We start from the raw sequence: 56283 nt of genomic DNA on the forward strand, positions 1-56283 counted from the left end.
GCACCGTGATGGTGTACGATGGCTGCGAGCGCGCGCCGCAGCGTCTCCCAGTCGAGCTGCATCCGAGGTCGGAGCAGAACCGCTTGATTCCAGTGATCGCGGTTGCCGATATCCTCGGCGAAGAAGCGCGCCTGGATCGGCATCAGGCGACGCATGCCGGATGCAGCATCGACATCGGTCGACGTCTTCGCGTCCCGCTTCTCGTTCTTCGCGGTCGCCCCTGTCGACAGGACGGCAACCGTCGCCAATCCAGCAATTGTCTGTTGGCTGAAGATCTGCATCGGAGTCAGGCGGATGCCGCGCTTGCGCAAGCGCGCGATGATCTGGAGGCTGAGGATGGAATCGCCGCCAAGCTCGAAGAAGTTGTCATTGCGACCGATACGGTCGCGGCCGAGCACCTCGCACCAGACCGCCGCGATCGCACCCTCGGTATCTCCCGCAGGCGCGGCATAGCCGACGGACGCCTCGTCTTGCGCCGGCTCAGGCAACGCGCGACGATCGACTTTTCCATTGGGCGTCAGCGGCAGTCGCGCCAGCATGACCATGTGCGCCGGCACCATATAGTCCGGTACGATCGCAGCCAGCTGTTGCTTGATCGCATCGGCCTGCGGACCCACGCCGCTCTCAGGCACGCAATAAGCGACCAGTTCCTGGCGTTCGGCGTTCCCGCCGATCGCGCGCGAGACCACCACCGCATCGTCGATCCCCGGCAGCGCCTTGATGACGCGCCCGACCTCGCCGAGTTCGATGCGATAGCCGCGCAATTTGATCTGATCATCGGTGCGGCCCAGAAATATCAAGCGGCCCGCCCCGTCGCAGCGGACACGGTCTCCGGTTCGGTAGAGCCGCTCGCCTGCGGCGCCGAACGGATCCGGCACGAAGCGTTCTGCAGTCAGACCTGCCGCGCCACGATAGCCGCGCGCCAGCCCGGCACCACCGATATAGAGCTCGCCGGTGACGCCAATCGGCACTTCGTTCAGCGCGTCATCCAGGACATGGGCTCGCAGATTGGCGAGAGGCAGCCCGATCGGCACAGGATCGGTCTCGTGCTCAGCCACGCACTCATGCGTCAATACGCCGACGGTCGTTTCCGTAGGCCCGTAGTGATTCAGAATGCGGCATTCCGGCCGCAAGCGCCTGACTTCGTCCAGCAACGCCTGGTCGCAAGCCTCTCCCCCCAGGATGAGCGCATCGCGGGGCAAAAGATCGGCCGAATGCGAGGCCTTCAGTAACCCTCGCAGATGGCTCGGCACGATCTTGAGAACGTCGACCTCCCCCTCGCGCACGGCTTGCGCGAACGCATCCGCATCGAATACGGCGTCCGGAGGCAGCAGATGCAACGTCCTGCCGGTCGCGAGTGCTCCGAACAAGACAGTGTGGCCGAGATCGGCCGCCACCGTCGATACCATGGCCATGTTCGCTGACGGACGCGGCTCCAGGCGTTGCAGCAGCGCCTGCACATAATTGGCTAGGGCGCCGTGCGAGATGCTCACGCCCTTCGGCGCGCCGGTCGATCCCGACGTATAGATGACGTAAGCGGTCTGCTCCGGGTGAATCGCCGCGCCAATCGGCAGGCTCGACAGCTCTTCGCACGCGGCTTCTGCTTCCGCATCGAGCACCAGGCCACCGAGCCCACGCGCTTCGGCCAATGTCTCACCCGCCGCCAGCACGATATCGATGCCACCGTCCTTCAGGATGCGACGGACGCGCTCCAGCGGCCATTTCGGATCCAGGGGGACATAAGCGCCGCCGGCCTTCAGCACGCCGAGCAAGGCGACAACAAAGGCCGGTGAACGCTCGATCCATACCGCAACCGGCGTCTCGCGCGTCACGCACTTGGCGATAAGGACATGCGCGATGCGGTTAGACGTTCGCTCGAGATCCGCAAAGGTCAATTGCTCATGGCCGCATCGGACGGCTACGGCCGTCCGACTATCGGTGGTCGATGCATGGTGAAGGCTGAGCACATCGGTGAAGCCGAACGCCGCATCCTGCTTCGACACGATCTGGCGGTACCCATCGTCGAGGACGAAATCCGATATCCGCCGCTCGGCATTGTCGGCAATCTGGCGTAGTGTCGAACCGAATTGGGCCGCCAGCCGCGCAATGGTCGGACGATCGAACAGATCAGTGGCGTAGTTGAACGCCACCTTCATGCTGCCGGCGCCATCGATGACGTCGAGCGCGAGGTCGAAATGCGACCCTGCGAGATCGATGATGTCGATCTCCGCAGCCAGCCCTTCGACGCCCTCGAATCCGCCCGGCGCCGTCATGTAGTTGAACTTCGCCTGGAACAGCGGATTGTGGCCGCCGCTGCGTTCGGGCCGGAGGCCGTCCACCAGCATTTCGAAAGGGAGATCCTGATGCGACAGCGCTTCGGTCACCGCTTCCTTGGCCTGATGCAGCAGGCTCGGGAAGCTCGCTTCGCCGGCCACCTCGGCCCGTAGGACCAGCGTATTGACGAAACATCCGATCAACCGCTCGATCTGCGCGTGCCGACGCCCTGCGATCGGGACGCCGATGCGAAGATCGCTCTGCCCGGTGTAGCGATGCAGCAGCACCTGATATGCGCCGAGCAGCAGCATGAAGATGCTGACGCGCTGCTTCGCAGCGATCTCCCGCAGACGGGCGGCGAGCGCGGCGTCGACGGCAAGTCGGATCGTATCTCCGGCATGACTCTGGATTGCCGAACGCGGCCGATCGAGCGGCAGCGCCAGGACCGGATGAACATCGCCAAGCCTGGCGCGCCAGTACGCGAGCTGCCGATGGCCCTCGCCTGCTGAGAGCCAGTTCCGCTGCCAGGCCGCGAAGTCCGCATATTGAATCGCCGGAATCGGCGGCGCGCCCGCGCCCTGCCCGATGCCGCTGCGATAGAGACCGGCCAGTTCCTCAAGCAACACGTCGAGCGACCAGCCATCGACGATGATGTGATGGGCAAGCAGCAGCAATTCGTGCGCGTCGTCCGCGAACTGAAGCAGCACCGCCCGCAACAGCGGGCCGTTCACGAGATCGAACGGCTTGCCGAGCTCCGATCGCTTGAGAGTCTCCGCGCGCTCGGCGCGTTCCCGCGCAGAATGAGACCGGAGATCCTCGTGCCGGATGCCAATGCGCATGACATCGTGGATGAGCTGCGTTCCACGGCCATCCCTGGCGGTAAACGTGGTGCGCAATATCTCGTGACGACGGACGATCTCGCCGAGAGCGCGCGACAGCACGGCGCCGTCGAGCCGTCCCTTCAGGCGGATTGTGCCTGCAACGGTATAGGCCGTCCCGGCCGGGTCCATGTTCCAGAGGAACCACAGCCGCTCCTGCGCGTGCGACAGCATCGCGCGATCGGCCGGCGCGGCCCACTGGATCGGCGGCAACGCCCGACCAGCGCCGGTCCCCGCAAGGGTATCGATCCGGCCAGCGAAGGCTGTCAGCGTCGGCGCGTCGAAGAAGGCGCGCAGCTCCACTTCCACGTTCAAGCGGTCGCGAATCGCAGCGGCGACCTGGCCGGCCGTGATCGAGTTTCCGCCGAGCACAAAGAAATCGTCCTCGCGGTGCACCGCGGCGACGCCAAGCGCGTCGCACCAGATCGACGCGACCGTACGCTCGGTATCGGTCGCCGGCACCGTCAAAGATGCACCGCCGCGGCGACGCCCCCTCTCGAACACCATAAAACTGTCGAGCGTGTTATCAGCGAGGCGTGCCGCGCAGGCCGACCGCTGCAGCTTGCCGCTCGTGGTCAGCGGCATCGCTTGCGGGTTCAGCAAAACGATCACGGCTGGATATTCCTGCGCCTGACGGAGCACGGCTTCGCCAATTGCATGCGCGAGCGCTTCCGGATCGCTGCGCTTGAGCACGGCGCGACTGAACTCCGCCGCCACTCCGATGGCTTCACGCCCGTCCATCTCGACCGCGAAGGCGGCAACCCGTCCGCTGCGAACGGATTCGACCTCGGCTTCGACCGCCTGCTCGACGTCCGTCGGATAGACGTTCTGCCCGCGAACGATCAACAGGTCCTTGAGGCGGCCGGCGACGACCAGTGCGCCGTCGCGAACAAAGCCGACGTCGCCGGTACGCAGCCAACGCAAGCCGTCCCGCTCGACGAAGGCCTGATGCGTCGCCTCGGAATTGTTCCAATATCCAAGTGCGACGCTGGGGCCGGCGACCCAGATTTCGCCGACTTCATTCGCCTCGGCCGCCGCCGAGCCATCGACACGCATGATGCGTATGGTGTGATCTGCATCGGTTCGACCGCATGCCACGAGGTCGGTGCCTTCGCCGGCGCTCGCAATGCGGCCTGCGGCGAGCTCTGCCGTGTCGAGCGTATGGCTGACGGTGTCGGCGGTGTTGTCGCCGGCCGTGACCAGCAGCGTCGCTTCGGCCAGACCATAGCAAGCCGTCAACGCCCGTCGATTGAACCCGGTCCGCGCAAACCGGTCCCCGAACTTCTCGAGGGTGGTTCGGCGAACGAACTCCGACCCCGAGAATGCGAATTTCCACCGGCTCAAGTCCAATCGACTGATGGTGTCGTCCGAAATGCGGTCGGCGCATAGCGAGTACGCAAAGTCGGGGCCACCGCTCATCGTGCCGCCGTGACGATCGATGGCCTCGAGCCAGCGTCGCGGCCGCTCGAGAAAGTTCCGCGGCGACATCAGGACGCCGGTAAAACCCGTGAACAACGGATTCAGGAGCCCGCCGATCAGTCCCATGTCGTGATAGAGCGGCAGCCAGCTCACAAAGACGTCGTCCGGCGTTCCTCCAGCAGCCGCTTCGATGGCGCGCTCGTTGGCCGCCAGATTGCCATGAGAGACGCAAACGCCCTTCGGCTGCGAGGTCGATCCGGATGTGTACTGAAGGAACGCGATTGCATCGGCCGCAAGCCTGGTCTCGCGCCACTCCGCTGCGAGTTCGGGCGGGATCGTATCCACCGCAACGATTTGCACGTCGCCCAATGCGGGCAGCGTTGCCTCGATGAGATCGCGCAGCGCCGTCTCGACCAGGATGAAGCGCGGCGCCGCATCCCGCAGGATGCCGTTGAGACGTCCCGCATAGCGCTCGGGGCCGCCCTCCGGCGCATACGCCGGAACGGCAATCACGCCCGAATACAGGCAGGCGTAGAACGCCACGGCATAATTGATCCCGCTCGGAAGCAGGATCACCGCCCGCTCGCCTGCACCGCCCATCTGCTGCAGCCAGGCAGCGAGCGCCCTGATCCGAGCGTCGAGCGCAGCAAACGTCAGCTCATCAGCGACATCGTCGCCTTCCAGGAACCGCAATGCCACCTTCTCCGGTCGCAAGGCGGCATGCTCTCGCAAGCATTCGACGAGGTTGGCTCTGTCCATGTTCTCGAATCCCTGTCCGGCCGCGAGCCGGAAATCCTCACCGCCCGAATGACGAGTGCTGCCGGTCACCCCTGCCGATGAGCTTCGGCCATTGCGACGATCACCTTGCGCGGTCCCTTGAATGGAGCACGCGCATGCGCGGTGAGCATATTGTCGAGCATCACGACGTCGCCGGCCTGCCAGGGAAAGCTGACCTTGTGTTTCTCGAGAACGGTCCGGACGATCGACAACGTCTCGTCCTCAATGGACGAACCATCACCGTAGAAGACATTGCGCGGCAGATCGGCTTCGTCATCGACCACGTCGAGCAGACTCTCGCGTACTTCCGGCTCGAGATTGGAGACGTGGAACAGATGTGCCTGGTTGAACCAGACCCAGTCGCCCGTGACCGGGTGCCGCGCCGTCCCCTGACAGACCTGGCGCGTACGGAGCTCTCCATCCTCTTTCCACTCGCATTCGATGTCATGGCGAGCGCAGTATGCCTCCACTTCCGACCTGGAGTCGGTGCCGAACACCTGCTGCCAATCGACATCGAGGCCGTTGCCGTAGTTCCGCACATACATCACGCCCTTGTCAGCGAACCGTTGCCGAATGGACGGCGGCATGTCGCGATAGATGGCGCGGCTGTCGGCGATCGGCGTCTCGCCGCCTTCCAGCGCCGGCTGCATGCAATAGAACCAGATCTTCATCGGCCAATCGCGGGTGTAGGCCTGCTCGTTGTGCAGCGGGATATGCTGGTGCGGCGGATATTCCGTAGACGTGTAGACCCCTGAGGTTACCTGCGAACGCGGCGTCGATCCAAACTCGTAGGTGAGCAGCGGGTGACCGAAATCGGCCGCGAAGGCCCGAAACGCATCGGGACCATCGAGCGAGAAATCGCGAAACACGATGCCGCCACTATCGACCAGGTGCCGGTCGACCGTCTCGCGCAGCATCGGAAGCGCTTTGCCGAGCGGCTCCCCGGCCTCGCCTGCCTTGAGCAGCAGGGGAAGGGTTTTGCCTTCAATGAGTGGCTGAACGGAAAACGCGCTCATGACTTTCGCTCCGATGCACATCAATCGATCGCCCCGATCGCCGGGCCAGCGCGGCGCCGATGCGGTCGATCAGCTCGGCTTGCTGCGTGTGAATGAAGAAGTGATGCCCCGGCAGGATATCGAGCGCGAATGACACTGAGGTCTCCTGCCGCCAGGCCTCGAGCGCTTCGCGGCCGGTCGCGTCGTCCGCTCCGCCGAAGACGTGCACGGGGCATGGCAACGGACGCCGCGGCCGGTAGACATAGGCCCCGCACATCAGAAAGTCGGCGCGGAGCACGGGCAGCGCGGATCGCATCAACTCCGCATTCGACAGCGCCTCGTCGGGCGTGCCCTGAAGATCGCGCAACTCCTGCATCAGAGCCTCGTCGCTCAGCGGCTGGCGCCACTTGCTGCCGTCCCGAACCGCCGGCGCCTCCGCGCCCGAGGCAAAGAGAATGGTCGGTGCAGGCGCTCCGCGATCAATCAGGCCGTGCGCGAGCTCGAACGCGATCACCGCACCGAGGCTGTGCCCGAACAATGCGTAAGGCCCGTCGAGTTGCGCACCGAGTTCGCCAGCGAGCTGCGCTGCCAATACGTGCGGATCGGTCGCCAGCGGCTCGTCCATGCGCGCGCCGCGCCCGGGCCATTCCACCGGCCGCACGTCGATCCACGACGGCAGAAGCCTGCGCCACCGCGCATAGAACATGGCGCTGCCGCCGGAGTAAGGCAGACAAAAAAGCCGCATCGAACGACTGGACTCCGCTGACTACGCCGACCGCTGGGGCGTCGCGTCATCCATGAATTTGCGCAAGCTGAGCGGGCGCATGTCGGTCCACACCTGTTCGATGTGGTCGAGACATTCCTTCTTGCTGCCCGTCTTGCCCACCGCCTTCCAGCCGCCCGGAATTTCCTTGAACGTCGGCCAGATGGAGTATTGCTCTTCGTGATTGACGACGACGGTGAAGGTGACGTCGTCTCTGTCGAACACCATCATGGCTCGGTCCCCTTTTCGGAAAGCGAAAGCAGAGACGTTTGACTAGGTCAGAAGCAGACGATGGTCAAAGTAATAACGACGCCGCATTTTTTAAGAGCTCAAAACTGGCGACGGACGCACACAATGCAACCTCTGCGCTTGCACGCCAACACGTGGTAAAATATCGAGATTTCAGGACGCGTCGCAGATTGCTGCAATTCTAACTGCACAAGGAGGAACTTTTCCGATGCGATTTGATCGCGCGTTTTGTCGCGGGCCATCCTTCATCGCACTGTCATCAATCGCGACAAGCGGACCTTTGCTGCATGGGATCAAAGAAAGACCGCCGCGGAGGAGATCCGCGGCGGTACGCATCCGACACAACGAGAGCACTGTGTTCAGAAATTGAATGTTGTCGACAGGAGGTAGGTGCGCGGGGCACCGAGCGACACTGCGCTGCTTACCGTGCGATAGGAGTTCCAGTACGCCTCGTTGAACACGTTCTCGACACTGGCACGAATGACGATGGGCTTGCCGTTCCAGGGCGACAGGAAGCTGTAGCGCGCGCCAAGATCGACCCGCGTCCACGCAGGAAGTTCCTGAGTATTCGCATCGTTGGCGTAACTCTCGCTAGTGTAGATGACCCGGCCTGTCATGGTCAGTCCAGGTAGGAACGGAGTGTCCCACTCGGCTCCCAGATTGACGTTGACCGCTGACACGCCGACGGGGACCTTCCCGTTGTAGCTGACAATGATCGATCCAACCGAGACTGCCTGCTTGACCACCTCGCCATCGATGAAGGTCACGCCACCCAGCAGCCGGAACGTCGGCGTCACCTCTCCGAACGTGAACAGCTCAAGGCCGCGATTGCGCTGCTCACCGGCGAGTCGCCTCGCAGGCAAGACCTGCCCAGGTACAGCAACCGAGATCGTGTTCGGGCTGGTGATGTCGAATACGCTCGCCGTGAAGCCGATCCTGCCCATATCGACCTTCATACCGACTTCCTTCTGCTTGGTCTGAGCAGGAGGAATGATCTCGCCGACGTTCGAGTACGACGTGGCTCCGACAACAACTTCCGGCGCCTTAAGGCCTTCGATGTAATTTGCGTAAAGGGAGATATTCTCCACCGGCTTGACGATTACCGCATAGCCGGGACTCCAGGTCGGAACATCGACACTCGATTTGGCGGAGGTCAGTAGGTTCACGCTGTCTACACCCGCCGTCTGCCGCCTCGCTCCAATGACAAACTGAAGCCTGTTGTTGAGCATCGACATCGTGTCAGCGATACCGACGCTGGTGAGCTTCGTCCGCGTCTCCAGGTTTTGGACGACGGTGGCGAAGTTCGGGTAAGGGATCGGCAGCGGATTGTACAGATTTGAATTGACGGCGGCACCGGCTCTGCCGAACGAGCTGTAATCTCGCTCGAAGGCCGAGTAGTTGACGGTCAGGAGGTGATTGATGGGGCCAGTGTCGACCGAAGCACGCAGCCCGACCTCACCCGTGTAACTGTCATAGACATCGCGCCCACTGAACGGGGCCGCCGTCCAGTTGCCATTCGCGCTCGTGATGCGCGGCGATGGATAGACGTAGTCAATCTCGCTCTTGTGATATCCAGCCGCACCAAACGCAGTTACGGAATCCGTCAGATCGACTTCACCACGCGTCATGGCGAACGCATCCCTCGGCTTCCATGTTGCCCAGTCCGGCATGTAATTGGAGCCGGGCTTCGGAAGGGCTGGAACCGGAATGGTGGTCGCAAAAGGAGGGCTGGTGGTAAACGTCAAGAATCGCAGCGGCGGCTTAAGATTTTCAGCTTGGTAACCGATATCCGTCGAAAAACGGACACGCTCGCCGCGATAGTCGAGATTGAGCACGGCATTGCCGAACTGATCGGTCTGCCGGTCATACGCGGTCGATCCGCCCCGCCCTTCGCCATTGAAGCGGATTCCCCATTCTTTATGTTCGCCGTATCGCCGGCTCACGTCGGTTTGCAGTCCAAATTGGGACTTTGAAATGTACAGTGCGGTCAGCTGCGTGATGTCGAAGTCTGGCGCGCGCTTCGTCACCAAATTTATGCTGCCACCATTAGCACCCGCAGGCGGCATGCCGCCGAGAAGCACGCCCGGCCCCTTCAGAACCTCGACGCGCTCGAGGAAGTTCGCTGACGTCGAATAAAACGGCGCCATTCCATAGAGGCCGTTCATGGAGTAGTCGCCACTGTCGTAGTAGAAGCCTCTGATGTAGACGCCATCGATGCCGTTTCCAGCGGGCGTCTTCGTCCGAACCGAAGGATCGTTGAACAGGACGTCGCCGACGGTCCGCGCTTGCTGATTCTTAATCAGCTCGGCCGTATAGCTGGTCTGGTTGAACGGCGTGTTCATTATGCCGCGATTGCCCAGAAGTCCGAGACTTCCACCGCTCGCGACCTGGCCGCCCGCAAAGGCGGGCGGCACCGTGCCGAGCGTGCCGGTCGATGGCACCACATAGGGAACGGGTGCGGCTTGGCGGGGGGCCACCGCGGCGGCCTGCCTCTGTCCCCGCGACGCGCGCGTCGACTGGGATCTCTGGATCGACTGCCGAACTCGTGGCTTGGGAGCATCGACGGTTACAGGCGGCAGATTCGATTGCGCAGATGCATGCTGAAAGTCACCCGACGATTCGATCGACAGCGCAAGATAACTCACCGCTCCCAGCGATAGCGTACGCACGATTTTGATGGCCGAGAGTTCACGCGTCATCCTGCACCCCAATTCCACTTAGCAAGCAAGTCCCCGCGCTTCCTATCATGCGAGGATGCTCGGAGAAGGAATTGAGAACTAGAAATTATCTAAGGTTGCAGGACAAACCGTCGCGACTGGAGGATCGATTCTTCATCTCCAATTGCGTCGTCCGATTTTGAACGCTTCTATTTTCTAATCGTTCTAATCGTCGATCCGCATACGGCACGTCAGCGACACTTTGCGGCTTTGTCCTGAATTTCTGATCTAGCCAAGCAGGTTGCGTATCGCCCGCATGAATATTCCTGCGCCAATTCCTATCAGCTCATCTGGAAAGTCATAATTCGATTCATGCAGGCCGGGATGCTTCTCGCCCGCCCCCAGAAAGAACATCGCCGCCTTGGATCGCGCACCGAAACGCCCGAAATCCTCAGAGCCACGCAGCGGAAGGCCATGTGCAGAATGTCGCACCCCTTCCAAATCGAGAGCGCTTCTAAGATGGGCAACAGCGTCGACATCATTTGTGCAATGATTGAACACGTCGCGATAGGCGATTTTCGAACTCAGTCCCTGGTCGGCCGCCACGCGTCGAATCAGGCCTTCTGCTTCCAGGCGAGCTCGTTCCATCATCTCGTCGGTCGGCGTTCTCAGTGTCGCCCACAGCTCGCCATGCCCCGGCGCGATCCCGAACGCCGGCTCCCCAAGCCTCGCGTGGGTGACCGTCAACATTGAGAAATCCTCATCCCGTTCTTTGCCATGCCCGAGCGAGGGAAGCTCGACCAAGAGCTTGGCGAGCGCATTTCCCGGGGAAATCCCGAGCTCGGGGTTTGAGGCGTGCGAAGTTCGCCCTGATAATTTGATCTGCATTCCCTGCGAGGCGCAATTCACCAATCCCTCGCCAAGGGAGACCTGTCCCAAACCTAATCCTGGCAGGTTATGCAGCGCGAAGACAAAGTCGGGTTGCACTTGCCCGAACTTCGCATCGGCAAGGACAGCGGCTGCGCCGGATCCGTCTTCTTCGGCGGGCTGAAACAGGAGTGCCGCGCGGCCTCGTCGTGGACGTCGTCTCCCCAAGCCCTGCGCCACGGCTACCAGAATTGCCATGTGCCCATCGTGGCCGCAGAGGTGCGCCTTTCCAGGCGCCAGTGACCGATGCTCGAATTCCGATGTTTCCTGAATCGGCAGTCCATCCAGTTCAGCCCGAAGCATGATCGTCGGGCCCGGCTCACATCCTTCATAGATTCCGAGCACTCCGTGACCACCGAGCCCGAAAATGATCCTGTCGGCGCCCGCAGCTTGAAGACGGGTCCGTACCGCCTGAGCGGTCTTTGCCTCTTGCCCTGATAGTTCAGGCTCAGCGTGAAGACGGCGCCGCCATGCAATCAATTCATTCAAGTCGTTCTCAGTCAGGAACATCGGGTTAGCTCTCACTGGTCGTCGTCGCGTGACAGATTCGGCCAAACGTCTGCTCGCACGTATCATCTGGAACGACAAATCGCGCTTACCAGCATCACCAACCGCTTCATCTGCAGCAACGATGATTGCCAGTCCGACGCGACGTCGTCCCACCTTGCCGCTGATTAGGAGTCAGCCGCAAGCTGCGAACAATCAATGGTTTCCCGGTCGCAGACCGGAGCCTATCCGACCGAAATTGGGCATCCGTCGCGCGATCAGGCGGTTGTTTTTGCACCACGCCTGCTCGACGTCGCCCGCCCGGAGCCTGCTGCACTGCAACTTGAAGCCTTCGTACGCGCGGCATGGCATGCGTGTCAGTCGGCACTGGATATTGCGGATGGACCGGCGTTCCGGGAAAAGAGAGGGGTCCCCGCCCTCCGCGTTGGACGGCTTAGAGGCCGAACAGGGTAACAACGCTTGTCGAACATCAATCTCAAGCTTCTCCATACCTTCCTGCTCGCGGCCGAGCACGAAAGCTTCCGGAAAGCCGCACAGGAATCGAACCGGTCTCCGTCCGCGGTGAGCATGCAGGTCCGCGACCTGGAAGAGCAGATCGGCGTCCTGCTCTTTCGCAGGACGCCGCAGAAGGTCTTGCTCACCCCCGAAGGCAAGATCCTGTTCGAGCAGGCAAAGCGTGCCCTTCAGGAAGTCCAGTCCGGCCTCGACCTCCTGACCGAAGCGGCACAGTCCCGCAGCCGCCACATTCAAATGGCCTGCGTTCCGACGCTCGCGACCGGCTGGCTTCCCAACATCCTGGCGACGTTCAAGGTCCGCTATCCGCGCAGCCAGGTGCAGCTCATGGAGCTGCCCACCGCTCCCATGCTCGAATTGCTGAGGCGGCGCGACGTCGAGTTCGGTGTCGGTCCGCAGATCCCAGGCATGGAGGATTTCGAGTTCGAGCCGATCCTGGAGGATCCGCTTTATGCCTGTGTGCCGCCGATCTTCGACGAAGGGCAGTCGAGCATCGGCTTTGCCGACCTCGCCGACAAGCCCACGATCATGCTGTCGACGTCGACTGCTGTCCGCGGGCTGATCGACGACAAGCTGGAGACGCTCGCCATCCGCCTCGACGTCCAGTTCGAGGTCCAGCAGGCCACGACGGCCATGGCCCTCGCAGCGTCGGGTCTGGGGATTGCTATCGTTCCGCGGGTTGCGCTGGTGCAGGCTGGCGTGCAGCAGTTTCGCATGGTCCCGATCTCCGACCATGTCGGGCTTCGTCGGGTCGGCCTGATCACTGCCCGCGGCCCGATCCTGCGCCCGAACACCGAACGGCTGATTGCATTGATACGGACGAGCCTCGCCCAGCTCCGCTGAGCGTGGCGCATCAAAGCAGCTTCAAAAGAGCATCCACGACCTGACCCGTTGTCGCGAGGCCGCCAATGTCGCGGGTCCTCAACGCAGGGTCCTCCAGACCGCCGCGCACAGCAGCCTCGATCCTGTCGGCGCCGAGCCGCAAACGTCCATCCCGATGGCGCTGATCCAGACGCCGGAGCATCAAGACCGACGCCAGAATCGTTCCGTAGGGATTGGCAAGCCCCTTGCCCGCGATGTCGGGAGCAGAGCCATGCGAGGCCTGGAACAGGCCTATTCCGTCCCCGACCTCCTCCGATGGCGCAACACCCATCCCGCCAACGGTCGCCGCGCCCAGATCGGATATGATGTCACCAAACATGTTCTCGGTGACGATGACGTCGAAATGGGATGGCCTGTTGACGAGATGCACCGTCATGGCATCAACGAGGACGTGCTCGGATTCAATGTCCGGATAGTCCTTCGCCACCTCGTCGAAGACAGCTCGGAAGAACGCATAGGTGCGCAGCACGTTGGCCTTGTCGCAGCAGGTCACGCGGCGGCGTCCGTCTTTGGGCGAACCGTTGCGCGTTCTGGCAAGTTCGAACGCGAACCGGACGACGCGTTCGATGCCTTTGCGGGTCTGGACAAGCGTGTCGACGGCAACTTCTTCCCTCAGCAATGCGCCTGCGCCCCGCGCGGCATAGAGCCCCTCGCTGTTCTCTCGGACGATGACGTAATCGATCAGGCCCGGGCGCCCGAGTGGGGACGGAACGCCATTGTACAGCTTGATGGGCCGCACATTGGCAAAGAGGTCCAGCTTGAAGCGGAGCGTCAGCGTGAAGTCGAGCCCCGCCTCAGTCCCATCGGGATGAACCACGCCGGGAATGCCGGCCGCTCCGTGGAGAATGGCGTCGGCCGTCCGACAGCCCTCGAAGGAGCTTGCCGGAAACGAGTCACCGGTTGCAAGGAAGTGATCGGCGCCTGCGGGATATTCCACGAACTCGAGCGTGCCAGCCTGGACGCCCGCCTGCAGCACCGCAACCGCTGCTCGACCCACTTCTGGTCCGATGCCGTCGCCATGCACGACCGCAATTCTATAGGTGTCCTTCATGATACTCGCTCGACGGATTGCAACTGTGGTCGCCTCACATGGATCGTCCGGGGATCAGTCCAACTTGATCCAGACTCCCTTCGTGTTCAGGTATTCGTCGAGCTGTTCCGCGCCGCCCTCACGACCATATCCGCTCATCTTGTAGCCGCCGAAGGGCATTGCAGGGTCGATCGCGTGATAGGTGTTCACCCACACCGATCCTGCGCGGAGGCTGCGCGAGATGACGTGGGCCTTGCTCACGTCGCGCGTGAAAACACCTGCGGCGAGCCCGTATGGCGTCGCATTGGCTCGCTCCACGGCCTCGTCGAGCGTATCGAACGGCAGTGCCGAAATGACCGGGCCGAAGATTTCGTCGCGGGCGATCTGCATGTCGTCGGAAACGCCGGCGAACACGGTCGGCTCGACGAAGTTACCCTTCGCGAGGCTGCCTTCCCTCACCCTCCGGCCTCCGGTCACGACCTTCGCGCCCTCGTCGCGTCCACTGCGCAAGAAACCTTCGACCTTATCGAGCTGTCGCTCGGAGACGAGAGGGCCGATCTCCGTTGAGGGATCAGCTCCATCGCCGATCTTCAGCGCCGAGGCAAACTTCCCGAGCCGTTCGACCAACTCGTCGTGGATCGCTCGCTCGACGAACAAGCGGGAGCCGGCGATGCAGATCTGACCTGAATTGGCAAACGCGGCCATCGCGGCAATCGGCACAGCCTTGTCGAGGTCCGCGTCGGCGCAGACGATGACCGGTGACTTTCCACCGAGCTCGAGAGAGACCCGCTTGAGGTTGCCGGCCGAAGCCCGGATGATCGCCTGCCCGGTTGCGGTGGATCCCGTGAAGACGATCTTGTCGACACCGGAATGTTCGGCCAGGGGCGCACCGGCCTCCGAACCCGTTCCGGTCACGACGTTGACGACACCGGGAGGCACGCCGGCCTCGTTCATCAGATCCGCAATCAGCAACGGCGTCAGCGGCGCCTCTTCGGAGGGCTTGAGCACAATCGTGCAGCCGGTCGCGAGCGCGGGCCCGATCTTCCACACCGACGCTGCGGTGGGTGCGTTCCAGGGGATGATGGCTCCAACGACGCCGACGGGCTCCTTCCGAGTGAACGAGACGATGTCCCCCGGCAGCGAATTGTCTATCGTCTGCCCGTGGAGCGCCGTCGCCATGCCGGCGTAGTATCGCAACATGCCGAGCACGCGAAGCTTGTTCGCCCGCGTTCGGGCGATCGGCATTCCCATATCGGCCGTATCGGACTGGCTGACCTCCTCCCAGTGCTTCTCGAACAGGTCGGCGATACGCAACAGCAGCGCTTGCCTCTCGAACGGCTTGAAACGGCTCCACGGTCCGTCGAAGGCACGACGAGCCGCGGCGACCGCAAGGCCGATGTCCGTCGCATCCCCGCGCGGCACTCGACCGATCACTTCACCGGTCGCGGGGTTGCGCGTCTCGAAGACTTTTCCCGAGCGGGCCTCTACCCACGCACCATCGATGAACATCTTCCTGATACGGCCGTCGATTGGAAATCGGATCTCGGCGTTTGTCATCGCAGTACTCCTGTCTCAACAGTGGCGGTGGTCGGATGCCCCGCCGTTGATTGATTTCGCCGCTTTCGTTTGCGGAGATCTTCGCCTCGGGCCCGGCTTTCAGGAAAGCCGTCTACTGCTTCCGCAGGAAGCGCGTCAATTCCGGAATGTAGGCCTGGCCGTGGCCGCTCTCGACCACTGCCGCGATCGCACCGGCAACACCGTCGGCGATCGTCCTGGATGCGCCGGATGTACCGGCCATCGTCCGGTAGTAGTCGATGTCCTTCAACGCATTGCCGATGAAGAACGGGACCGTGCCGACGTCATTCGTCACGATGGCGGGCGTCATGCGCTGTAATGCAGCGCCGGCCCCGCCTCCCTTGGCGAGGACCTCGACGAAAACCGCGGGATCGACGCCTGCATCGGCCGCCTGTGCAGCGGCTTCGCTGAGCAGCGCCATGAACCCGATCGAGACATAGTTGTGAAGCAGCTTGAGTCGATGACCAAAGCTCACCGGCCCAACTCGTTCGACGCCCTCGGTGAAAGCTGCAAGGACCGCGCGGACGCTTTGAAAGTCTGCTTCATCGCCGCCAACGAGAAGGTTCAACGCCCCCTCTTCCGCATGCTTTGCCGTGCGTGTCATGGGCGCATCGAGGAATCCACCGCCGGCGGCCCGGACGGCAGCGGCCATTCGCAACGTCGAGTCCGGCAGAGCGGTCGAGCAATCGACGACGATGGCCCCCTTGCGCAGACGGGACAAAACGCCGGCGTCACCGGTAAGGATCGCCTCGACCTGGGGGGAGCCGGTCACGCAGAGGATGACAACGTCCGATATTTCTGCCACGTCGGCAGGAGTCCTGCAGGCTGTAGCACCGAGGCCGATGAGGTCGTCGACAGGCTGATTGCCCGGATGATCGAGAAAGGCCAGTGGAAAGCCGCCACGTGCCAGGACGTTCTTCGCGATTCCGTGGCCCATCAGGCCTACGCCGATAATTCCGACTTTCGTCACAATGACCTCGTTCATCGTCTCGCATGTCCGGTCGCCGGATCTCGTGCCCCAGCGTTGGAGAACCGGCATCCACTTCGCTCGAAAACGCTCTAGTGGACGGCGGCGTACATGATCTGCTGCTCGGTCGCTTCGGTTGCCTTGATCTCCTCGACGATCTTGCCCCGCTTGGCGACCAGGATGCGGTCCGACAGTGCCAACACCTCAGGCAGGTACGAGGAGATCACGACCACGGCCAGGCCTTCGTCGGCCAGGCTGTTGATGAACTGGTGGATCTCGACGATGGCTCCGACGTCGACGCCGCGGGTCGGCTCGTCGAAGATGATGAGCCTCGGCTTCTGAATGAGCGACCTCGCGATGACGACCTTCTGCTGGTTGCCGCCGGAGAGCTCAATCACCCTGGCCTTTTCGTTGATCGACCGAAGCTGAAGCCGGCCTGCCCATTGACGCGCCAGGTCCTTCGCCTGTGTCATCGAGATCACCGATAGCGGATTCGACGAGCGGGAGAGCTCGCCGAGATGCAGGTTCTCAGCCACCGTCATCGTCTCGAAGAAGCCGTCGAACTTGCGATCTTCCGTGACGTAGACGATGCCGTCGCGAACTGCCTTGCGCGGAACCCGGTAGCGGACTGATTTTCCGCAATACTTGATCTCGCCGCCATGAAAGAGGTCCCGCTTCAGCACGCCCGCGACCACCTTCATCATTTCGGTGCGGCCGGCGCCGACCAGGCCGAAGACGCCAGTTACCTGTCCGGCGAAGATCGAGAACGACGTATTGCGGACCATCGTGCCCGAGGACAGGTTCTCCACGCCGAGCACCCGTTCGCCGTACGCTCTGGGCTGGCGCCCACGGTCGCCATGCAGCGTCTCGGTCAGGCTGCGTCCGACCATGGCCTGAATGATCGTATCGCGTGTGAATGCCGCCTTGACGTCCGATGCGACAAGCCGCCCGTCGCGGAGGATGGTGATGCGGTCGGCCAGTTGCAGCGCCTCCTCGAGCGCGTGCGAGATGAAGATGATCGCCACTCTGTCGGCGACCAGACGCCGGATCAGGTTGAAGAAGTGCCGCTTCTCCTCAGGCGTGAGAGTCGCCGTCGGCTCGTCGAAGATGATCACCTTTGCCTTGTGATGGACCGCGCGCGCGATCTCAACCATCTGCTTCTGGGCTGCCCCCAACTGCGAGACCTGCGCCGTGGGATCGACCTGGAATCCCATGCCGGCCAGGAACTGCCTGGCCTGGATGTAGAGTCCCCGCAACCGATTGAAGGTCTTCTCCTCGCCCAGATAGATGTTCTGGGCCACCGTCATCGACGGCACGAGATTGGTCTCCTGGTAGACCATGACGATGCCGTGCTTCAGGCCTTCGGCCGGCGCCGACAGATGCACCGGCGTTCCGTTCAGAAGCATCTCGCCGGAGGTGAGTCTGTAGACGCCGGCGAGGACCTTCGTCAGGGTCGATTTGCCGGCACCGTTCTCGCCGAGGATCGCGTGCACCTCTCCGGGCGAAACGGCGAAATCGACGTCCTCGAAAGCCGGGATCCTGCCAAAGAGCTTCGTTCCGTTGCGGATCTCCAGAATGTGCTGCATGCAATTACTCCGAGAGGACGGCCGCAGGATCGCGGATTGCCAGAACCGCATTCGAACCCCGGCTGGCGACGTAGAGAGCGCCGCCGCATTCGGCAGCGGCGACGGCTCCATGCCGCGTGCCGTCCGCGCGGGAATGGAACGACCCGATGGGCGTCATGTTCGCGTCGCAATACGCCACCAGCCCGTAGGAGCGCGTGACGGAATAGGGCTTCAGGATGCCCATCTGCTTCAGCTGGCTTCCCTGCATCGGCTCCTTGAAGCTGCGCCCTGAACAGAGTGAGGGCGCCATCCAGTAGTCCTCCGGCACTTCGTTCACCATGCGCGTCCTGTACGCGTCCTCACGCAGGATGAATTCCACCAGTTGGTTGCGCACCGAGTAGAAGCAGAGCCACACGCCGCCGGCGGCCGAGCGCGTCAGGCGTGCGGGATAGCCAGGCAGGCCGGTGGCGAGTTCGCGAATCCCGCCGCCCGGGAGCGCCACTGCAAGAATGCGGTGCCGCAGGCACTCGGAGACGAACACCTGTCCGGCTGATGCCACCAATCCGGATGGCCACCCCAATCCGGCCGCTGCGATGGTGACCTTGTCCTTGGCGAGATCCACGACGACGACTGAGCCCGAATTATCTTTCGTCATCAACGCGCGCCGCCAGTCGAGTGCGCCGACATGTTTCGACCCGTTGCACACAGCAAGTGTCGACTCATCCAGCCACGCGATCGCGGTTGGACACTGCAGGACATCGCCTGGGGGCTGCACCACCATGCCGTCGAAGCGGCCGCCCCGCACGACAACGCCGTTGCGGTCCAGCCCGATCGCAAGCGCTTCACCCAGCCCAGCCATCGCCGTGATCGGAGCGTCGAACCTTGCCACCGTCTCCGGGCTCAAGGACGAGGTCGGCTCCAGACGGAGCAGCGCGGAGCCGCTCGAAGCAAGGAGCTGCGCGCCGAGCGTCACGAGGTTGTCAACCTGGTCGATCTCACAGAGGACCGGAGCGATCTCGAGTTTCTGGTTTGGCAAGAACGGCCCGTCGAGCACGGGAACGGTGACGGCGCCCTCGCGACGCCCCAGCACTTTATCTATCCACTTCACCTGCGGGAGCCCCAATAGCTATCCACCCCGCAGAACGAAGGATCCGCTCCCTGCAGCCGATAGGTCCCCATCCGGTTGTTGAAGATGCCGCACAGATAAAGCACGCCCTTGTGCTCCCGCATCGAGGTAATCATGGGGTGCTTCTGCCCACCCTGATCCCAATAGCTCTCGAGGATCTCGCCCTTCTCGTTGAACTTGAGCACGCAGCCGGTGTTCAGGTTCGGCATCAGCCAGGCATCCTCGGAACAGCGCCGCGACATCCTCTTGCGGAAGCCCGGCATTTCGAGCGACAGGTCCAGCGCGGGTGTGCGCATCCCCATCAGGGCCAGCCAGTAGCTCCCGTCAGACGCACGATTGATGTTGTCGGGATAGCCGGGAAGGTTCGGAATGACGACTTCGACCTCACCTTTCCTGGGCCCATCGAAATAGTACCGGCTGATCCGGCAAGCCCAGCTTTCCGCGAACAGCACGGAGTGGTTGTCATAGGACATGCAGATGCCGTTTGGAAACACCAGGTTCCTCAGAACGGTTCTGGTCCTTCGGCTCTTCGGGTCATAGCGGATGATGCGGCCATTGCCGCGGCTCTCGAGTGCGTCCGAGTACCAGTCGTGCATCTCGAACCTGGTCGTCGCCTCGCTGAAGTAGATCGAGCCGTCGGGCGCAATGTCGAGATCGTCCGCGAGCTTCATGTCGGAATCGTCGATGATCGACAGCAGGCTCCGGTTCGTCTCTGCGGTCAGCCGGCGCACCGTGCCATTCATCTCCACCTGATAGAGACCCATTCCCGCGACGCAGATATTGAGATGTCCCTGGCGGTCGAAGGCCATTCCCAGTGGTGACCCGCCGATATGCGCCAGCACCTCCCAGCGCTGATAGTCCGGCGGAAACCAGCGCAGGATGTCGCCGTGACGGTTGCCTGTGTAGAGGTTGTCGTCGCGATCGAAGATGACGTCCTCTGCTCCCTCCAGGACGCCGAGGCCGATAACGCCGACTTCGCGCAGCTTGTCGTTCGGCGCCATGGCACCGGCTTCGGAATCGGTCAAAGTGGCCGGCATGCGGGCGTAGGCCGGCGAGATGTACACGCTTCGCAGCAGCTTGTGGCGGTTCTTGACCCAGCGCACGTCGAGAAAGACGGCAGCGACAAGGATCAAGCCGAGGACGAGATCGGCACCCGGGCCGGAGATCGCGAGCGCGAGGAAGCTGTTCGACAGCAGCAGCACGAAAACAGCGCCCATGATTGCCTTGGAGACGGTGCCTCGTCCGCCGCCGAGCGAGATGCCGCCAAGCACCGTGGCCGTGAGCGCCTGCAATTCGAGGCCCGCCCCGACGTCCGATGCCGCGCTCCCGATACGGCTGGCGAACAGAAAGCCGGACAGGGCGACGAGAGTGCTGCAGCAGACATAGGCGCTGAAGATCGTCCAGCGCACGTTGATGCCGGCGTTGTATGCCGAGCGCCGTGCGCCGCCGACCGCGAGAAGGTGCCAGCCGTACCGCGTGCGGGAGAGCACGACGTGAATGCCGATCGCCATGGCGGCCGTCATCATGAAGGAGACCGGCACCAGCCCGATCGCCGCGGTGCCGAGATATTCGAACGCGGCGGAGGAGGATACGTTGGTCACGATCGCCGTCGAGAACTCCGGAAAGACGATCTCGAACAGCGATCGGAAGATGATGAGCGTGACCAGGGTCGTGAGAAATGCCCGCATCCTGACATAGCCGACAAGCAATCCGTTCAGGGCGCCGCACGCAGCCCCGACGGCCAGGGCCGCAATGAGACCTGCGCCGGCATTCCATCCTTCGACGTTCATGCCAATCAGCGACATGAGCACGGAGAGCGCGAAGACCGACCCGACGGAGAGGTCGATTCCGCCCGAGATCATCACGATCGTGAGACCGAGAACGATCAGGCCAAATTCCGCAAACTGGCGCGCGAGATTTCCGAGGGTCGTCCATTCGAAGAAATGCGGAACGAACGGCCCCAGACCGAAGACGAGCAGCGCCAGCGCCAGGAACGGGATCGCACTATCGACCCACTTCTTGGTGAGGATCTCCCCGATCACGTGATCGGGAAGAAGCCTGTAGCGCCACCGAACGATGTCCGTCGAAAAGCTCATCTCGGATATTCCCTGCGCGCGCCGGCCTACAGCCCATCGCGCGACCTGCCTGTTACTTGAGTTCGTCGAGCGTCCAGCAGTTGCGGCCCGTCGCGTTGCTCTTGTCGACGCGCGTCACCGGACCGAAGAACACATCCTTGATGGTCCCCGCCTTGCGGTTGCCCTGGAGCAGCTCCGAGATCTGGCCAGCGGCGATTTCGCCCTGGATGTCGGCATGGAAGTTGTAGACGACGGTCAGAAGGCCCTTCTTGACGCTGTCGCAACCCGTCTGGCTTCCCGCGCCGTTCGTCACGATGGTGACCTGGCCCGTCTTGCCTGCAGCCGCCACGGCGGCTCCGGCGCCGACCTCGGCATTGTCCCAGATCCCCATCACGCCACAGAGATCGGGATGCTGCTGGAGGACCGTCGCGGTGATCTGGCGCGCCTTGTCGGAATCGTAATTGGCGGCTTGGTCGGACACGAGTTGCAGGCCCGGATTTGCGGCGAGCACCTCGTTGATGCCCTGGCGCATGTAGATGTTGGCCGCCCCTGTCTCCACGCCCGCGAGCCAGACGACCTTGGTGGACGGGCCCTTGCCCTTGGCGCACGCCTTGGCAAGTTCGCCCATCTCGAGCCGGCCCATCTCGATCCAGTCGTTCCCCACGTAGGAATCGGTCTGGGTCGCCGACTGCATGTTGACCTGAAGGACCGCAATCCCGGCGTCCTGAGCCTGCTTCAACTGGCGCGCATAGGTCTGCACGTCCGGATTCTGCACAATCAGCAGATCAGGCTTCTCGGCAATCGCGCCCGTCAAGGCGCGAATGCCCGCCTCGGTATTCATGTTCGGATCGCGCACTTCGAGCGTGAAGCCATACCGCTGGGCATGACGCTGCCACACCGTCACCCAGGCCTGGTTCAGGTCGAAGCCCTGGGAGATCGGAACGAAGATCACCTTCTTGCCCTTGAGGGCTTTCAGGTATGCCTCTCTTCCGACCTGTTGCACCTCGGCTGCGACACTTGGCGCCGCGGCGGAGGCGAGGCCTCCGATCACGAGGCCAGCCAGCAGCAATTTTCGCAGAATGAAAGACATGATGTTCCTCCCGTTGTCTTGAAATTCTTGCAGCATCCGGCGACCGCCCTAGATGTCACCGCTCTGCGACGTCTGTTCGTCGCGCGGGTTCAGCACCGCATCGATCGCCAGCGCGCCGAGCAGGATCACGCCCTTGATCAGATTCTGGGCCGTGAAGCTGATGTTGAGAATGGTCATTCCGTTGGTCAGGACACCGACGAGGATGGTCCCCACCACGACGTTGCGGACGCCGCCCTGTCCGCCGCTGAGGCCGATCCCGCCAAGCACGACGACGAGGAGCACATCGTAGATCAGCGTCGAATTGTACAAGCGGGTATTGATGCCCGAGACCACCGCGCACATCAGGATGCCGGACAGAAAAGCGATCAACGCGCTCGCTGCATATTGCGAGATGATCACGGGGCGGGTCGGCAGTCCCATCGTTCGCGCGGCAAAGGGATTGTCGCCGGTCGCATAGATGAATCGTCCGAAGCGGGTCTTGCGCAGGAACAGGGCCACCAGGCCGGCCAGCGCAGCCGCCACACAGACCGAGACGGGAATGCCGGCGATCGATCCCGTCCCCAGAAACGTGAACCATTCGTAGCCCGTCGGGGCGTAGACCACGTCCGACTTGAAGACGATCCGCCCGGCGCCGTAGACCACCGATGCGAGGCCGAGGGTCGCGAAGATCGGCGGCACGTCGGCCACGGCGACGAGCGTTCCCGTGCCGACGCCGACCAGCGCGACGAGAAGCCCGCCGACCACGAGCGCCCAGCCGAACGGCAAACCGGTCGTCGACAGCCAGATGCTGAACGCGACGCCAATCACCATCACGGCGATCATGGTGAGGTCGATTCCGCGCCCCACCACGACCAGCGCCATACCGACGGCGAGGATGCCGAGCGTGGCGACGTTGTTCAGGAGCGTGAGGATATTTCCGGCGGTGAGGAATCTCGGCAAAAAGATCGAGAACGCCGCGATCAGGACGAGCGTCACGCCGAAGATGACCTCTTCCTGGGTCAGCTTGAACGACACAAGTCCGCGCGCCGAGGTCTCCGAGCGGCTCATATTCCGATCCAGTCTCGCCTGCTCCGGCTGCTGCCGGGCGCACCGGACCTGGAGGCGCAACCGGGCCGAGCCCGGGCGCAAGATTGGCCGCTCACGATCATCGTTTCCTCTGCCTGCAACAGGCTCTTCTTCGTGAACGCAGATGAGCGAGGTCGCTACGCTTCATGCAAGGCGCTTTTTCTGACCCCCTGTTTCGTTTTTCTGACCTGCCTGCATTCTCGGGGGTAACCTGGGAGACATCTCTGTCATTGAGAAAAACTGATGCCCCTTTCAGAATTACTGCTCTGCGTCGGCATTGCCTCAGTGCTCCGTCCACCTAAGATCGGAACTAGATCGACGCATCCATCAATCACAACGAAAGTCGGTCTGGCTCATCAGGGAGGTTCAAGCATGAAGGTTCGTAAGTTGCTGGCGCTTGCGGGTATGTTCGTCAGCATGTCCACTGCCGCGCTCGCTCAAGGTCAGGCGGAGGACGAATGCCTGAATCCCGGAAACGATGAGCTCCTGAAGCAAGGATGCGCCTATCTCGACGAGTTCATGAAGGCGTTCAATTCGCGCGATGCCGAAGCTTGGGCCAAGACCGTCCACTATCCGCACATTCGGATCGCCGCCGGCCAGGTGCAGATCTGGAACACGCCCGAAGAATATGCGCAATCGAACGATGCGAAGCAGTTGGCGCAGGCCTCGACCTGGGCTCGTTCGGCATGGACGTATCGCAAGCTCGTGCAGAAATCCGACGACAAGCTCCATTTCGTCACGAGATTCACGCGCTACGATGCCAACGACAAGCCGATATTGTCGGCCGACTCCCTCTATGTGATCGTCAAGAAGGATGGACGATGGGGAGCCCTGGTGCGATCGAGCTATGTCGGCATCATCGGCAAGAAGACCGCGTTCTGACGAACCACACCGTTTCAGTTCGACCTTATGGAGCAGACGTCAATCCGCTTGACGTCTGCTCTATTCAAGGCGGACCGGCCTTGGCAGGATCGATGGAGATCTGGCGCTTCAGAGTGCGCAAGCCAAATGTCGTTCGGGACTGCCGGATGCCCGGTATCCTGTACAACGCCTGTCGCAGGAAGCGCTCGTAGTGATCGGTGTCCCGCACGACGACCTTGATGAGATAGTCGTAGTCGCCGGTCACCAGATAGGCTTCCATCACCTCCGGAATTCGCGACAGGGCGGCGCCGAAGCGCTCGAGCACCTTGTCGTCATGCTTGTCCAGCGTGATCTCCACGAAGGCGATGTTGTTGTAGCCGAGATGGGCGTGATTGAGCACCGCGACGTATTTCTCGATCGCGCCGTTTTCCTCCAGGCGCTTTACTCTGGTCCAGCACGGCGAACTCGAGAGCCCGACCTGCTCCGCAAGCGCACTCGTCGTCAAGCGGCCGTCCTCGCAAAGCGCCGAGAGAATCCGGCGATCCAGTTGATCAAGCTCCTCCGTGGAGCCGCGCTTGGAGGACATCAGTCAATCCTTCTGTCGTTTTGCAGGTTCTCGGGAAAATATCCCGATACTTTAGCTATTCCGTCAAAATTTTGGGAAGTTTTCTTGCCCCAGGAGATTATCATTGCGCCGCGAGAGAACGTGACATGCAACCTCAACAGCGGCGACGCGTCAGCGTCACGGCCACCACGTCCGATCCCTTTGACGGGATCGTTCGACTTGTCCTCGACGCAGGGCGTTTCGGCTTCGGCCTCGACCAGCTCTCGATGACGACGCATTCCGACGGGAACCAAACGATACGGATGGTTCTTGAAGTCCAGCCGTCGGCCGACTGCGCGGACCTCACGGAGCGGTTGTCACGCCATCCGGCGATCATGGACCTTCGCGTCGCAGAGCTTTCGCGCGAGCCGTACGGTCAACCGGCTGTTGCCTCTTCACAACCCGCAAACGAGCGGACGCTTCCATGACCAGTCTCACGCCACTTCGCTTTCACGTTCCCGAGCCTGCAAGCCGGCCGGGGGGCAAGCCGGATTTCTCCGGTGTCACGATTCCGAAGGCAGGTTCGGTCCGGCGTCCGCCGGTCGACGTGGCGCCCGAGGAGATTCGCGATCTCGCCTATTCGATCATCCGCGTGCTCAATCATGAGGGCCAGGCAGTCGGACCATGGGTGCCGGACCTTGCCCGGGACGAACTGGTCGCTGGCCTGCGCCACATGATGACCCTACGCACGTTCGACGCGCGCATGCAGATGGCGCAACGCCAGGGTAAGACGTCCTTTTACATGCAGCACACCGGCGAGGAAGCGGTGAGCTGCGCCTTCCGCATCGCGCTCGGCCCCGACGACATGAACTTCCCGACCTACCGCCAGGCCGGCCTGCTGATCGCGCATGACTATCCGCTCGTCGACATGATGTGCCAGATCTATTCCAATGCGAACGACCCGATGAAGGGACGTCAGCTGCCGGTAATGTACTCGTCCCGAAAGCATGGCTTCTTCTCGATCTCCGGCAATCTCGCCACCCAATTCGTTCAGGCCGTCGGCTGGGCGATGGCCTCGGCGATCAAGGGCGACAGCCGCATCGCCGCGGCCTGGATCGGGGACGGCTCGACGGCCGAGTCCGACTTCCATGCCGCCCTCGTGTTCGCCTCGACCTACAAGGCGCCCGTCGTCCTCAACGTCGTCAACAATCAATGGGCGATCTCGACCTTCCAGGGCATCGCGCGTGGCGGCTCCGGCACCTTCGCAGCGCGCGGCCTCGGCTTCGGCATCCCGGCGCTCAGGGTCGACGGCAACGATTATCTTGCGACCTACGCCGTCGCGAAATGGGCCATCGAGCGGGCCCGGCTCAACCTCGGACCGACGCTGATCGAATACGTCACTTATCGCGCCGGCGCGCATTCGACCTCGGATGATCCGTCCGCCTACCGGCCGAAGCACGAGTCCGAGGAGTGGCCGCTGGGCGATCCCGTGATCCGGCTCAAGCAGCATCTCATCGCGGCCGGGGCCTGGTCGGAAGAACGCCACAAGCAGGCCGAGGCCGAAATTCTCGCCACAGTCATCGCCGCACAGAAGGAGGCCGAGAGCTTCGGTACACTGCACTCGGGCAGCAAGCCCTCGGCCCGCGACATCTTCGAGGACGTCTATGCCGAGCTGCCGCCGCACCTACGGCGCCAGCGCCAGCAGATCGGAGTCTGAGCCATGCCACGCATGACGATGATCGAGGCAATCCGCTCGGCGCTCGACGTCTCGATGGCTCGCAACGACGACGTCGTGGTTTATGGCGAGGATGTCGGCTTCTTTGGCGGCGTATTCCGCTGCACGCAGGGTCTGCAGCAGAAGTACGGCGTCTCGCGCTGCTTCGATGCGCCGATCAGCGAGTGCGGCATCGTCGGCACCGCGATCGGCATGGCCGCTTACGGCTTGCGCCCCTGCGTCGAGCTTCAGTTCGCCGACTACATGTATCCGGCCTACGACCAGATCGTCTCGGAGGCAGCTCGCCTGCGTTATCGCTCGGCCGGCGATTTCACCTGTCCTCTGGTCATCCGCATGCCGACCGGCGGCGGCATTTTCGGCGGGCAGACGCACAGCCAAAGTCCCGAGGCACTGTTCACCCATGTCGCCGGGCTGAAGACCGTGGTCCCCTCCAATCCCCATGATGCGAAGGGCCTGCTGATCGCGGCCATCGAGGATCCGGATCCCGTCATCTTCCTGGAGCCGAAGCGGCTCTACAACGGCCCGTTCGACGGTCACCATGATCGCCCGGTCACCGCATGGGCCAAGCATGAGCTTTCCGAGGTGCCGGAGGGACATTACACCACGCCGCTCGGCAAGGCGGTGACTCGGCGCGCCGGCGAGGCCGTCACCATCCTTGCCTACGGAACCATGGTTCACGTTGCCCTTGCGGCCGTCGAGGAAACAGGGGTCGACGCAGAGGTGATCGACCTGCGCACCCTGCTTCCGCTCGATCTCGAGACGATCGCTGCCTCCGTTGCCGGGACCGGCCGCTGCATCGTGCTGCATGAAGCAACGCTGACCTCCGGCTTCGGCGCGGAGCTCACGGCGCTGGTGCAGGAGCACTGCTTCTATCATCTCGAAGCGCCGGTGATGCGCGTCACCGGCTGGGACACGCCCTACCCGCATGCGCAGGAATGGGACTATTTCCCCGGCCCCGTCAGGCTCGGGCAAGCGCTGCGCGACATCGTGGAGGCACGCTGATGGGCGAGCGCAGCGTCAAGCTCCCGGATATCGGGGAAGGCATTGCCGAAGCGGAGCTGGTCGAATGGCACGTCAAGGAAGGCGATCTCGTTCGCGAGGACGACTTGCTCGCCACCGTGATGACCGACAAGGCCTCGGTCGAGATTCCCTCGCCGCTCGCGGGCGAGGTCAGCTGGATCGGCGCCAAGATCGGTGAAGCGGTTGCGATCGGCTCGACGCTGGTGAAGCTCAAGGTCGCCGGCGACGATGTCGCGGAGCGAGAAGACGAAGCGCCGAAGAAAGACGTCCCGACGCCGCCCATTGCGAACAAAGCCGAAGCCGCAAAGACCGAGTCAGCGTCCCCTCCCTCCATCCGCCCCGCGGCCCTCGAAGCCCGCCCAGCGACGACATCCGCGATCCGCCGCGCCCCGGGCGAGAAGCCGCTGGCCTCACCGGCCATACGCCTCAAGGCGCGCGAAGCCGGCATCGACCTGCGCCAGGTCCACGGCACCGGCCCCGCCGGACGCATCACCCGCGAGGACATCGACGCCTTCCTGTCGCGCGGGCCGGCACCTCGCCATGGCCGCGCCATGAGCCCGAAGACCGCCGTCACCGACGTGAAGTTGGTGGGCTTGCGCCGCCGCATTGCCGAGAAGATGGCGCTGTCGAAGTCCCGCATCCCGCACATCACCATCATCGAGGAGGTCAACGTCTCGCCGCTGGAGGATCTGCGTGCGACGCTGAACAGGAAGCCCGCGCCGGAGCATCCCAAACTGACGCTGCTGCCCTTCCTGATGCGCGCCATGGTCAAGGCGCTTGCCGAGCAACCTGCTCTCAATGCGCTCTATGACGACGAGGCCGGCATCGTCCATCAGCATGCCGGCATCCATATCGGCATCGCGACCCAGACCTCGTCGGGCCTCGTTGTGCCCGTGGTGAAGCATGCGGAGGCGCGCGACCTCCGCGACTGCAGCGTCGAGCTGAACCGTCTCGCCCAGCGCGCCCGCGAGGGCACCGCGACACGCGAGGAATTGACCGGCTCGACGATCACCATCACCTCGCTCGGCGCGCTCGGCGGCCTTGCGACCACGCCGGTGATCAACCATCCCGAGGTCGCCATCGTCGGCGTCAACAAGATCGCGATACGTCCGGTCTGGGACGGCACGCAGTTCGTGCCGTGCAAGATGATGAATCTCTCCTCCAGTTTCGACCACCGCGTCATCGACGGATGGGACGCCGCAATCTTCGTGCAAAGGCTCAAGGAGCTGCTGGAGACCCCGGCGACGATCTTCGTCGACCCCTGAGGCAGAAGAAGAAATGACCGAGATCACCTGTCAGCTTGTCGTCATTGGTGCCGGCCCCGGCGGCTATGTGTGCGCGATCCGCGCCGGCCAGCTCGGCCTCGACACCGTCCTCGTCGAACGTGGCAAACTGGGTGGAAGCTGCCTCAATGTTGGCTGCATTCCCTCAAAGGCCATCATTCATGTCGCCGAAGAATTCGAGAAACTGGTCGATGCGGCCGGCGGCAAGACGCCATTCGGCCTGACGGCGGCGCAGCCCGCGCTGGACTTCAAACAGGCGATCGCCTGGAAGGACGGCATCGTCCATCGGCTGAACAACGGCGTCGCCGCGCTGCTGCGCAAGGCCAAGGTCAAGATCGTTCAGGGCCACGCGCGTTTCCGCGACGGCAAGACGATCGTCGTCGAGACCGAGACCGGCGCGAAGACGATCAAGGCCGAGACGGTGGTGATCGCGACCGGCTCGGCTCCCGTCGAACTGCCATCGCTGCCGTTCGGCGGCAACGTCATCTCCTCGACCGGTGCGCTGTCGCTCGCAGAGGTGCCAAAATCCCTAGTCGTCGTCGGCGGCGGCTATATCGGGCTCGAACTCGGGACGGCGTTCGCTAAGCTCGGGAGCAAGGTCTCCGTGGTGGAGGCGCAGGACAGCATCCTGCCGCTCTATGACGCCGAGTTGACGGCTCCGATCGCCAGACGCTTGACCGCGCTCGGCGTCGAGGTGCTGACCGGCGCCCGAGCGCTCGGCCTCACCGCCCAGCGCGACGGATTGCGCGTCGAGATGGCCGACGGCCAGGAGCGCAGCCTGACGGCCGACAAAATTCTCGTCACGGTCGGGCGCGCGCCGGTCACCGCCACATTAGGGCTCGAGCAACTCGTGCTCGACATGGATGGTCGCTTCATCCGTATCGGCCAGCATTGCGAGACCTCGATGCGCGGCATCTATGCGATCGGCGATGTCACGGGCGAGCCTATGCTGGCGCATCGCGCCATGGCGCAGGGCGAGATGGTGGCGGAAATCGCAGCCGGCATGCCGCGCGCGTGGGACAAGCGTTGCATCCCGGCGATCTGCTTCACCGATCCCGAGATCGTCTCCGCGGGCCTGTCACCGGAAGAGGCGCGCGAGGCCGGCATCAACATCAAGGTTGGGCAGTTTCCCTTTGCAGCCAATGGCCGCGCGATGACGCGCCATGGCGAGTCTGGCTTCGTGCGCATCGTCGCCAGGGCCGACAATCAGCAGGTGATCGGTATCCAGGCGGTTGGACAAGGAGTCTCGGAGCTGTCTGCCGCGTTTGGCCTCGCGATCGAGATGGGCGCGGTCTTGCAGGACATCGCCGGCGCGATCCACGCGCATCCGACGCTGGGTGAGGCCATTCAGGAAGCCGCATTCAAGGCGCTCGGCCACGCGATCCACGTCTAGACCCATCCCGAAGTCGAGCGCGTTGTGCCTTCCGTACGTCAGGCCACAAAGCGCCGCACGAGACCCATTTGTTCTCGGCGACCACTCCGCGACGGTCCTGGAAAATGGTGGGCGCACCAGGGCTCGAACCTGGGACCCGCTGATTAAGAGGCGAATGATCTGCCAGGAAAATCAATGCCTATTCCGACAACCGAGCCGCCAAACCTACGTTGAAGACGCAACGGGTTTTCTCCTTGTCGGAATGACGAGTCTCGATTGACGAGAGCGAAAAAGGCGGATCGTGCATCCGTCGGGGGGTTCGAGTCAGGAGAGCGCTACCGCCGTTCCCCACACCCATCGGAGCTGCGATACCTTATTCAGTCTTCCGCATGGGGGCCGAAGTGAGCTAGGTGGCTTTTGCGCTCCTGTAACTGAATTCTGAGCGGGCCTGCCGCCCGGATCGCGATGTATGTCGAAGATTGAACCAGTGCGGACGTACCCTGCGATCGAGGCTGATGTCGGCGAGCGTCGCCAGCGTCGCGCCATCGATGAAAACCGTCGACGTCGACGGTCCCGAACCGAGATTGCTGGCGGAGATGATGGCCAAGGTACCGCCATCGACATGCGTTTCGCCGCTATAGGTGTTGTTGCCGGTCAACAGCAGTGTGCCGGAGTCGGTCTTGGTGAAGTTGCTGAACATGATGCGCCCGTCTCGCGCCATGCGCTCCAGCGGAAGCTCGCGTGAATAAACGCCAGCGCCGAAGACGCGATCGCGGATGGCATCAAGGCCGCGCCCGCTGCCACCGATGCTCAGAAGTACCGGCCCAAGCACGGCTATTTTGGGACGGGCACGCGGGACCGCACGGGTAATACCCAAGTGGTCTGCCGTTGAACGGCACAATTTGGAGTCGTCTGATTTGACGACCTCTTTCATAGCGACGTCGCCTCCTTGTCCTGAAGGCGACGTTCGGGTCATCGGGCCTCAATCGGAACAAACCGATGGTCATGGTAACTTTCGAGATATCCAGAATGATAGATACCCTGCGCTATCTCGCGGGATTTCATGTAGCCGAATGCTGAAACCCGCCCACCACTCGAAGCCGCTTCCAAATCAATAGTCAGACGGCAATTGCCCGGCTTGCCTACAGACTCTATGCGGTCAAGCGTCGCGAGCTGCGCGACATCAACCTGATAGACCTCGCCGAGAATATGGTGCCCTTCTCCGGGCTCGTTGAACATCATCGGGGCGAACCATGGTCCCGCAATGACAAGTGGAAAACGCTCCTGTGTTCGATAGGCACCGATCAGCCGTGCTTCCGACAGCCCTCGATTGTGGAGCGGGAAACCTTTTTTCAAGGTACCAAACACAAATTACAAGCACCTGCGGTTCAACCTGATTGGCTGTCGCCGCCACCTACCATCCAATCCTCGATACCTTCTTCATCTTCCTCGGCGCCAAGCCGCCGATCGCGCCGACGAGCTTGTCCGGATGCCTGGTGTTTTAACCGAGTTCTGGTGCGGCGCATCGATAAAGGTTCTCCAACTCTTCAATAGTGAAGCACTTGGCAGCGTTCCTAAAAGGCACTGCTGTCAGCGCGTCTGGATGCTCGGAGCTAGGGTTTGGAACCAGTCGGCTCCGCTAAGATTGTTTGATTGGGGCAGCCAGACAGCGACGAAGCGATGCTTCGCGTGGAAAGACAAGGAGCTCGTTTGTCGTCCTAAAACCGGAGAGAGAACCTACCCATGGCAAAGAAAGCCAAGAAGAAGCGTCGGTACTCAAAGAGCTCGGGCTCGGACGTCAAGAGCGAGATGCGACGCTACAAGAAGGGGACGGCTAAGAGCGGCCGTGGCGGAAAGGGCGGCAAGGTGAAAAGCAAGAAGCAGGCAATTGCGATCGGCCTTTCAAAGGCGCGCAAGAAAGGCAAGAAAGTTCCGAAGAAGTGACGGCGCCGTTACTGGGCTTCGTGGCCATCAGTCTGATCGCATCGGATTGCCGCCAATCTCTTCGATGATCCCTTCGACATCAAGGATACCCTCGTCCTCCGTTTTGTTGCAAGCGCAGGGCATGCCAGCGCCGCACTGGCAGCCGCCTTCTTTCTCAGTCCACGCTTTATCAGGGTGATTTTCGCACACCCAGCCGAGGCCGCCGCAGCTCGGACAATTCGGATCAGTCAACAAATATCTCCTAGATAGGCAAGGTCATCTCGAGTCCCGACAGGGCACCCGGCAGTCGCAGACGCGCTGCCTTGTGATTGGGCATCGAGCCAACCTAGACCCGCGGAAGGCGTTCCGATAGTTAATCGCGAAGTTGCCGTTCAATGGCGATCGCTTGACCCTGCATTGCGGACTCTCTCACGCTGGCAGGGAGATAAGGGAGTTCGCCGCAGCAGGAGCAGCTCAGTAACGCGAGGCACCACCCGCGCCCGACCAGCAAGCGCGGTCGTATCTGGAACCCGGCTTTCGCTCGCCGGTTCTCAACCCATGGTGAATTTTCTCAAGCTGCCGACCTGGGCGGACAAAGACCTGGCGAACTGTGTTGTGGAGACGCCGCGCGGCAGCTCCTGTAAGCTGGACTGGGATCCCGAACTGAAAGTCTTCACGCTCGCCAAACCATTGATGGCCGGCCTCACCTACCCGTACGACTGGGGGTTCATCCCTTCCACTAGGGCCGAGGATGGCGATCCGGTCGACGTCCTGGTAATCCACGACTCCCGGACCTATCCCGGTGTCGTGCTGCCCTGCCGTCCGGTCGGCGTGCTCGAGGTGCTGCAGAGAAGCAAGGGCAAGGAAGAGCGCAATGATCGGGTGTTCGCGGTGCCGGACCGCTCGCCGCTCGAAACCGATCTGGAGGACATACGGAAGCTCCCCGCCCGGGCGGTCGAGGAACTCGAACAGTTCTTCCGCGCGACGGTCGCGCTCGAAAAGAAGGAGCTTGAATTCCTGGGTTGGCACGGACCGGACCACGCGATCAAGACGATCAAGCAGCACTCGAAATGATGCGCTGCCTTGCTCGGATGGCGAACGAACTATAGACGCGGATCGGCGTTTACCGACCATCATGTCAGATGCATTTGACTACTTTCGCGCCTTTGCGGTCCGAGCCCTTTGCAAGGCCCGATCGATGCCAAAGGGCAGGATGAAGCACCTTCAGCTTGTGGCCGGGCGGATCTATAGTCTCCTCAAGAAAGAGGCCTCTTATGGTCCTAACACCCAGCACCTTGAGGACTTTCGGACAGCGCAGAAGCTTGAGAAGTCTATCGATCAACGGGCCGATGACGCCCCGGCCCTTCAAAGTCGCTTTGATCCCAACTTGCAAAGCACGGCACGGGAGATTCGTTGATTGCCGTCGCTCGACTCTCGCACCGTTGCAAGTCTCCTGCGAGAATATGCGCAACGCACCGCCCTGCGCGGTGGCAATCCCTACCGGGCGAAAGCCTATTCTCGGGCTGCCGATAGCCTGGCGGCCCTCGCCATCCCTCTCGATACGCTCATCGCCGAAGACCGGCTCAAAGAGATTCCTGGCGTCGGCGACGCAATAGCTGACATCATCACCAAGCTTCACAAGACGGGCACTCATCCGAGCCTCGAGAAACTGCGGAAGGAGATTCCTGCGGGTGTGATCGAGATGCTTGCTGTGCCCGGTCTCCGTCCGGAGAAAGTGCTGCGTCTCTACAAGGATCTCGGCATCATCTCCCTCGCCGAATTGGAGGCTGCGGCCAAGGCCGACCGCATCAAGAAGGCGAAGGGGCTGGGCGCCGCTCTCCAGACCAAGATCCTGCAGAACCTGGCCATAGCGAAAAGCGGAGAAGGCCGCCTCCATCTGCACCGTGCCGCCGCCCTGCTCGCGCGCGCCAAGGACTCGCTCCGTAAGGCCCGGCCAGAGCTGAAGCGCGTCACAGTCGCAGGCGACTTCCGCCGAGGCTGCGAACTTGTCGGTGATCTGACGATCGTTGCGGAAGCTCCCGATGCCGGCAAGGCCTCGACGGGAGACGGACTGCGGATCCACCTATCCGATCGTAAACATTTCGGCGCCGCCCTCCTCTTCGCCACCGGCTCCGCAGCTCATGTCGAGCAACTTCAAGCTTTGGCCGCGGAGAAGGGAATGCGGCTGGAGACCGATGGCTTGCACAAAAGCCGCACGCTGATTGCGGGCGACGAGGCCGACATCTACCGCGCCCTCGGCCTGCCTTTTATCGACCCCGAACTCCGTGAGGGGCGTGGCGAGGTCGAACTAGCTCTAAAAGGCAAGTTGCCGAAACTCGTCACCGACATGGACCTGCGCGGGATCCTTCACTGCCACACGGACGCCTCCGACGGCACCGAGACACTGGAGATGATGGCGAAGGCGACCCGCGAACGCGGGTTCGAGTATTTCGGGGTCGCTGACCATTCCAAATCGGCGCACTATGCCGGTGGTCTGTCGGTGGACGAGATCGCGCAGCAGCACCGGGAAGCCGACCGGCTCAACAAGCGCTTCGGCAAGGATTTCCGGATCCTCAAGGGCATCGAGTCCGACATCCTGGCCGACGGCTCGCTGGACTATGGGGACGATGTGCTGGAGCACTTCGACTTCGTGGTCGCGAGCATCCATGGCCGTTTCAAACTGGACCGCAAGGCGCAGACGCAACGCCTCCTCCGGGCCATCGCTGATCCTCATATCACCATCATTGGCCACATGACCGGTAGACAGCTCCAGCGGCGGCCAGGTTACGAAATTGACGTCGAAAAGGTGCTGCGGGCCTGCGCCAAGCACGACGTCGCCGTCGAGATCAACGCCCATCCGTGGCGTCTCGACCTCGATTGGCGCTGGCACCAGGCAGCCCTTGATTTCGGCTGCATGATGAGCATCAACCCGGATGCCCATTCGATCCCCGAGCTCGATCACATGCACTGGGGCGTCGAGATGGCGCGTAAGGGCGGCGTGCCATCTGATCGGGTCCTGAACGCGATGACGTTGCCGGAGATCACGCGATATCTTCGCCAGAAGCGGCGCTCCGTCGCCCGGGCGGCCTGATCACAGTTGCAACCGATCTTCCCCTTGGGGGCGAAGTGCAATCGCCCCGATCGCGAAAAGGTCGAGCACTGATCCGTCCCCTCCATAGGTCGAGGTGAATGCCTCTTGGAACTCGCCTCGAATCAGATTCCTATGCCCGCCGGCGTGCAGAAGCGAGGACGGGGATGGGGTCGATCTTAGGCGACGCGGGCCGTGCCGGTTCGGGCGTGCGAGCTTTGTTTGCAGCAAATGCGATTTTTGGGGCAGCACGCGGATTGCAGGCTGTTCAGGTGCGACGCCTGTGCCCTCGTAAGCACCGAAGCTCTCGGGGGCGTCGTGAATAGGCCCATGGAAGTTGAGGCAAAGCGGCCTTCCACGTGGCGCTGACGTGTGTATCCGCTGGGGCGAGGCTCATCTAGCATTGGCTTACCGTTATCCGCCGCTCGACAGGCTGGCCAGTTTGGCGGCGAGTTCGTTGCTGCTGAATGGCTTGACCATCCGTGGTAGATCAGGCGCAACGCCTTCGCCTTCGGCATAGCCGGACACGAGCAGGACTGACCACGATGCGACGCAAGCACGTCGCGATCGGTCGTGGTGTCCTGCGGTTCGAGTTCACTGGCAAGTCGGGAAAGCTATGGAAGCTGCGAGTCGAGGACAATCGCATCGCCGCGATTGAAGCGCTGCGCTGAACTCCCGGACCAGGAACTCTTCAAGTACCTGGACGACGACGGAGAGCCGCGCACAGTGGATTCGGGCGACGTCAACGTCTACGTCAAGGAGATCACGGGCGAGGACTTCAGAGCCAAGGATTTCCGCACCTGGGCGGGGACGGTGCTGGCGGCGATGGCGTTGGCCGAGTTCAGGAAGTACGACAGCCAGGCCGAGGCCAAGCGCAACGTCGTCGCGGATTGAGAGCGTTTCCAAACAACTCGGCAACACGCCGGCCATCTGTCGCAAATGCTACGTCCATCCCGAGGTCCTGAACGCCTACATCTCCGGCGATCTGGTCAAGATGATCGAAGCCAGGATCGCGCAGAACTTCAAGCGCCAGTACGCAAAGCTCACGTCCGACGAAATCATGGTGCTCGCGTTTCTTCGCAAGCGGCTTGGCGCCCTAAGGGCCGCCGCCTAGCGCCGAATATGGTGAGACGGCGGCGATACCGTCGCCCTCCATTGTCCGGCGGACGCAGATCGTGAGGCACTTGCGCACAACAGAAGAAACAACGCGCGCTCGGCCTTGTATCTCGCGCCCGCCCGACTGCAATCCGAACCGGACAGCATGACTTCGCCTCCAGCTCCGCAAACGGCCCACTTCCACCGCCCGCGTCCGCGAGGCTTCAACACGATGTCGAAGCCCGCGTAGTCATCCTCTTCGGTTCGGGAGTTCATGCAGCGAACAGTCCGGGTAAGCCATTCTGGAGCTGGTCCAGCAGCCGCTGCTCGCGGTCGATCCTAGTCAGGTAGAGCTCCCGTTCCTCTTCGGTCTTCGCCCCGGCAAGCAGTTGCCGGTAGTGGGCGACGACCTTTTCGTTGCCGCGGATCAGCAAGTCCCTGACGTCGGTCATGACGCCGCCCCCACGCTCGTCGGTGCGGGCGTTCTCGGAGGCATGTTGAACGCGATAGGAAAGGTCCGGGAACTCAACGCCTCCAGCGCCGCACTCTCCTCGGAAAGACGCCGTTCGATGAACTGGCGTTCAAGATCCGAGAGCCGCGTGTTCAGCAGGCTGCGATAGCGGTGGATGTTGCTGCGGTGCGCACGAATGCGGGCAAGATCTTCATCAATCATCATCGTCACTCCTGACGGTCTTCTAGATCCTTTATGATTCGAGAAACGGGAAGCGACTTCCCGGCGCAAAAAATATCTAGGCCGAAATCTCTGTCAAGAGGGCAGTCGTGCAGCGCGCAAATCCGGCCACTGCGGGTTAACCAGTCGGGGCTCAAAAATTTTGACCGTCCTCTTGAATCGCCATTGCGGTTCTCTAAGTCGTTTTTCGCCGCGAGAGCGGTGTGCCGGACGCCTTCACGGGTCCGCCGCGGGCGCCAGCCGGGATCTCCGGACCGCCGTCTTGCGCTCCTTCGTAACCATCTTGCTCTTAGGAGGACTTGGTATGAGGACCACCTTCGACTTCGCGCCCCTGTGGCGCTCCACCATCGGCTTCGACCACCTGGCCGGCCTCGTCGACACTGCGCTCCGCCAGGCGACCGATGACAACTATCCACCCTACAACATCGAGCGTTCCGGCGAGGACAACTATCGGATTACGCTGGCGGTGGCCGGCTTCGGCGCCAACGACATCACGGTCGTGGCCGAGCAGAATGCATTGACCATCGAAGGCAAGAAGCCCGAGACGGCGGCCGGCGAGTATCTGTATCAGGGCATCGCCGCGCGCCCGTTCCGGCGCATCTTCAATCTCGCCGACTACGTCCAGGTCAAGGAGGCCTCCTTCCGCGATGGTCTTCTGATCATCGACCTCGTCCGCGAGGTGTCGGAAGCCATGAAGCCGCGCCGGATCCAGATCGGAAACGGCGGCAGCAATTCCTCAACGCAGATCGAGCAGAAGGCCGCCTGAGGCCGCTTCCAAGTTCGACGCGGAACGTGGCGCGCGCAAGCGTGGCCGCGCTCCGCGGCGGCTCCGGTCGTCACCCGACGACCGCATCCCACACGAAAGGAGAGTAAAGGGATTCCACGATGACCAACGCAAATACCAATAGGGGCAACCTCAACCCCCTCTTCCACCCGGCCGCGCACTACTCGTCTCCGGACGACGTCCTGAACGACAAGGAACTCACCGCTCCGGAGAAGCGCATCATCCTATCGTCATGGGCATCCGACATGTTCGCCGTCGAATCCTGTCCCGCCTTGCGCGAAATTCCCGGCATAGCCCACACGTCAATATTTTGGCACTCGGTGAAACACGCCGAAACTACGAAAACCCTATGAAATACGTGCTTTTGCGCTACCCTGATGCGAGCTGTTTCAGCGGGCTTCACCAAAATAAGGGCCCGGCCCTAAAGCCTTTCAGTGTCCGCACGACAGACTGAAAGCCCCAAAGCCGAGCCCTTTGGTCCGAAGCCTTAGGAGCCGAAACCATATGGATACTACCATTGTCCCCTCCCCCGCCGGCAAGCGGGGCCGCAATAGCAGCGTCATCCTGAACGACCGCCTGTGCGAGAAACGAGTCGCCAAGAGGTCCAAGTTCTACGACCGTAAGTGCCCTGGCCTGTACGTCAGCATCACCACGGCGGCGCCTCTTAGCTTCGGTTCGTCCTCGCAGATTATTTGGATGCTGTGCTCAATGTGCCCATCAAGGCCCATGATATGTACGCGGTACTCTTCCATCTGCTGCCCCCTTTCGCAAACGACAGGCCACCAACTGAAGCGGCGTTATTCTTCAGGAGCTTGCAGGCCTGGTGACGTCAGCCACCCGTCTACATGAGAAGCGGTTTCGAGCTGGCGCAGTTTGCTTTCTAGAAGGTCATGCTGCGGTCCTGGCTGCGTATTTTCCAATTCCGCTATGATGCTGGCTCTCTCCGCGTGCAGATTCTCGTCAAAGATATAGGGTTGTGGGCGTCGTCTCATGGCACTCTCCTTCCCCTAGCGAATTGGGCGGGAGCGCAACCGGCGTTCTCATCACCGATCGAAGCCACGGTGCCGTGCGGTGATGGAACCACTATGCACCCTGGGACCGGAGCGACGCCAGAACGAATCTCAAGTCGAAGCCCTCAAGCATGCTGCTCGCGGCCCAACTGCAGCAAGCAGATGTTGTCATCGCGGCAGCGGAGGGGCGCACGATTTGCGAGGGGCTTTCGACCAGCCGACGATACGTTCCCCTCCCCGCGCCTCTAGCAGTCCGTTGCCTTTTTCTCGGACGGTGCGGGCTCCGCTGCACCGGCCGTCGCCTTCTTTGACTGTTCAGTGGGCGCGGGACGTGTCTGATCGACCGTGCCTGCCGTCTTATCCGGTTGCTGTGCGGAAGGGGCAGGCTTGGTCGCCGTCGATTGCTCGGCAGCGGTCGGCTGGCTCTGCATCTGGCGCTGCGCGTCTTCCGACGACGTCGCGGTATGCTCTGTGGCTTTGCCCATCGAAGATGTCGGCGGTTGCTGCTTGGAACCAGCTGCTGTGGAACCAGTGGTCTGCCCGGTATACCCCGGGACATTTCCTGATCCTGCATCGCGGCTCGCCGTGTTGCAGGGGCCAGCATACACGGACGTAGCGCTGAAGGCGAGCACCGCTCCCAAGGTCATAAGTCTGTAAGCAATCATGGCCCTTTTTCCTTAGTTAGGCCCCGGACGATTGAACAAAAGTATGGGCCTTCTGTTCCGATCGCGGCGGCATCGACGCGCGGCCCAGACGCACCGGCCTCCCGAGCAACGATAGTTGGGGCAAGGTGGGAGCGCTTGGATATTACCGTCGCTTCATCTTCGAAGCCCCAGCAACCGATTTGAGCCGGCGTAGATCGTTCGACGCCTCCGTGAGCAGCCACTCGCGAAAGGTGCCAATCTTTGGCAGCGACGTGGTCGCCTTGGGGCAAACGATCCAATAACTCTTCGACAGTGGCAACGACTCCGGAAAAGCCAGCGCCAGCCGACCGTTGATCAGATCCCAAGCCGACAGGGTCGTGCGAGCAAGAGCTATACCCTGCCCATTGATCGCCGCATCGATGACCATGCTCGCACGATTGAGGACCGGGCCGTGCGTGACGTCGGCGTCATCGATGCCGACGCCCCGCAGCCAATTCGCCCAGTCTGACCGGCTGTCCAGGTGGATCAGAGGAAACTTCAGAATGTCGGCTGCCCCGTTGATGCGGCGGCGCCCCACCAGCAACTTTGGACTGCACACGGCAAAGAGCCGCTCCGAGCAGAGCCTAACGGCATCCAGACCCGGCCAATTGCCGTCACCGTGACGTACAGCAAGATCGACCTCCTCGCGGGCAAAATCGACGTGATGCATCGTGGCCGAGACGCGGAGGTCGATGCCCGATTGCGTCTCCGCGAAATGGCCGAGCCGATGCACCAGCCACTTGGCGGCGAAGTCTGGTGAGGTCGAGACCGTGAGTACGCCGGCATTCTGCCGCTGCAACAACCGCTCGGTGCCGATGGCGATGCGATCGAGCGCGTCGCGCACGACTGCAAGATAGTCGCGACCGGCCTCGGTGATGATCAGACGCTGCCGCTCACGGTTGAACAATTTTAACGCAAGCTCCGTCTCCAGCGCTTTCACCTGATGGCTTACCGCGCCTTGGGTGACACAAAGCTCTTCAGCCGCGCGCGTAAAACTCTCGTGCCGCGCGGCGGCTTCGAAGGCCTTCAGGGCATTGAGCGGTGGCAGGCGTGGGCGCATCGTACCGACCTCATGAGAAAAACTAGGGCAGGCGCGAGAAACGATGCTTTGCGGGAGAACGCCCCGCACCATTATTGAACAGCTCCAGTGATGCATTTCAAGCAAATTGGAGCCCGTCATGTCCGTCCTTTCAACCGATACATTTTCAAACCCACCGGTGCGGGCCGCCGACCCGGCCGCCCCACTTCATCAATCCAACTCAGGAACGTGATCGGGCGCCCAGCGCCCGGGATGGTGGAGCTGGCTTGACCGGCCGTTCCAGCGCATGGCGCTGCGCGAGATTGCCGACGACCCGCATCTGCTTCGCGATCTCGGCCTGACGCGAGAGCAAGCGCTGCGCGAGGCCTCCAAGCCGTTCTGGTGCTGAGACCAAGTCAGAAGGAGAAAACGATGTCCGATCCGATCGTCTACGGCTTTCCACGCAGCACTTTTGTCAACATCGTCCGCCTAATCCTGACGCACAAGGACGTGGCCTACCACTTCCAAGACCTCGAACCGGTCATGGGAAAGCCCGATCACCTGGCGCTCCACCCGTTCAACCGCGTCCCGATCCTCAGGCACGGTGATCTCACCATCTATGAAACGAGCTAACAGCGCTCGTTTCCGAACAATGCTCATGACGGCGGAGTTAGCACAGTGTTCTGACGAGAAGGGAGAAACCTGTGAGCAAACCCAGATCGCTCGCGGTCTTGTCAACTTTGGCACTAGCTCTCGCATTCGCCGGAACCTGTGCACAAGCCGTATCTTTCATGCCCCCACGATTCGAGGGGGGCGACAAGCGTTGCTGAGCCATCAAGGTTCGTCCGCTACGATCTTGAAAGGTCCGGAGGAGTTCACTTAGACTGCCTGTGCGGGATCAAGCAGACTCCCGGTGAGACCTCGGTCCAAGTTCTGCGCAGCACGCAACACGTGGAGCTTGCGCATGGATACCGAACGACAACCCTCTCCTCGACGTACCGTCGCCATCCTCTCGCGAGGAGATGCCGTCGCACGCCGAGATGCCACCTCGAAAGACGGCCGCTTCGTCGACGTATTCGAAGCGCTCGCCGCCGTCGGCGTGGAAGGGCACCCCGCGATCTACGACGAAAGCTTCGCCGACGCCGTCCGCGAACAACTGCTCGCAGTAGACGGCGTGCTCGTTTGGGTTAACCCGCTTCAAGACGGTCGAAACCGCGCCGATCTCGACGCTCTGCTGCGCGACGTCGCCGCGCAGGGCGTGTGGGTGAGCGCTCATCCGGACGTCATCTCAAGATCGGCACAAAGGAGGTCTTCTATCGCACCCGCTCGATGGGCTGGGGAAGCGACACGGCGCTATATCAGACCGCTGCGGCCATGCGCGCCGAGTTGCCGGCGAGGCTCGCCGCCGGCCCGCGGGTGATCAAACGCAACCGGGGCAACGGCGGCCAGGGCGTCTGGAAGGTCGAGAAGCTGCCGACCTCCTCCATGATAAAGGTGCTGGATGCAACCAAGGATACGCCCGAGGACCTGACGCTGGATGATTTTGTCCGTCGCTGCGCGGAGTATTTCGAGAACGGGAGCGTGATCGACCAGGCGTTCCAACATCGCCTGACCGAGGGCGTAGTGCGCTGCTACATGGCAGGCGATCGTTGCGCCGGTTTCGGCCATCACAAGGTCAAAGCCCTGGTCGACTCGCCGACCGCACGTTCCGAAGCCGGGTCGCGGGTCTACACGTCGAACGCAGATCCCCGCTTCCAGCGGCTGCGTCGGTTGATGGAGGACGAGTGGACGCCGCAGTTAACCTCGCTGCTGGACATCGCGCGAGGCGACCTGCCCGCGCTCTGGGATGCCGACTTCATGCTCGGCCCCGTCCAGGCCGATGGGAGCGACAGCTACGTGCTCGGCGAGATCAATGTCAGCTCGGTGCATCCCTACCCTGACGAGGCGCCGGCGGAGATCGCTCGGCGGGTTGCCGATCGGCTGCAGCTTAAGCTCTGACGCATGCTGACGGTCAGCGGGCTCAGGCGCCTTCACATCTCAGTGTCATTCGACCTGCCGGACGGCGAATGCGTCGCCCTGCAGGGGCCTTCCGGAATCGGAAAGACCTTGCTGCTCCGCTCCATCGCGGATCTCGATCCCAACGAAGGAACGGTCAAGCTGGACGGAACGCCCAGGGAGGCGATGCCCGCCCCCGCCTGGCGAAAACAAGTGACCTATCTCGCAGCCGAGCCTGGCTGGTGGTCCGACACCGTGCAGGAACACTTTACGGCCTGGGATGATGCCCTGGCGCTGGTCAAACGTTTGGGACTGCCGGACGACTGCGGACCTTGGTCGATCCAAAGACTTTCGACCGGCGAGCGACAGCGATTGGGGCTAGTGCGGGCGCTCATGCTGCGATCGCGGGTGCTTCTGCTGGACGAGCCAACCTCGGCGCTCGACTCTGCATCCGCTGCGGCCGTGGAATCCTTGATCGCCGAACGCATTTCGAATGGAACCAGCGTCATCTGGAGCACCCACGATGACGCTCAAGCCCGCCGCGTCGGGTCAAGGATATTTGCGATGGGCCCCGATGGTGGCATCGAGGATAATCAGCCGTGACCTACATCCAGCTTTCGTACGGCGATCTGGCCCTCCCCGCTCTCATTGTCGTGATGGACGGCGTTCTCTCGCTTGTTCTCCGCCTCAAGCTTGAAAAACAACTGGCCATCGCGACAGTGCGGATGGTGGTTCAGCTCGTCCTTGTTGGATACGTGCTGACGTTCTTGTTTGCCGCGGTATCGCCGCTTTGGACCGCGCTCGCCGCTTTCATCATGGTTCTCTTCGCCTCGCGGGAGATCGTCGCGCGGCAGAAGCGGCGCCTGCTTAGCATTTGGAGCTACGGCTTGGGCGGCGGATGCACGCTGCTCGCCGCCGGTACCGTTACCATGTTCGCGCTCTTAGCGGAGATACGCCCGGATCCCTGGTATCATCCGCGCTATGCGCTGCCCTTGCTGGGCATGATCCTGGGCAACACCATGACCGGCATAAGCTTGGGCTTGGACGTGCTGACGAACAGCCTGGTGCGCGAACGAGCCGCCATAGAAGCTTGTCTTGCGCTCGGCGGCACCCGCCACCAAGCCCTGCTGCCAATCATACGGGACGCGTTGAGAAGCGGCTTCATGCCGATCATGAACAGCATGGCGGCGATCGGCCTTGTTTCCCTGCCGGGAATGATGACCGGCCAGATTCTCGCGGGCGTCGAGCCGGTCGATGCAGTAAAATATCAACTGCTGATCATGTTTCTGATTGCCGGCGGGACCGGGCTGGGAACGCTGGCCGCCGTCCTGGGCGGGGCACGCCTACTGACCGATCATCGGCATCGGCTACGACTCGATCGAATATCTACCGATGGGTCAGGTTGAGTGCTGCTCTGTGCCTCGCGTGATGGGAGTTCGGGTTCTGTGGCGCCTGCGGTGCCGCGGCATTGCCCGAGTTCCGGATGCGCTCTCGTCGCTTGAAAAACCAGCAAAAACCTTCTTAAATGGTGCGCGTGTTGCGCGGTCGTCTCCAACGCTTTCGTCAATTCGCCAGAACAATCATGTTCCTGGCGATATCGGCGTTTCTGCTTCAGGGCACCTCGATTTCCGTCTCTCAAGTGGAAGCTGTCTTCGGCGCCATGCCTGAGCCGGCCGTGTCCTTGAGCGGTTCCGTGCATTTTCACGATCAGCTCGCGGGCCATGTCCACTCGCATGGCGGCGACAATTCGGAAGGCCATGTTCACGACGGGGCTGCCCACGATGACGATGGTGGTCCGAGCCTGAGCTGGAACCTGTTCGGCACCTCCATCGCGTCGCCTGCGCTGCCAACTATGCTCAGCCCGTTCGAGTTGCTTGGTCTTGTCGAATTGGCTGCCGTGCAGCCGATCAACGGCGTCAAGCCCGAAGGTCTGATCCGACCACTGTGATCTTCTTGAACCACGTGTCGATCTCAGAAACCTCCGGCAGCCTCCGGACTTTCATAAGCTGCTCAATGTTTCCTCTATGGAGAAAGTCGCCGCACTCTCCGTACAATCGTTGAAGCTCGCGCTTGGTTAGGTGCGGTTCATCGACAGGGATTACCTCCACTACCTCGCCAGTTTGATCGTGCACTTGCCTTCCCGGAATCGGATGAAAGTCCGGGTGAAGGTGTTCCAGTGCCTTCATGATTTGGTCGGCATTGTAGGCTTTCGTCAGTCTTTTGCTCGTCGTTTCCGGCACATCACCGTGCGCGGTCAGGCAGGCCAACGCGATCAATTCGCAGACCATCCTGAGCTGCAAATAGGCAAGTTCAAGACTAACTATCGGTGGCACTGATATGCGCCGCCGCACTACTGCGCGCACCACTTCACCTCTATTTTTGATCTCCTCCATCAGATCGCAGTAGAACCTGAAACGACGTGATGACGGGCTTGAGGTTGTCAAGACATCCCAATCACGATGCCGCCGCGCGGTCCTCTTTGTCGGCCCCGCGCGTTGCGATCTTGAGCGCGTCATCTGCCAGTTGCCGTTGCAGCGCCTTCGCCTCATCCCACGGCGCCCGCATCCAGACATCTCGCTGCTAGTCCGTCGTCAGGACCGCGGCATGGCCTTCGGATGGATCGACAAGACGACACGTTCGGTGACGTCGTCAGGGAGCCGCAGCAGCCGAGTGAGGGCGACTGCATCTCGCTGCCCATAGCGGCAGGTCAGCTAGACTTGTTGCCGAAACACCGCCCCGCACTTATGGGCAGGAACGCCGCCGTCCGTCATAGCCGATGTAAGTTCCGGATGCCGGATCGTAGGTCTGAAAGTGCTGGCAGCCGTAGCCCCCGCGCGGTTTGTGTTCAACGCGAGCTGGTTCGCCTGGTTTAATTGCCGATTTGCTGTTCTCCGTGCCCACGTCCGGTTGACCTGCGGTCTGGGCGGGGTTCACGAAGGCGGCGTAGCTGTTTGCCCAGGCGGGCAAGGAGACACCGGGCCTCTCTTCCACAACGGCAGGTTTCTGTTCCATGGAGCGCCGCGCGTCCGCCAGTTCGGTTGCAAGCGCTTCGGCCCTGTCGCGCTCCTGCTGCAGAGACTGCCACAGTACCGCCGTCGCGCTGTCGACCGCTTGGCTGAACTGGTGCGCCTCGCCGTTGGGCATCGACAGCAGTTTCCCGACGTACCGCCATGCCTTCACAAGTTCTTTTTCGAGCGCCTCAGCCCTCGCGTGCTCTTGCTGCAGAGACTGCCGCAGTTGCGCTGTCGCGCTGTCGACCGCCTGCTTGAGCTGCGCCGCCTCGTCGTCCTTCGACAATGGCGTCTGTTGCGCCATGACCGGCGGGACGATCGTGATGAACTTAGATAACTCCTGCTGAGCGGCGTAGCGCGCCACATAGGCGACGACGTCGGCATTGAGACAGAACCCGATGAGTGCCGCCGTGACGAGGGTTCGGGCGATCCCGGAAATTGGAAATCCCCGCCGCGCGTGTGACGCCTCGAGGATGACGACGTTTGGTGCGGTCTTAATCGTATGGCGCATGTAGACCACCGCCGGGTTATCAGGCCATTGCTTCTTCACTTTGCCGGAAGCCTAATCCCACCCGTTGTGCGCCTCAAGTTTGGTGTTACTCCTCGGTGATAGTTCCGGCTGCAGCACGCGGCGATGCGCCGCCCCAAGTGAGAGAGGCAAGCCGCTACCGATTGCGGTGGACAACGTGCCGGACACAAAGGAGGCCCCCGCGTTAATGCGCTCGCATCGAGGTCGATGATAGGAATCTTGGTCTTCAAGGTACTTTGGGGACCGGACCTTCCGCGGGGTACGCGCGACCGCAGGACTTCAGCATATTTGGCATTTTTGTTTTCGACTTTCCTTTGCTGAATTCCGCTTTTAGCTTCCTGGCCGCCTTTGAGGACTGCTCCGGCTAACATCGAGGTTGTTAGCCAGAGACCCTCGCTCACATCACCTTTGTGAGCGGCAGTCCACTGGGCGGCTTGTTGTGCCCCAACAAATCAACGCCAGTGGCGTTGAGCGAGCGCGAGCGCATAGGGGATCTGGTAAAGGTTCACGCGACATGCGGCGCACTGATCTGACCGAGGCGACGATGCAGGGCCGGGCGCGGCTTGACGCAGCGCAGCGCCAGAAGTTTTTTGAGGCGTTCCTGACCGGCGGCACTGCGGCTGGATCAGCTCGCCCTGCGCGCTTGGCTTCGACGTCGGCTCAAGAGCCCGCCGCTCGCTGCTCCGATCGATCCAGCCTGCTTGATAGGTTTGCAAGGGTTCCTTCACCTTGATCCAGGGATACATCCGAATGATCTATAGCCAGAGATCGCTTCGCGCCGAAGAGTGAGACCGCCGCTGCTGGGGGCCAAATGGAGATGTCCGATGGGTGTGGCAGGCTGGCGCTTTGCGCATATGAAGAGAACTCTCCGCTTCCGGGTGGTCTTTATCAGCGTGCTGGCAGAGTTGCCCTTTATCTGCCCGGCGGCGGTCGCACTCGGCTCGCTGATCATGATCGGCATCACGCTCTATAACGATTGGTCGCAGTGAGCGGCAACAGTGGGCTTACCATGGCGGCTTCCCCGGCCCGGCCGATCCCGAATCGCCACGGTCACCGCATCGATACTCAGGCGTCGTTTCTGATGTAGGTCAGCATCGGCGGCTTGAGCCTCAGCGGCTGCAATCGAGGTGCTGTGCCAATGCCGACGCACTGACGCTCGCGGTCCTTTTGGATCGAGGTCGAGGGACCGGTTTGGCGAGGGACGCGACGGTCGCGGTCATCGGCGTCATTCCTGTTGCGTCGCGGTCGGATACTCCAATTGCAGCGTCAGCGCGAAGGCGGTCTAGGATTTGCGGCTGGCCAACACGGGCCCCGAAGCGCCGCGTTGCTGACCTCGGTAAGGCACCTGTTTGCGCATCGCAATCGCCCTTGGCAGGATCATCTGATATGGGCGCTCGCAAAAGGTGTGAAGCAAACGACGAATGAGACGGGCGGGCGAGACGACGGCCAAGGTCCCTAGCATCCGTCAACGAGGAAGCTCATCGAATGCGGATGCGTTGCGCAGGATGGCTGATGGGCACGCAGTGCCGGGTGCGTTATTTTCGAGTTCCAATCGTACAGAGATAGTCGCGCGGCATGGCTAACCCGACCGGCGAGCGGTGCTTCTCATGCATCTCGATGAAGTCTCGCTGAAGTGCCGTGCGCCTTTCAGGGTCGAGCGACGCGGCCAGCGTTTTTGTCGGACCATAGCCAGTCACAAATATGTCCCATACCGTTTGGCCGCTCGGCATGCGGAGTACCGTGGTGCCAGGTTCAAAGGCCAGATCGAATGTATCGCCAAGCAATTCCCGAACGCGGCCTTCCCGGCCCCACGCGAATGGCGAAGGAGGAGGATTGTCAGGCGGTGGCGGCATGTATGGCCGCATTGTCTGGAATATTTCTTCAACCGCGCTGCCAGGCAGCCAAGTGACCAGCCCCAGTCGCCCGCCCTTGCGCGTGACACGTGCCAACTCGGCAGCCGCAGCCTCGGGGCGCGAGACAAACATGACACCGAACGTCGAAGTCACACAGTCAAAGCTTTGATCCGGAAATTCCAGCGCTTCGGCATCGCCGAGCTTGAAGTCGATCTCCGGTGCAATCAGTTTCGCCGCCTCGATAACGCCTTCGCCAATATCGATACCAGTCACCTTTGCGCCTCGATTAGATAACCGCCGCGCAGTCCAGCCCGTGCCTGTCGCAACGTCAAGGATGCGCTCTCCCGGTTGCGGCCAGATTCGATTCACGACGTGATCAATGGCGTCTGCTATGCTTTGGCTCACGGTATCGTAGGACGCGCCGCCGGACCCCCAGGTCGCGGCGGGTTTGAGGTTATGAGCAAGAATTTGCGCCATGAAATTTACTCCTCGATCTCGATGGAATAATCAGCTCAGTCGCTTGAGCCCGGCGTGATGAGAACATTGGCACGCAAGACGAGCCTCAACCACAGTTTACAAATCGGTTGCGGCACAATGTCTCAGTTCAACGTAGACCGCCTAGCGCGATGATATGAGCGCACGCCCGAAACAGATGCATGTCCTCTGCAACTGCAACTACGGATTTTCTCGCGCCAGATATTCTCAATAGGTTCGGTCGCACGGTCCCCGCGCTTTTCGTCGCCCTCCATAGGACCTCGACCATCCTGTCGTGTCCGTGCGATGCACGACGTGGAAGCTGCGAGGACATCAGTTTTGACGCATCCGGGCTAAATTGGGTCGGGATCGCTGCTACATAGTTGGTGACTGCTGCGCTATAAAGGGACGATCCGCTACGTGCGGCGAACTCCCATTCACATACCCTTGCATGCGAAATTTAGCTGCGCACGCGCGCGTCATTGGTTGTGAGGGTTCAAATCATGACGAAGCACTTTTGGAGGCGCATCATGACTGATGTGCTCGTAGTCCTAGTATCTGTAGTGATGATCACGATTGCAGTGACATTTTTGGGCGATCCCATTCGGGCCCGCATCGCTGCTTCTATCCCAACCCCATTCGATCTTGCGATGGTCAAGACACTCGCAACCGCTGAACCGAGCAAACCGAGCCTTCCGCGCGCGCAACCGAGTTGCCGGCTTCGTTCGGCTCCTCTGCAATGGAACGTAGACTGGCTTTTCCGTCCGCACGCAGCTCGCGGATGATGTGGGCTTGCTAAAGAAGCAAGCCGTCTCGGTTGGCGGCCTTCAGGCACGGCGTTTTCTTCACCTTTTGAGGAGTGACGCAAGTCGTATCGGCTGTGGATTACACATGCGCATCCTGAAAGTTGCACACGCAAATTCTTCGTGCCGTTGCGGCATTTCGCGCATCATAGCAACCTCGATGCGAACCGTGTCAGCATCGAAAGCCTGACGGGAAATTCCTCATCATTTTCTTGAGAGCTTACCTCCATCTGTAATCCACCTCACACCTGCACCGGAGCTGCGGTGCGTTATAATCTGGTGAGACGAGTTGGCGTCTTCGAGTAATTTACAGATTTCGTTCGGGCAGCTCAGTCGTTCTTGCGTGGTTGGCGCCGAAACGGGAGGCCAGCATGCCAACGTCATCTCCCCTTGTGCGGTGGTCGACTGAGATGCTGCCGGAGCGCTTACGGTTCTCCACGTTCCGTGAAGAGTTTGCGCGGCTGAACCTCGCCTTGGACGTGATAGATCACAGCGGCGGCCGCCCGCGTATCGACGTCACTTACTTGCCGCTCGGCACGGTTGGCGTTTGTAGCATTAGCACCAGGCCGGTCGAGTTTATCCGTCACAAATACCACCTCAAGGATAGCCGTGAGCAATTCGGACTGAACATCGTCGAGGCTGGACCGGTCCAATTTGCAAACGCCGGCGAGGAGCATGTCTACAATGCCGGCTCCGCTTGTTTGGTTGACCGGGGAAGGCCGCTGCGAGTATTTGGGTCGCGCGGCGCCAGGGTCAGATTCGTGACCGTGCAGGCTGCCGCCCTTAGGTCTCTGGTCGCGCAGCCGGAAGATCTATCAGGTCGGCCGGTGCATCCTGGACCGGCGCTTCGGCTGCTTCACCTCTACCTGCGGTCGCTCGCATCATTCAAAGAAACATCGTCATCAAAACTCGCCTCCACCGTCGGCGCACATCTACTCGATCTCGTAGCCGCGACGCTCGGACCGACCGCCGAAGCTGCAAACATCGTTGCGGAGCGTGGTGTGAAGGCAGCCAAGCTACAGGCGATCCTGGCGGAGGTCGCGAAGCGCTCCAGCGATCCCAATTTCGATCTGCACCATGTCGCTGGAGCAGTCGGTATGTCGCGGCGATACGTGCAAAAATTGCTCGAGGGGACTGGAAAGTCGTTCACCGAGCACCTTGCAGGATGCCGGCTTGAGCGTGCCTTCGCGATGCTGACTGACCCGCACAATCTGCATTTGGCCATCATCGATATCGCGTTTGCAGTCGGCTTTGGTGACGTTTCTCATTTCAATCGCTCGTTCCGCCGGCGCTTCGGCGAGACGCCATCAGGCGTGCGCGCCGCATCGATCGTGCGGCAGAAGTCATCCTGCGTCCCATCACAATGCGCGGGCGACGGCCGCTGAGAACGCGGACAGCTCGACCTCACGGACGGCAAACGCGCACACCTGGCGCTGAAGGCGTCAGGGCGAGGCTGTAGGAAAGCCCTGCACAGCGCCAGGAGCGCGGGGCTACCAGCGTGCTCACGGCCTACTGCAGCGGCGCTGATCGGCTGCAAGGGGCCGAGCAGACCATGCAGGGGTTCCTTCACCTTGACCCAGGGATACATCCGAATGGGCTATAGCCGGAGATCGCTTCTCGCTGAAGAGTGAGACCGCCGCTGCTGGGGGCCAAACGGAGATGTCAGATGGGTGTGGCAGGCTGGCGCTTCGCGCATACGAAGAAAACCTCCGCGCCTGGGCGGTCGTTATCTGCGTGCTGGAGGAGTTGCCGTTTGTCTGCCCCGTGGTGGTCGCAATCGGCTCCCTGATCATGATCGGCATCACGCTCTGTAAGGATTGGCCGCAGTGAGGGACCTTACCGCCAAGGCGCTTATGACAGCAGGTAGACATCGATCATCAGATGCTTCTCGTATTCGGTCAGCGCCACGCTGCCGGGCGCGGCAGCTCCTCTGTGTGCGATACGGTACGAAATTTAGATGAGATTGCGAAAATGCTAATACGTTTAGGGCGGGCCGTCGCGCGGTCCCCGCGCATGCAGCAAACTCAGAAGGACCCGGACAACTTGCGGGCGGACCGCCATCCTTGGGCCTTCCGCCGCTCATGTCTGCTGGTGCAGTAAGAGCGGACTTCGATTTGGACCGCGTGGAAGTCCGAAAGTGACCCAAAGCGGACCTTTGCGCCGGTGGTTCTCGGCAGCTATGATGCCAGCCCATGAAGTCAGCATCTGACATAGCAACGAGGCCTGTGGTCGATGAGACTAGTGTGCGTGTTCCTGTTGCTTGCATCGATGCAGTCCGTCGCCGCGCAGCAGCAAAGCTCGAAAATAACTTTACGCTGCACTGGAACGAGTAGGTTGGTGGGTAAGCCCGGAGCAGAGTTGGAATTTACGCCCCTCTCCAATCTAAGCATCATTGTGAGCGACGTCGATCAAACAGTGTCGTTCCAGGACAAGATCGTACCGATCACGAAGATTACTCCCTTGCTTGTCGGGTTCAGCAGCCAACACGCGAATGGGAGGCCGACCATCTCTGGCCGGATCGATCGGCTGACCAAGAGCGTCGAAATCGATTGGACGTACGAAAACGTCGGCGAGAACACCCATTGGGAGCTTGAGTGCCGTCCTGAAGGTCCCTTTCGTGATTGGGGGGTGAGCAGCTTTACCTGGGGAGTCGGTTCATCCTGACCGGGCACCATTGGGCCGACGTGCCACTTTCCGCTTCTGGCCCGAAGCCGGCTGCGAGGGCAAAGCAGAGCCCGTCTGCTCTGCCCCCTAAATCAGACGTCGACTTGTTCCGCTATCGCGAGGGCGTCATCGACCTCGATGCCGAGATACCGGACGGTACTCTCGATCTTGGTGTGCCCCAATAGGAGCTGCACGGCTCGCAGGTTGCCGGTTCGGCGGTAGATCAAGGTCGCTTTGGTGCGGCGAAGAGAATGCGTCCCGAACAGGTGCGGATCCAATCCGATGTCAGCGATCCAGTGAGATAGGAGCCGGGCGTACTGGCGGGTTGTCATGTGTCCAGCCTGCCGTCGACCAGTGAACAGGTATGCGCCCGACTTCTTACCGGTTGCCCGGAGGTAGTCATCGATCGCCTGGCGGGTGGATTCCGTCAGTTCAAATTTGACTGGCCGGCCGGTCTTCTTCTGTCGGACGCTCGCGCGGTCGGCAGCATACCCACCCGGGGCAACGTCATCGACTTTCAGTGCTACAACGTCGCAGCCGCGCAGCTTACTGTCGATGGCAACGTTGAACAGCGCCAGATCACGCATCCGGCCTTCCACCTGGAGCTTGGTGCGGATTGACCAGACATGTTTTGGCCGGAGCGGCGGCTTCGCGCCGGCGATCTTTCCCTTATTCCAGGGAGTGCGCTTCGAGACGGCGTAGGTTACGTTCAGAACATCGGTCATGTTGACCTCCTCAACTTGTGAGGCTGGTCATTTTCAGCTCGGAGCCCTTCCGACCCCTCTTCCGCTTTCAGACGATTGGAGACGTACCGCGTCCACTTCGAGCGATGGGAGGGGCGATATTGACCCATAGCTGACTTATGGCGGTCCCCGTTTCCCAAATTACCCGCTTTTGGCACAATCTGCACAGGCGCTCGGTCCTAAGCTCCGTTAAATGGTGGGCATGGGTAGGGAGTTATTAGTGAGTGCGGCTGTTGTTGCGGCGGGTGTTTTCACCGTAGCTGCCATCTTCGTATTGGTCTTCGGTCATTGATCGAAATCAAATTGAGCGTTGCAATCAGGTGCAAACCTTTGGACGACAGATCCGAGCGGCCAGTGCACGTGACCGTGAATTGTTCACGCGATGCTTAGGTGCTCGCCGGTCTCGACTTGCCATTGAGGCAGCCTCTAGCCGAGAGGACGGTGCCACATGACAGTTCGCGAACTTGTAGACGCGCTTCGAGCGCTGCCCGATCAAAATGCGACGGTGGTTATTGGCGAGGGCAATAGGCCTGACGTGTGGTTGCTCGTGTCAGGCTTAGTATTGCGCCGGATTTTCCAACTGGACGATGACTTCGCAATGCCTGGAAACGATGCGGCGGTTGAGATCGTGTAATCGAACGGACGTTTGGTTGATTTTCGTTTTCATCGTCTTTTTGCGTCGGTACCTCTCGCCATGCAGATGGCTCGGCAGCGAGGACGGTCACGCCGAGCTTGGCCCTTCTCAGACATGCCGAGCACGTTGGGTGACCGGGTGGCATAACGGCAGAGATACCAGGCCGACTGCGACTTCGCCTTTTGACCCAAAGCGGTCACCGCGTTGATCTAGGAGCCGTCTTTCTCCGATGCGACTGCAGTGCGCACGGCATCACCCAAGTCTATACTCAAGCGTGCTCTTGCTTCGAGTGGGTCCTGAGCTTGCGCAACGAACGGCAACATCGGCAGAACGATGGTCAGCACGCGCACGATGGCTCCCTGCTCTAATTCCTGCGCCTCATCGTGCGGGCGGTCCGGGGTCGCGGCCATCTTCTTCATTCGCTCCCAGATACCGGGAGTGTGGTCCTCCAACGTCGCAATCACTTCCCGCGTCTGCTCGTCGGTAAAGAACGTGTCCATGAAAATATTCCGGTGTGGTCGCGCTCACGCTCTGGGATCGAAAGCATCCGGGTCTGACAGACCCTTGAAGCCGTATAGAATGCGCATAACGGGCTCGGCATCCGTCCAAATATATCCTTCGTTCGCTTTCTCAACATAGCCAAGCGGCACAAGGGCATTAAGAACTTGAGTCATTCGTCCGTTTCGCCCGAATGGCACGTATATGGCGCTGGAAAAGTCGTGATAGTCTTTTCCATAACTATCAAAGAAGTCGATGAAGGCTTCCAGCAATTCAGGCAAGCTTGGGCCGCCATTTTGGGAATTGCGTTCGGCCACTTGAGCGGCCTCTTCTGTGCTGCACTCAAACGCAAAAGCACTCGCCCATCCCTTGGGTCCTGGATTAAGTGGTCTGAGAATGCCGAGCGGCCACAGAACAAGCGCAAGCGATGTGAACGTGTCATTATGAGCGAGGATCGGACGCGGAGCGTTGGGAAATTGGGACGCCAAAGCGTCAGCGTTTAAATCGCCCTCGGCAAGCTGGTAAGCTCTCTCGGCGAGAGCTTGCGCGAGTTTGCCATAGGCATGCAGCTCCATTTCGTTCATGGGACCTTCAACGGCGCTGACAGCTTGGCTCACTTTTCATCGCTCTACCCCAGCCAGTATTGAGGGATAGCTCGGCAGATGTTTCGAACTTTAACGATTTACGCCGCTTCCGGTTCTGGCCCTTTTGCGACATGCCGTCGAACACTGCGAATGTCCGCTCGTCAGGTTATACCGGAAGTAACTGTCGGACAGCCAAAACGACGAGAATGACCCGAAGCGGAAGCTTCGAGCGTCGTGTCTCTCATTCGGGTTTGAATGCGCCTTTGACCGGATAGCCAACGTTCACAGCAATTTTCCAAGCATCATAAATCCTATTCAGCAGGTATGTACCCCCAGACCTGTTTAGTTCGGCAAGCGATGTCGAGCGGTGACGGCTTACGATCCTTCGTCGCCGATGTCTCGAATTTTTTCATGCTGTGCATCGGATAGAACAGCGTCAATAGTTCGCTTGAGCGCTTCCTGCGAGCAAGGCTTGTTCAGGACAGGCATTCCTTGAAAGCCATCAGGCACACCTTTCGTGCCGTAACCACTCACGAATACCAGTGGAAGGCCGCGTCCTGTCACGGCCTCGGCGACGGGCCTCACATTGAACCCATGCAAATTGATGTCGAGGATCGCGCAATCATAGTCCTCAATCTCCGCAAGGGATCGGCCTAAATCGACACTCCCGGCTTCGGCAATGACGGTATGCCCAAGCTGCTCAACCATATCTACGAGCATCATCCGAATGAGGGCTTCATCTTCAACGAGGAGTATCGATGCATGCTTCATCCGATGCTTCCGGTGCCGGTAAGAAGCGACTAACTTTGATTGAGTAGCTGCGAGGCCGCTGCCACAAGCTGCGCCGAGGCGAATGGCTTCGTCAGCGTGATGCCGTTCGGAACGCCTTGCACGGCCCATTGGTCGGCCGCCATTCCCGACATGTAAATCACCGGGAACGCGGCATCCACCTCGCGGGCCGCTCGCGCTACTTCCCAACCATTGAACCTTCCGAGTAGATTGATGTCAGTGACAAGGCTCCGATACGCAACAAGCCCGCCTTTGAGTAGAGTCACTCCCTTCCTGGCGATGGCGGTCTCAAAGCCTCCCTCACTCAGCGCATCCTCGACAATCCCTTGGATGGCGTCGTCGTCCTCGACGACAAGGATTAATGGCACTTCCGGCAAGGTCGCCCCCAACTTACATTTTCGCTGAACGTTACAAAGTGCACAGAAGCAGAAGGTTCCCGAGAACTGGGAATAATCGGCAGCATGGGCACTCCTCACTGGACTAAGCGGGAGGCTCTGACGCTTTTTTGGCGTTGTTCTTTTGTCGGAGGAACGTGACCGCCAGCTCATCGCCGTTCACTCTGTCGAGCAGGCACCGGCGATAGGCAAGGCCGGTCGAAGAGAGGACAAGAAAGAACTCCGTTAAGGCCAGTCCTTCGATTGATCCTTCAACCTGAAGGATCCCGCCGGCTTCCGAGACTTCCTTGACGCGGCATGAGCGACGCCAAGTCCCATCGATGGCCATTATCTGCGCGGGCAAATGGTGCTCAAACGTGACCTTGCGGCCTGCTTGTTCTTTTTCTTTGGGCATGGGCGAGTCGAGCCAGTAGATCGTATCCCTTCTATCGAGGATGACTAAGAGGACGCAACCAGTTCCGGGAAAACTTGGCAATTATCAGCGCGGCGGCGGCACCCGCGCGGAACTTATCTCGGTGGTTGTAGCCAGCTGAACGAAGCCATAGTCTCAAGAAGTTCCGCAGGCCGGAGCGGGCGAAGGGCTGGCAGGGTTCGTGTCAACCGCTCGCCATGGGACCTACCTGACGTGAAGGCTTGTTTGGTGGCGGCAGGCCCATTTCTTCCGCCCGCAACGCAGCGAGCTTCCGGTAGGCTGTCGCTAGGCCCTCAAGGCACGCCCTGAGGTCGCCATCAATCTCGTTGGCGGCTAGCCGCTCGAATGCAACGGCCGTCTCGATGTCGTAGTGCATCAGCGCATCAATCATCGGCTCGATCTTCGCTTGCATGGGTGTCATTCCTCCGGCTGCTTGAGGCTGTTCGCAGTTGCCCAGC

55 protein-coding genes and 2 pseudogenes (1 of these 57 only partly in view) are annotated in these 56283 nt (G+C 61.4%); 24 read left to right on the forward strand and 33 right to left on the reverse strand.

All coding sequences use genetic code 11. The annotated features are described in order from the left end of the window. The 6 genes from NLM15_RS32220 to NLM15_RS32245 all read right to left on the reverse strand — a co-directional run. Positions 1-5330, reverse strand: the 5' portion of a protein-coding gene (locus NLM15_RS32220) for a non-ribosomal peptide synthetase (protein ID WP_254121790.1). Its footprint begins 4408 nt before the window's first position; the window shows 5330 of its 9738 coding nt (coding positions 1-5330); it begins with the start codon at positions 5328-5330; its stop codon lies beyond the left edge, outside the window. Between the two features lie 65 nt (positions 5331-5395). After that, entirely contained in the window at positions 5396-6364 is a 969-nt protein-coding gene (locus NLM15_RS32225) for a TauD/TfdA family dioxygenase (RefSeq protein WP_254121791.1), read from the reverse strand. After that, positions 6333-7088: a thioesterase II family protein gene (locus tag NLM15_RS32230; protein WP_254121792.1), complete on the reverse strand. Its 756-nt coding sequence runs from the start codon at positions 7086-7088 to the stop codon at positions 6333-6335. The genes NLM15_RS32225 and NLM15_RS32230 overlap by 32 nt, the downstream gene beginning before the upstream one ends. Positions 7089-7109: 21 nt before the next feature. Then, positions 7110-7337, reverse strand: coding sequence for an MbtH family protein (locus NLM15_RS32235; protein ID WP_254121793.1), 228 nt, complete (start codon positions 7335-7337; stop codon positions 7110-7112). A 377-nt stretch (positions 7338-7714) separates the two neighbouring features. Next, a complete protein-coding gene (locus tag NLM15_RS32240) occupies positions 7715-10054 on the reverse strand; it encodes a TonB-dependent siderophore receptor (protein ID WP_254121794.1) in 2340 nt (779 codons plus the stop codon). Between the two features lie 246 nt (positions 10055-10300). Further along, positions 10301-11449: an amidohydrolase gene (locus tag NLM15_RS32245; RefSeq protein WP_254121795.1), complete on the reverse strand. Its 1149-nt coding sequence runs from the start codon at positions 11447-11449 to the stop codon at positions 10301-10303. A 456-nt stretch (positions 11450-11905) separates the two neighbouring features. Between NLM15_RS32245 and NLM15_RS32250 the strand changes: the two genes are divergently transcribed. Beyond that, the gene (locus NLM15_RS32250; protein ID WP_254121796.1) at positions 11906-12802 is read left to right on the forward strand and encodes a LysR family transcriptional regulator; all 897 of its coding nucleotides are present in this window, start codon (positions 11906-11908) and stop codon (positions 12800-12802) included. Between the two features lie 10 nt (positions 12803-12812). Here the strand turns inward: NLM15_RS32250 and NLM15_RS32255 are convergent, their stop codons facing one another. From NLM15_RS32255 to NLM15_RS32290, 8 genes are all read right to left on the reverse strand, one after another. Further along, positions 12813-13865: an isocitrate/isopropylmalate dehydrogenase family protein gene (locus NLM15_RS32255; protein WP_254121797.1), complete on the reverse strand. Its 1053-nt coding sequence runs from the start codon at positions 13863-13865 to the stop codon at positions 12813-12815. A gap of 81 nt (positions 13866-13946) precedes the next feature. Continuing rightward, positions 13947-15428, reverse strand: coding sequence for an aldehyde dehydrogenase (locus NLM15_RS32260; RefSeq protein ID WP_254121798.1), 1482 nt, complete (start codon positions 15426-15428; stop codon positions 13947-13949). Between the two features lie 112 nt (positions 15429-15540). Next, positions 15541-16431, reverse strand: a complete 891-nt coding sequence (locus tag NLM15_RS32265; RefSeq protein WP_254121799.1) for an NAD(P)-dependent oxidoreductase — start codon at positions 16429-16431, stop codon at positions 15541-15543. 74 nt (positions 16432-16505) lie between these two features. Beyond that, on the reverse strand, positions 16506-17999 hold the full coding sequence (locus tag NLM15_RS32270) for a sugar ABC transporter ATP-binding protein (RefSeq protein WP_254121800.1): 1494 nt from the start codon (positions 17997-17999) through the stop codon (positions 16506-16508). 4 nt (positions 18000-18003) lie between these two features. Beyond that, positions 18004-19068: a hypothetical protein gene (locus NLM15_RS32275; protein WP_254121801.1), complete on the reverse strand. Its 1065-nt coding sequence runs from the start codon at positions 19066-19068 to the stop codon at positions 18004-18006. 14 nt (positions 19069-19082) lie between these two features. Continuing rightward, entirely contained in the window at positions 19083-21200 is a 2118-nt protein-coding gene (locus NLM15_RS32280; protein WP_254121802.1) for an SMP-30/gluconolactonase/LRE family protein, read from the reverse strand. Between the two features lie 52 nt (positions 21201-21252). Then, positions 21253-22269 carry a sugar ABC transporter substrate-binding protein gene (locus tag NLM15_RS32285; RefSeq protein ID WP_254121803.1) on the reverse strand — a complete coding sequence of 339 codons (1017 nt, stop codon included), beginning with the start codon at positions 22267-22269 and terminating at the stop codon, positions 21253-21255. 48 nt (positions 22270-22317) lie between these two features. Further along, on the reverse strand, positions 22318-23316 hold the full coding sequence (locus tag NLM15_RS32290) for an ABC transporter permease (RefSeq protein ID WP_254121804.1): 999 nt from the start codon (positions 23314-23316) through the stop codon (positions 22318-22320). 390 nt (positions 23317-23706) lie between these two features. Here NLM15_RS32290 and NLM15_RS32295 point away from each other — a divergent pair, with 390 nt between their 5' ends. After that, positions 23707-24216, forward strand: a complete 510-nt coding sequence (locus NLM15_RS32295) for a hypothetical protein (protein ID WP_254121805.1) — start codon at positions 23707-23709, stop codon at positions 24214-24216. Positions 24217-24280: 64 nt separating this feature from the next. Here NLM15_RS32295 and NLM15_RS32300 read toward each other — a convergent pair whose 3' ends face one another. After that, on the reverse strand, positions 24281-24781 hold the full coding sequence (locus NLM15_RS32300; protein WP_254121806.1) for an Lrp/AsnC family transcriptional regulator: 501 nt from the start codon (positions 24779-24781) through the stop codon (positions 24281-24283). Positions 24782-24906: 125 nt separating this feature from the next. Between NLM15_RS32300 and NLM15_RS32305 the strand changes: the two genes are divergently transcribed. The 5 genes from NLM15_RS32305 to lpdA are packed head-to-tail and all read left to right on the forward strand — an operon-like array spanning position 24907 to position 30170. Beyond that, entirely contained in the window at positions 24907-25227 is a 321-nt protein-coding gene (locus NLM15_RS32305; protein WP_254121807.1) for a hypothetical protein, read from the forward strand. Beyond that, positions 25224-26456, forward strand: coding sequence for a 3-methyl-2-oxobutanoate dehydrogenase (2-methylpropanoyl-transferring) subunit alpha (locus NLM15_RS32310; RefSeq protein ID WP_254121808.1), 1233 nt, complete (start codon positions 25224-25226; stop codon positions 26454-26456). Before NLM15_RS32305 ends, NLM15_RS32310 begins: the two co-directional genes overlap by 4 nt. A gap of 3 nt (positions 26457-26459) precedes the next feature. Beyond that, positions 26460-27476, forward strand: coding sequence for an alpha-ketoacid dehydrogenase subunit beta (locus NLM15_RS32315; protein WP_254121809.1), 1017 nt, complete (start codon positions 26460-26462; stop codon positions 27474-27476). Next, positions 27476-28759: a dihydrolipoamide acetyltransferase family protein gene (locus tag NLM15_RS32320; protein WP_254121810.1), complete on the forward strand. Its 1284-nt coding sequence runs from the start codon at positions 27476-27478 to the stop codon at positions 28757-28759. Before NLM15_RS32315 ends, NLM15_RS32320 begins: the two co-directional genes overlap by 1 nt. 13 nt (positions 28760-28772) lie before the next feature. Then, positions 28773-30170, forward strand: a complete 1398-nt coding sequence (lpdA, locus tag NLM15_RS32325; protein ID WP_254121811.1) for a dihydrolipoyl dehydrogenase — start codon at positions 28773-28775, stop codon at positions 30168-30170. A gap of 385 nt (positions 30171-30555) precedes the next feature. Here the strand turns inward: lpdA and NLM15_RS32330 are convergent, their stop codons facing one another. Together NLM15_RS32330 and NLM15_RS32335 are read right to left on the reverse strand one after the other, a co-directional pair. After that, positions 30556-31083 carry an autotransporter-associated beta strand repeat-containing protein gene (locus tag NLM15_RS32330; protein ID WP_254121812.1) on the reverse strand — a complete coding sequence of 176 codons (528 nt, stop codon included), beginning with the start codon at positions 31081-31083 and terminating at the stop codon, positions 30556-30558. Between the two features lie 38 nt (positions 31084-31121). After that, positions 31122-31517 carry a gamma-glutamylcyclotransferase family protein gene (locus tag NLM15_RS32335; protein WP_254121813.1) on the reverse strand — a complete coding sequence of 132 codons (396 nt, stop codon included), beginning with the start codon at positions 31515-31517 and terminating at the stop codon, positions 31122-31124. 375 nt (positions 31518-31892) lie between these two features. On the opposite strand from NLM15_RS32335, the pseudogene NLM15_RS32340 reads away from it, so the two are divergent. Beyond that, positions 31893-32090 (forward strand): annotated as a pseudogene (locus tag NLM15_RS32340) (DUF6496 domain-containing protein); the annotation flags it as partial. 30 nt (positions 32091-32120) lie between these two features. Here the strand turns inward: NLM15_RS32340 and NLM15_RS32345 are convergent. Then, a complete protein-coding gene (locus NLM15_RS32345; RefSeq protein WP_254121814.1) occupies positions 32121-32324 on the reverse strand; it encodes a hypothetical protein in 204 nt (67 codons plus the stop codon). Positions 32325-32630: 306 nt separating this feature from the next. Between NLM15_RS32345 and NLM15_RS32350 the strand changes: the two genes are divergently transcribed. From NLM15_RS32350 to NLM15_RS32360, 4 genes are all read left to right on the forward strand, one after another. Continuing rightward, a complete protein-coding gene (locus tag NLM15_RS32350; RefSeq protein WP_254121815.1) occupies positions 32631-33146 on the forward strand; it encodes an inorganic diphosphatase in 516 nt (171 codons plus the stop codon). Between the two features lie 343 nt (positions 33147-33489). After that, on the forward strand, positions 33490-35163 hold the full coding sequence (locus NLM15_RS32355) for a DNA polymerase/3'-5' exonuclease PolX (RefSeq protein WP_254121816.1): 1674 nt from the start codon (positions 33490-33492) through the stop codon (positions 35161-35163). Between the two features lie 542 nt (positions 35164-35705). Then, positions 35706-35831: a hypothetical protein gene (locus tag NLM15_RS43590; RefSeq protein WP_256565523.1), complete on the forward strand. Its 126-nt coding sequence runs from the start codon at positions 35706-35708 to the stop codon at positions 35829-35831. After that, positions 35815-36054 (forward strand): hypothetical protein, encoded by a 240-nt coding sequence (locus NLM15_RS32360; RefSeq protein ID WP_254121817.1) that lies wholly within the window; start codon positions 35815-35817, stop codon positions 36052-36054. Before NLM15_RS43590 ends, NLM15_RS32360 begins: the two co-directional genes overlap by 17 nt. Before the next feature lie 473 nt (positions 36055-36527). Here NLM15_RS32360 and NLM15_RS32365 read toward each other — a convergent pair whose 3' ends face one another. Together NLM15_RS32365 and NLM15_RS32370 are read right to left on the reverse strand one after the other, a co-directional pair. Then, positions 36528-36707, reverse strand: a complete 180-nt coding sequence (locus NLM15_RS32365) for a hypothetical protein (RefSeq protein WP_254121818.1) — start codon at positions 36705-36707, stop codon at positions 36528-36530. Next, positions 36704-36931, reverse strand: coding sequence for a hypothetical protein (locus tag NLM15_RS32370; protein WP_309143627.1), 228 nt, complete (start codon positions 36929-36931; stop codon positions 36704-36706). The genes NLM15_RS32365 and NLM15_RS32370 overlap by 4 nt, the downstream gene beginning before the upstream one ends. A 319-nt stretch (positions 36932-37250) precedes the next feature. Between NLM15_RS32370 and NLM15_RS32375 the strand changes: the two genes are divergently transcribed. Then, a complete protein-coding gene (locus NLM15_RS32375) occupies positions 37251-37712 on the forward strand; it encodes an Hsp20 family protein (protein WP_254121819.1) in 462 nt (153 codons plus the stop codon). A gap of 119 nt (positions 37713-37831) precedes the next feature. Beyond that, a complete protein-coding gene (locus NLM15_RS32380; protein WP_309143628.1) occupies positions 37832-38083 on the forward strand; it encodes a hypothetical protein in 252 nt (83 codons plus the stop codon). A 444-nt stretch (positions 38084-38527) separates the two neighbouring features. Here NLM15_RS32380 and NLM15_RS32385 read toward each other — a convergent pair whose 3' ends face one another. From NLM15_RS32385 to NLM15_RS32395, 3 genes are all read right to left on the reverse strand, one after another. Further along, positions 38528-38722 (reverse strand): hypothetical protein, encoded by a 195-nt coding sequence (locus NLM15_RS32385; protein ID WP_254121820.1) that lies wholly within the window; start codon positions 38720-38722, stop codon positions 38528-38530. 263 nt (positions 38723-38985) lie between these two features. After that, on the reverse strand, positions 38986-39225 hold the full coding sequence (locus tag NLM15_RS32390) for a hypothetical protein (protein WP_254121821.1): 240 nt from the start codon (positions 39223-39225) through the stop codon (positions 38986-38988). A 322-nt stretch (positions 39226-39547) separates the two neighbouring features. Beyond that, positions 39548-40483: a transcriptional regulator GcvA gene (locus NLM15_RS32395; protein WP_254121822.1), complete on the reverse strand. Its 936-nt coding sequence runs from the start codon at positions 40481-40483 to the stop codon at positions 39548-39550. Between the two features lie 265 nt (positions 40484-40748). On the opposite strand from NLM15_RS32395, the gene NLM15_RS44100 reads away from it, so the two are divergent. The 6 genes and pseudogenes from NLM15_RS44100 to NLM15_RS32420 all read left to right on the forward strand — a co-directional run bounded on the left by NLM15_RS44100 (position 40749) and on the right by NLM15_RS32420 (position 44384). After that, entirely contained in the window at positions 40749-40850 is a 102-nt protein-coding gene (locus NLM15_RS44100) for a DUF1127 domain-containing protein (protein WP_375166894.1), read from the forward strand. A 23-nt stretch (positions 40851-40873) separates the two neighbouring features. Next, entirely contained in the window at positions 40874-41074 is a 201-nt protein-coding gene (locus tag NLM15_RS32400; protein WP_254121823.1) for a glutathione S-transferase N-terminal domain-containing protein, read from the forward strand. Positions 41075-41405: 331 nt separating this feature from the next. Then, positions 41406-42439 (forward strand): annotated as a pseudogene (locus tag NLM15_RS32405) (Cj0069 family protein). Positions 42440-42442: 3 nt separating this feature from the next. Further along, positions 42443-43039 carry an ATP-binding cassette domain-containing protein gene (locus NLM15_RS32410; protein WP_254121824.1) on the forward strand — a complete coding sequence of 199 codons (597 nt, stop codon included), beginning with the start codon at positions 42443-42445 and terminating at the stop codon, positions 43037-43039. Then, positions 43036-43842, forward strand: a complete 807-nt coding sequence (gene fetB / locus NLM15_RS32415) for an ABC transporter permease (protein ID WP_254121825.1) — start codon at positions 43036-43038, stop codon at positions 43840-43842. The genes NLM15_RS32410 and fetB overlap by 4 nt, the downstream gene beginning before the upstream one ends. Positions 43843-43961: 119 nt before the next feature. Then, complete coding sequence (locus tag NLM15_RS32420) at positions 43962-44384, forward strand: hypothetical protein (protein WP_254121826.1); 423 nt, start codon at positions 43962-43964, stop codon at positions 44382-44384. Here the strand turns inward: NLM15_RS32420 and NLM15_RS32425 are convergent. After that, positions 44353-44829 carry a hypothetical protein gene (locus NLM15_RS32425; RefSeq protein WP_254121827.1) on the reverse strand — a complete coding sequence of 159 codons (477 nt, stop codon included), beginning with the start codon at positions 44827-44829 and terminating at the stop codon, positions 44353-44355. The two genes, NLM15_RS32420 and NLM15_RS32425, sit on opposite strands and share 32 nt — an antisense overlap. A 349-nt stretch (positions 44830-45178) precedes the next feature. Beyond that, positions 45179-45997 (reverse strand): BA14K family protein, encoded by an 819-nt coding sequence (locus NLM15_RS32435; RefSeq protein WP_254121828.1) that lies wholly within the window; start codon positions 45995-45997, stop codon positions 45179-45181. Between the two features lie 803 nt (positions 45998-46800). On the opposite strand from NLM15_RS32435, the gene NLM15_RS32440 reads away from it, so the two are divergent. Continuing rightward, positions 46801-46965, forward strand: coding sequence for a hypothetical protein (locus tag NLM15_RS32440; RefSeq protein ID WP_254121829.1), 165 nt, complete (start codon positions 46801-46803; stop codon positions 46963-46965). Between the two features lie 546 nt (positions 46966-47511). On the opposite strand, the gene NLM15_RS32445 is transcribed toward NLM15_RS32440, so the two are convergent. Next, entirely contained in the window at positions 47512-48306 is a 795-nt protein-coding gene (locus NLM15_RS32445; protein ID WP_254121830.1) for a class I SAM-dependent methyltransferase, read from the reverse strand. 1210 nt (positions 48307-49516) lie between these two features. On the opposite strand from NLM15_RS32445, the gene NLM15_RS32450 reads away from it, so the two are divergent. Together NLM15_RS32450 and NLM15_RS32455 are read left to right on the forward strand one after the other, a co-directional pair. After that, on the forward strand, positions 49517-50491 hold the full coding sequence (locus tag NLM15_RS32450) for an AraC family transcriptional regulator (RefSeq protein ID WP_254121831.1): 975 nt from the start codon (positions 49517-49519) through the stop codon (positions 50489-50491). 952 nt (positions 50492-51443) lie between these two features. After that, positions 51444-51770: a hypothetical protein gene (locus tag NLM15_RS32455; protein WP_254121832.1), complete on the forward strand. Its 327-nt coding sequence runs from the start codon at positions 51444-51446 to the stop codon at positions 51768-51770. Positions 51771-51862: 92 nt separating this feature from the next. Here NLM15_RS32455 and NLM15_RS32460 read toward each other — a convergent pair whose 3' ends face one another. Beyond that, entirely contained in the window at positions 51863-52495 is a 633-nt protein-coding gene (locus NLM15_RS32460; RefSeq protein WP_254121833.1) for a tyrosine-type recombinase/integrase, read from the reverse strand. 466 nt (positions 52496-52961) lie between these two features. Here NLM15_RS32460 and NLM15_RS32465 point away from each other — a divergent pair, with 466 nt between their 5' ends. Beyond that, positions 52962-53147, forward strand: coding sequence for a hypothetical protein (locus NLM15_RS32465; protein ID WP_254121834.1), 186 nt, complete (start codon positions 52962-52964; stop codon positions 53145-53147). Between the two features lie 209 nt (positions 53148-53356). Here NLM15_RS32465 and NLM15_RS32470 read toward each other — a convergent pair whose 3' ends face one another. The 6 genes from NLM15_RS32470 to NLM15_RS32495 form a co-directional block, all read right to left on the reverse strand. Then, positions 53357-53647, reverse strand: coding sequence for a hypothetical protein (locus tag NLM15_RS32470; protein WP_254121835.1), 291 nt, complete (start codon positions 53645-53647; stop codon positions 53357-53359). Positions 53648-53671: 24 nt separating this feature from the next. Continuing rightward, complete coding sequence (locus NLM15_RS32475) at positions 53672-54229, reverse strand: hypothetical protein (protein WP_254121836.1); 558 nt, start codon at positions 54227-54229, stop codon at positions 53672-53674. Positions 54230-54604: 375 nt separating this feature from the next. Further along, the gene (locus NLM15_RS32480) at positions 54605-55000 is read right to left on the reverse strand and encodes a response regulator (RefSeq protein WP_254121837.1); all 396 of its coding nucleotides are present in this window, start codon (positions 54998-55000) and stop codon (positions 54605-54607) included. Positions 55001-55029: 29 nt separating this feature from the next. Next, positions 55030-55395, reverse strand: coding sequence for a response regulator transcription factor (locus tag NLM15_RS32485; RefSeq protein WP_254121838.1), 366 nt, complete (start codon positions 55393-55395; stop codon positions 55030-55032). Positions 55396-55498: 103 nt separating this feature from the next. Next, positions 55499-55807: a hypothetical protein gene (locus NLM15_RS32490; RefSeq protein ID WP_254121839.1), complete on the reverse strand. Its 309-nt coding sequence runs from the start codon at positions 55805-55807 to the stop codon at positions 55499-55501. A gap of 202 nt (positions 55808-56009) precedes the next feature. After that, positions 56010-56237: a hypothetical protein gene (locus NLM15_RS32495; RefSeq protein ID WP_254121840.1), complete on the reverse strand. Its 228-nt coding sequence runs from the start codon at positions 56235-56237 to the stop codon at positions 56010-56012. Positions 56238-56283: the final 46 nt, after the last annotated feature.

The organism is Bradyrhizobium sp. CCGB20, from assembly GCF_024199855.1.
In the GTDB taxonomy this organism is placed as follows: Bacteria; Pseudomonadota; Alphaproteobacteria; order Rhizobiales; family Xanthobacteraceae; genus Bradyrhizobium.

Coding starts and splice junctions, on each gene's coding strand:
- NLM15_RS32225 (WP_254121791.1), bottom strand. CDS start 6,364: ATGAGCGCGTTTTCCGTTCAGCCACTCATTGAAGGCAAAACCCTTCCC.
- NLM15_RS32230 (WP_254121792.1), bottom strand. CDS start 7,088: ATGCGGCTTTTTTGTCTGCCTTACTCCGGCGGCAGCGCCATGTTCTAT.
- NLM15_RS32235 (WP_254121793.1), bottom strand. CDS start 7,337: ATGATGGTGTTCGACAGAGACGACGTCACCTTCACCGTCGTCGTCAAT.
- NLM15_RS32240 (WP_254121794.1), bottom strand. CDS start 10,054: ATGACGCGTGAACTCTCGGCCATCAAAATCGTGCGTACGCTATCGCTG.
- NLM15_RS32245 (WP_254121795.1), bottom strand. CDS start 11,449: ATGTTCCTGACTGAGAACGACTTGAATGAATTGATTGCATGGCGGCGC.
- NLM15_RS32260 (WP_254121798.1), bottom strand. CDS start 15,428: ATGACAAACGCCGAGATCCGATTTCCAATCGACGGCCGTATCAGGAAG.
- NLM15_RS32265 (WP_254121799.1), bottom strand. CDS start 16,431: ATGAACGAGGTCATTGTGACGAAAGTCGGAATTATCGGCGTAGGCCTG.
- NLM15_RS32270 (WP_254121800.1), bottom strand. CDS start 17,999: ATGCAGCACATTCTGGAGATCCGCAACGGAACGAAGCTCTTTGGCAGG.
- NLM15_RS32280 (WP_254121802.1), bottom strand. CDS start 21,200: ATGAGCTTTTCGACGGACATCGTTCGGTGGCGCTACAGGCTTCTTCCC.
- NLM15_RS32285 (WP_254121803.1), bottom strand. CDS start 22,269: ATGTCTTTCATTCTGCGAAAATTGCTGCTGGCTGGCCTCGTGATCGGA.
- NLM15_RS32290 (WP_254121804.1), bottom strand. CDS start 23,316: ATGAGCCGCTCGGAGACCTCGGCGCGCGGACTTGTGTCGTTCAAGCTG.
- NLM15_RS32295 (WP_254121805.1), top strand. CDS start 23,707: ATGAAGGTTCGTAAGTTGCTGGCGCTTGCGGGTATGTTCGTCAGCATG.
- NLM15_RS32300 (WP_254121806.1), bottom strand. CDS start 24,781: ATGTCCTCCAAGCGCGGCTCCACGGAGGAGCTTGATCAACTGGATCGC.
- NLM15_RS32305 (WP_254121807.1), top strand. CDS start 24,907: ATGCAACCTCAACAGCGGCGACGCGTCAGCGTCACGGCCACCACGTCC.
- NLM15_RS32310 (WP_254121808.1), top strand. CDS start 25,224: ATGACCAGTCTCACGCCACTTCGCTTTCACGTTCCCGAGCCTGCAAGC.
- NLM15_RS32315 (WP_254121809.1), top strand. CDS start 26,460: ATGCCACGCATGACGATGATCGAGGCAATCCGCTCGGCGCTCGACGTC.
- NLM15_RS32320 (WP_254121810.1), top strand. CDS start 27,476: ATGGGCGAGCGCAGCGTCAAGCTCCCGGATATCGGGGAAGGCATTGCC.
- lpdA (WP_254121811.1), top strand. CDS start 28,773: ATGACCGAGATCACCTGTCAGCTTGTCGTCATTGGTGCCGGCCCCGGC.
- NLM15_RS32330 (WP_254121812.1), bottom strand. CDS start 31,083: ATGAAAGAGGTCGTCAAATCAGACGACTCCAAATTGTGCCGTTCAACG.
- NLM15_RS32350 (WP_254121815.1), top strand. CDS start 32,631: ATGGTGAATTTTCTCAAGCTGCCGACCTGGGCGGACAAAGACCTGGCG.
- NLM15_RS43590 (WP_256565523.1), top strand. CDS start 35,706: ATGCGACGCAAGCACGTCGCGATCGGTCGTGGTGTCCTGCGGTTCGAG.
- NLM15_RS32365 (WP_254121818.1), bottom strand. CDS start 36,707: ATGACCGACGTCAGGGACTTGCTGATCCGCGGCAACGAAAAGGTCGTC.
- NLM15_RS32370 (WP_309143627.1), bottom strand. CDS start 36,931: ATGATGATTGATGAAGATCTTGCCCGCATTCGTGCGCACCGCAGCAAC.
- NLM15_RS32375 (WP_254121819.1), top strand. CDS start 37,251: ATGAGGACCACCTTCGACTTCGCGCCCCTGTGGCGCTCCACCATCGGC.
- NLM15_RS32380 (WP_309143628.1), top strand. CDS start 37,832: ATGACCAACGCAAATACCAATAGGGGCAACCTCAACCCCCTCTTCCAC.
- NLM15_RS32385 (WP_254121820.1), bottom strand. CDS start 38,722: ATGAGACGACGCCCACAACCCTATATCTTTGACGAGAATCTGCACGCG.
- NLM15_RS32390 (WP_254121821.1), bottom strand. CDS start 39,225: ATGGGCAAAGCCACAGAGCATACCGCGACGTCGTCGGAAGACGCGCAG.
- NLM15_RS32395 (WP_254121822.1), bottom strand. CDS start 40,483: ATGCGCCCACGCCTGCCACCGCTCAATGCCCTGAAGGCCTTCGAAGCC.
- NLM15_RS44100 (WP_375166894.1), top strand. CDS start 40,749: ATGGCGCTGCGCGAGATTGCCGACGACCCGCATCTGCTTCGCGATCTC.
- NLM15_RS32400 (WP_254121823.1), top strand. CDS start 40,874: ATGTCCGATCCGATCGTCTACGGCTTTCCACGCAGCACTTTTGTCAAC.
- NLM15_RS32410 (WP_254121824.1), top strand. CDS start 42,443: ATGCTGACGGTCAGCGGGCTCAGGCGCCTTCACATCTCAGTGTCATTC.
- NLM15_RS32420 (WP_254121826.1), top strand. CDS start 43,962: ATGGTGCGCGTGTTGCGCGGTCGTCTCCAACGCTTTCGTCAATTCGCC.
- NLM15_RS32425 (WP_254121827.1), bottom strand. CDS start 44,829: ATGGAGGAGATCAAAAATAGAGGTGAAGTGGTGCGCGCAGTAGTGCGG.
- NLM15_RS32440 (WP_254121829.1), top strand. CDS start 46,801: ATGGGTGTGGCAGGCTGGCGCTTTGCGCATATGAAGAGAACTCTCCGC.
- NLM15_RS32445 (WP_254121830.1), bottom strand. CDS start 48,306: ATGGCGCAAATTCTTGCTCATAACCTCAAACCCGCCGCGACCTGGGGG.
- NLM15_RS32450 (WP_254121831.1), top strand. CDS start 49,517: ATGCTGCCGGAGCGCTTACGGTTCTCCACGTTCCGTGAAGAGTTTGCG.
- NLM15_RS32460 (WP_254121833.1), bottom strand. CDS start 52,495: ATGACCGATGTTCTGAACGTAACCTACGCCGTCTCGAAGCGCACTCCC.
- NLM15_RS32465 (WP_254121834.1), top strand. CDS start 52,962: ATGACAGTTCGCGAACTTGTAGACGCGCTTCGAGCGCTGCCCGATCAA.
- NLM15_RS32470 (WP_254121835.1), bottom strand. CDS start 53,647: ATGGACACGTTCTTTACCGACGAGCAGACGCGGGAAGTGATTGCGACG.
- NLM15_RS32475 (WP_254121836.1), bottom strand. CDS start 54,229: ATGAACGAAATGGAGCTGCATGCCTATGGCAAACTCGCGCAAGCTCTC.
- NLM15_RS32480 (WP_254121837.1), bottom strand. CDS start 55,000: ATGAAGCATGCATCGATACTCCTCGTTGAAGATGAAGCCCTCATTCGG.
- NLM15_RS32490 (WP_254121839.1), bottom strand. CDS start 55,807: ATGCCCAAAGAAAAAGAACAAGCAGGCCGCAAGGTCACGTTTGAGCAC.
- NLM15_RS32495 (WP_254121840.1), bottom strand. CDS start 56,237: ATGCAAGCGAAGATCGAGCCGATGATTGATGCGCTGATGCACTACGAC.